Source organism: Paenibacillus herberti (assembly GCF_002233675.1).
Classification (GTDB): domain Bacteria; phylum Bacillota; class Bacilli; order Paenibacillales; family Paenibacillaceae; genus Paenibacillus_O; species Paenibacillus_O herberti.
This window is the reverse complement of the sequence record NZ_NMUQ01000001.1, coordinates 3,021-60,550: the sequence shown is the minus strand read 5'-3', so window position 1 is coordinate 60,550 and position 57,530 is coordinate 3,021. Positions and strand designations below refer to the sequence as shown.

Below are 57,530 nucleotides of genomic sequence, written 5' to 3'. Positions count from 1 at the left end.
ACCCGATCCTGACTTTCATCCAGCGTAAAAATAAACCCGTAAAACAGCCGTCTGTCGCCATGCCAAACACGCACGACATTGCCGCAGGCGAGCGGAAGCTGTTCCCTCAGCCCCAGGCTGCGGTTTCGCACGATTTGAAAATCTAGCGTGCCTGCCTTACCGATGCGGGATGTTTTCCAGTTCAGCTCCGGTACCAAGGCGGTCACGTCCCATAAACGGCCGTTTCGGTTGTCCACTTCAATTTTCAGCATCGCCTCACTCCTTTGGTGGCGGTACTTTGAGCAGCTGTCCGATTTGCATTCTCTTCAAATCAGCATCTGACAAACCGTTCAGCTTTTGAATCTCACGCCAACGGCTACTGTCCCCGTCGTACAGCTTCATACTGATGCGAATTAGCGTATCGCCCTTGACTACTTTGTAGGTTTTGGGAGGGACTCGCAGATCAACCCGTTTGGCCGGCTCTGCAACCATTTTGCCCCCCGTACCCGCAACCCTGATTTTGATGGGAGCATAATAGACATACTCCTTCAATTTCAAACTGTAATACACGTCTCCCGGTGAACCCGCTTCTTCCCAGCGTTCGAACGAAGTAATCGTCATCGGTAGACGGATGGCACCTCGTCGTCCAGCTTCACCGCTACCTCCATAGATAAAGCGCAGCGGATAACCGGACTTCATCCAACGGTTAATGTCAGCGACATATTCAGCCGGAGTTTTGCTTATGGCCTGTTTGTTGAACGGCCACGGATTAACGGGAAAAAAGCTCTCGAAATCAATTTCGGCCAGCTCCGGCTTCTCGATGGTCGAAATGTTTCCTGCACCGATAATCGAGTAACTTTTGCCTGCGCCGCTACGTCGAATTGAGAGTTTCCCCGGCAAAATGGGAAGCTCCCAGCCCTCAGCTCCGGCATTGAATTCCAACCGAATCGCATAAGAAGGCACAATTGCCGCCGTTTGCGGTTCATTTGTTGTGGACATGCGGCCACCTCCTTTCCGTCATGACTCCAGGGACGGATCTCATTCTCGTACTAGCCGCTCCTCGCTCAAGCTCAGTCCGATCTAAAAGCCGAATACGCCCTGAGCGGACCATTGAATCTCCCTTTCCATGCTCGTCGTAATCTCGCGGACAACATCGTTCACGTCCACCTTACTGTTCACAGGTCCGGTCGTCACCTGTACCGTCGGCGTCAGCGTGACAAAATTCTGGATCGCCTTCATCTCCGCCAGATCACGCATCACCTTTAAATCCTCGCTGCCGATATCGACCTCATCTTTGATGCTACCAACTTCGCCTACCCGTCCAATATCGTTCGTTCCGGGGGTCGTTGGCGGCGGGCCGGCGGTGATTTTGGTCTTTCCTTTAAACTCCTCTTCCTTATCCTTTCCAAATAACCCCTCATGATTTTTCATTTTGTCGATGAACTGGGCGCCCTTGTCATATCCATTGTTGTAGGCAGCGGCTGAATCCTTATATTTCATCTGCGGCGATACCACGACATTTTTATCGCTCGTCGGTTTGACGAGTGAATCCGCCATGTTTTTGATGCCGCTACTAATTGCGTTTTGATTGTTCTCATCAAGCAGCTTGGCCTGTTTAATATCGACGTCCGGTATTTTATTCAAGGCCTTAATCAACCAATTTACGCCCGAAATTACGCCATTGATTCCTTTAAGAATCGTCTTCATGAACCCTCCGGCAAAAGTCTCCGCTCCGAGAATCATGTTATACATCAGATCCAAGAAGTTTTTAGCCAATTCGTAGAACAGCATTTTAATGGCATAAATCGGATCGACAAATAGATTAAATAGAAAGTTGGACAAGCTTGCGAATAAATTCCATACAAATGCAACTATGTTGTAAATGGCTGAACCTAAAAAGAAGAAAGAGCCCACGATTGTGCCGACAATTTGCTCCGATGTGACGCCGAAATGTAACAGAATACCAACAAGCGCCATGACTGCGACCATGATAATCAGAATAGGAGCATTTATGATCATCCACTGAAAAGCCACCGCAGCCAGCGGAGCGACCATAGACCAGATCTGGATGACCAACAGAGGCAGTAAAACAAGCCCTACTGCAATTAACATTGCCACGATTTGATCCCCATACATGGAGAAGAAATCCCCGAACGCAACTACAGCTTCGCCTGCCTTTGCCAGTAATTCACCTACAACCCACAAACCCGCTGATAACGCGCCAAAAAACGAATCAAATTTTCCAGCCTCAAAAGCAGCCGTTAATTGGTCGACCATCGGTATTAGCGCCTCCATGGCCGGCACTCCGGTCAAACCGAGCTGAACGTTCAAATGCTGCTGCAAGCCCTGCATCTTCGCTCCTGGTGTCTGCTGCAGCTGATTGAACTGCGACTGGCTCATTCCTTTTGCACTCAGCAAACGGTCAAAAGCTTTAACAAAACCGGCGCCATCACCGGCTCTTATCGCTTTTTGCGCGCCGCTTGCATTGAAATCCTTGTCGCTTATTTCATAGCCTTTCAGAACAGAAGTATCTCCACTTAACAACTTCCTTAAATCGATTCCTACTGCACCTTGTTTATTGGATGGATTAAGCTTCTGCATCCTCATTGTGAATCCGTTTAGAGCGGTAAGCATGGCCGGGTCAGTTGTCACGCTAGTCAAGGCAATTCCTGATTTTTGGGCCTCCAATTGATCAACGTTGGCCTTTAACGCTTGTCTCCCAACGGCATTGTAAAGCACTTCGCCTCCAGCATCGCTGCCTGTTTTAACCTTATATTGATCCTTAATGGACTGCTGCTCCATCGCACTTTTGACCACTGCTGGAAATAGGGGGAAAACTTGAATAAGCTGCTGCAACATAGCCGATAACCCTGCAATCCCGTCCGCAGCAGTTACGCTTCGTCCCGCTAGCAGGTTCATAAATTCGGGCATTCCATTTTTCGAAATTTTGTCTGCCGTCTGCATCGCTTTTCCGACGGCTTGAATCCCGGCGACTGCGCCCTGTGACATGGAGTCCCATGGAAAAGCTGTTACAGCTGCTGTGCTGGCCGCTGCCTGACTAGGGGATGCAGTCGCCGCTGCAGGCGTCGGCGATGCGGCAGGAGCTGCCGCTGAGCTCTGCCCTTGCAGCTTATAAAGAAAGGGTTGAGCCGTTAATTTCTTTTCCAATTCACTTCTCAACCGAGATACCTGCTGCGAAAAATCAGATTCATCCAACTTAATTTGAATGGGCTGCTTGCGAAGGGAATCCACTTGTTTTTTCAGACCGTCCAGCGCTTTCTTCGCTTTATCCGCTTCAACCGTCGTTTTAAGCGGGATAGACAGCTTTGAGCGAAGCTTTTCGCTAAGCTGTATGGTTCGTTCTAACGTTTTGTTCGCTTTTCCAAGTCCAGATGTGAATCGGTCGTAAAGCGTAATCGTCGCTTGTAAAGTCGCGATAGCTAAAACCTCCTTTCCTATCAAAATATCTCGCCTCAGACCATGCCCGAAAAAGCGTTAACGACCCCGCCCGGAGCGGGGCGAGCTTTGCAGCCTGGCGCGCTTCTCCGCATCGAGGCGGACTCGGATCATGCCGATCAGCGCCGCTTTGCGACGGACGCTCAGTCCGGCGAAGTCCCATGGCATAATCCCATATTCGTTGAGGGCGTAGTAAGCGTAGTTCCACTCTCCGTCGCCCTCTTCTAGTCGTTTTTTACTTCATCGGACAGTTCGCTCATATCGTTGTCAAAACCGTTGATTTCCTGCACCTTGGCAGCAAGGTTGGCGAACTCACCTGCAAGTAACATTTTACGCACGACCGCAGCTGCACCCCGAACACCGTAAGACTGCTGGAGCTCAGTATCATTCAGGTCTGGAAACACAACGCAGGCGGCTACCATGCGGCCAAGATAGGCGTTGTAGTCCAGCTCCGGCATGCCTTGGCCGTTTTTGCCCTTTGTCCGTTTCATCGACTGGGAGCGCAGCTCCTCGTTCAGCTCCTCCGAAATGGCGCGCAGCTTCCAGGCAGAGGGACGGCCTGTTTCATCAACGAAGCGCTCCGATATGATAACCTCCTGAGGTTCCGATTGCAGGGCGTTTTGGGCAAAAAACAGTTTCATAGTCATCTTAATTCCTCCTTGTAATTGAAAAGGCGGATCGGAGTATTACGCTCCCTCCGCCCATAAAATCATGCAGCCTGGGAGCCGCATGCCTAACCTAATTTTTCTTGCATAACATTCAAGCTGCTCTTGCAATTTAACGAGAAGTCGGCTCGTTAAACGACTTACCAATATCGACATTGTGGAAAGTGAATGGAATTTCTTCTTCCAGCGCATCGGACTCTACATCCAGCGAAGCCATAACTACCTCATCCAAATTGACGCCGATCAGCGTTACAATCTGCTTGCCGATGGTGGAAGCAGGATCGTCGTTCGTCACCTGAATATCAAAATAAGTGTCGATACCGTTATCGATATATTGTTTCATCATTTCACGAAACTTTGTCGTGACGTAATAAATCGTCATTGTTCCAGTGCCTTCCCAGCCCGTCGCTTTTTTCTGAGTGATACGGCTGCCGAGCGTTTTGATGTCCGCTTTATTCTTTTTGGCCGTCGCCTTCAGATTTTTCACATAAAACATCTCAATGCTCTGTTGGCCAATCGTCGCAAATGCCGTGCCGGAATGTCCGGAAAGAGTATCTCCTGCGTTCAAAATGCTCATTTTACTTCACCTGTACTTTCATATAGATTTTTTCAATTGCATCCACCGGCTGTACTGAGGCGGCTACAACGACCGTATCCGGCTCACCGCCTTGAGAAACCTCGATATCCTTCGAGGCGTCAAAACCCTGAATCGCTCCTATTGCCCCATACTGCTCCATCAGCTTGACGCAGTCCTTGCGGAACAAAGCGCGGCCATTCTCGTTATTGCCGATTTTGCCGACGTAGAGCGCTTCGAACGTGCTTTTGAAGTCGTTCGCAAGCCCGTCCAGCACACGGACAACCGGATTTTTGCCAAAAAGCTTGCCCTTTGCCGGAGTCGGCTGATGATACGAGTTCACATCCTGCTCCACGACAACCGAACCGGCGCGGGCCGTGAACAGAAACTCTCCGCCTTGCAACGCAGCAACGGTAGCGGAATGAGTCAGCCGAGGAGCCGCATCCGCTGCGCCATCGTAGGCCGAAAAGGTCAACGACTGGCCTGGACCGGCTGCCGCAGTCGCAGCAGCTGCCCATACGGAAGCTTGAGCAGCGGTCAGGACGACTCCATTCTCTAGCCGAACGCCGTTTTTGACACTGATGACCCCTTCATCGTTGGCGGAGGCGTAGTTTTCCATGACCACCTGGATTTTGCGGCCTTCCTCAGTGCGCAAACGGCGGGCAAAAGCGGCGAACAGCCCCTTCATGACCGGATCGGTGCCGATATACGCCATCGTATGGAACTCCTGTAGCTCGGTAGCCTGCAGAAAATCAGAATAGTTCTGGTTCGTCACCGCGCCGTCCGTGCCGCCAGTTAGCGGGGCGCCTGCGGATGCGGTCAGCGCGCCGGTTGCGTTCCAGACGATCCAATCGTTGTCTACAAGCTCGTCAACCGTCTCGACAACCTGCTTGTCTCGTTCCACTCCCGCCAAATAGGTTACAACTTCGAACTCACTCGGCACGTCAACACTGGCTACAACCGCTACGCTGAGCGCGTTGCCGCGCAAGCCGGAATATTTGGCTTTAGCCGTCAGCGCGCCGATAGTTGCGGAAGCCTGTACGCCGCTGTTGAGACGGTACAGCAGCAGACGGCTTGCCCGCTTAAGTGCCTCGCGAACGAGCAGCAGCTCGGAATCCCCCAGCGAATAGCCGAGCTTTGGCAGCACATCCTCGCCCGCTTCAACTGCTTGCAGCATCTGCGACTCTCCCCAGGATAGCGGAAGCGCCAGAGCAACCGTGCCCCGTCCGCCCGGCGCAATCGCCGTTCCCTCTGTAGCGAAATTGATGTACACCCCCGGCCTAACTTTGTTCATTGCAGTAAAATTGCCTCCTGCCATATTAAACAGCCTCCTTATTTAGATAAGTCTGAATGAGCGAATCTACTTCCGATTTCGTATAAATCCGATTACCGTCCAGCAGCGCGCTGAGCAAATCCCGGCGTTGCTGATACAATCCGCTTACCAACAGCTGGCTTTTCGAAAAAGCCGGTTTGCTTGCCGGTTTCTCCGAATTTCCGTCCATCATCTCAGCATTATTAGCCATTCGTTACGACCTCCTCCTGCAGCGATCTCATAAGGGGCGGCTCCTGCCCGACCTCAATGCCGTCATAAGCGGCGCCCCATTTAAAGAGCAGCGTCCCGTCGACTCGTTCATGGCTCATTCCGCTTCCTTTCAGCAAGCCGCCTCCCGGCAACGCAACCGAAACCATTAGGGAGTAGAGCCTGTCTGTCATCCCCGATACTGCATTCTCTGGAGTCGGGGACGGCGCTTCAGCCGGGACGTAGCGCAAGACCAGCAACGCCTGACGGCGATAACGCCTCCCGAGCATGCTTTGCCGAGATCCCGACAGTTCCCGCAGCTCGATGAAAGGTTTAGGCGTGCTGCCTCCCGCCCCCGGTTCACCGGTCAGGACGACGCATTCGGGATATTCCTCCCTCAATAAAGCGGCCACTGCCGCAGTCATGTCCATACGATCCCTCCTTGCTCCTTACTTCACTTGACCATAAGCAGCGCACTCAGGCTCTGCTCCAAACGGTTCGGCCAATCCCGTTCCAGCTCAGCGAGTGCCAATGCCAGCATGAACCGGCCCTGCTGCAGCGAGCCATCAGGACCGGAACCGTATTCCAATCTGGTAGCTTCGGGCGATGAGTGCCGGATTTCAATCGACATCGTCTCACCCTTCCGCTGGATGCTGCCGATTTCCCAGCCTGTCCGAAGCGCCTTCTGCTCTTCCGGAATTCGGGACGAGGCAAGCTTCACCACTGTTTCGGCTTCCCTGCGGAGCGCCCTCTCCAGCTCATCCGGCAAAGTCCGCTCCAGCTCCAGCAGCCGTTTTTGCAGCTTCTGCGGATCGTCCAGCTTCCACTTCACATAGCCACTCATTGTATCTACCCCTTCCTTTTAAAAATGCGGCAAAAACAGGCGGCGCCCGTGAAATTCCAGCCAGAGCGTTGCCCACGATCGTCATCATTGTCTAGAGCCTCTCCTTCCAGACCATAGGCTGCCAAGCTTCCACGGCGCATCAGGAAAAGCAAAAGCCGCCCGTCGCCGGGCGGCTCATGTCTGTTTTTCATCGTTCCTGATACTAGCATCTTAACACGGCCAAAACGCCTCCAAAGACTCAACTAAGTCTCATTTCCGTCTCGATATCGTCTCACGTGTTATAATAAATTCCATATTGAGGAAATTAATTTAGGAGGAAGGACTTGAAGAAATCTAGCTTCTTCACTCTATCGTTGCTGATTGCGGCTGCCTATAGTTATACTGCCTTGAAAATGGTTATGTTGTCCGAATCTTTTGCCGTTCCAGATGGTGCAGATCAAGCAAGCGGCCTTGCCCTGGTCGCCGCATTCGTTTTGATCCTGGTGATCATCGTCCAGTCGCTCATTCACATGCAACTTTACTTTGTGTCCGTCATGAACGAACCGCAGCAGGGCGTGTTTTGGCAAACGTTGCTTCTACAGAAGGACGGCCTGCTATCCAATGTGATAAGACTGTTTGGCTACGCCGCTATCCTTTATTTCATGTGGGTCAGCTTTGAAACCCGCTATCCTTTCTGGACCTATATCGTATCGTTTTTCACTTATACGCTGTATTTGTTATGGCTTTTGCAGCTTATAAAAGAAAGAACCGCCAATAAGCGGCAACCGCTCAAATTGTAGCATAACGCAAAAGAGAAGAGGTCTGGTCACCATCGACCAAACCACTTCTCTTGATTCATCCTCAGGCGTCACCCTTCTCTCTTTGCCACTCCAGTATCCTCAAAAACATTCTTGTCGCCGTCGGCTTCCAGCGAAAAAAGGTCGGGCACGAGATGCACAGCGACATTGCGGACGCCTCTGCCGTTCTCCTCTCAAAGTAATAGAGCCGGATCAAGCGGCCTTAACCGTCCTTCTGTTCCTCCAGCAAACTCCGATGCAAAAACTCGTGACTGACATTACCTATCTGCCTTTTGGTGGACGAACCTTGTACTTGTCGAGTATTTTAGACTTGTTTAACGGGGAGATCGTGGCGTACAGTATAGCGGACAAGCAAGACACGGCCTTTGTGCTAGATACGCTATATCAACTAAAATATGTACCGGGTATGATGCTCCATAGCGATCAAGGAAGTGTATACGACTCTCGCCTATCAAGAGGTTATAAAAGGAAAAGACATTACCACGAGCATGTCCCGTAAGGGAACGCCCGCTGATAATGCCCCCATTGAATCGTTTCATTCCACGCTAAAGTCTGAAACGTTCTATCTGAAGGTTTTCTCACAAACGGGGGTCAGTCCCCAATATGAATGGTTGGTTTTTTTGATTGGAGCTCTCCTCCATAAAATAGCGATTTTCCACTTAGTGTTTAATGAAGTCAGCCATTAATTCGTGAATAATATCTTTGCAGCTTTTCACTTGACTGATAAGATCAATGGCCGTATTAACCGAATTGATACCTTCATCACGTCTTCCTAAGATCATCCTTGGGAAGATTCCTCCAATCTGCCTAATTCTCTGTTCTGTATTTTCAGATGATTCCCCATCCCTATACATAGCACCGATTTCACATGCAAATTTATTTGGTGTGGAACGTTGAAATGATGATACCATCAAGAGATCTGATGCCTTGGAATTTATAATATCTTGCTTAGCTTCCTCAACAGCAGGGCACTCTTCTGATGCAATAAATCGAGTTCCTACATAAACGCCTGCTGCTCCAAGGGCAAAAGCTGCCCTAACTCCACGAACATCATTAATTCCACCTGCAGCTAATACCGGCACATTTACTGAATCTACGATCGTAGGTACAATAGAAAACGTACCAATATGGTTCTGTGGAAGCGTTCCTCCTTCGTCATAACCAGTCGCAATAATAATATCAGCTCCATGAGCCTCAGCCATTTTTGCTGCTTCAGGAGATATTGTTAGTGTACGATGTATTAATGTCAAATTAAGTTTCTTTATTTCTCCCATTACCTCCTTGTTTACTCCGCCATCCACACATACAAATATTTTTACGCCTTCCTCAACTGCCGTTTCAAAGGTGGCAGTTGTATATTGGTCAGTATGGCCTTGTTCAGGCATAATGAGATTCAAAGCGAAAGGTTTATCTGTCAATTTTTTCACTTTACGGATTTCTTCACGAAGTCTTTTTCCTACTTCATCTGGCCCTGAAGCGAATGAATTTTGACCAGCATTCGGACCTAACACACCCATGCCACCAGCGTTTGATACTGCTGCAACCATTTTTGCGTCCGTGACCCACGACATTGCCGCTTGAATTATTGGAAATTCAATTCCAAGTATATTTGTGATGCTATTTTCATTTTTCATAAAACTATCCACTCCTTATGATTTAAATAACCTGTTCGAAATATAGGGCTATTCATCCAAGTAATCAAAATCTCATTTATTTAGCATGCTAAATATATTCACAAAAAAATATACATATCAATCACCACATATAGTTGATTGCAATCTATCACACACACATATCACCATCCTCTATATACTTAGCATGCTAAATGAATTGTAACATTTTTTTGCCCTTTGTAAAGTAAATTACTCAACTTTCGGTGCGACCAAGCCTAGGTTGTGAAGTAAAGCAGGTGGAAACCCCGCTTGAAAAGGCTATAGCCAAGCCACCAACAGCAGATTCTTGGACGGCTGGAGGTAATTTCAGACGTTAAGCGTAGGCACTTGAACGAGGAACTGCTACCACAATGCCACTTTGAACTTGACGGTAATAAGCAACGAGGGTTAATCGAGTCACAAAAGCAATGTATGAGGAGAATCTGGAATCAAACATCAAGGACTTGGTAGATCGATTTAAAGAAGAAAAGCTACCGACCACAACCTGTAAAAAGAACCTATATTCCCAAGGATGAAAAGAGCACAAGACCACTCGGGATCCATTTACGAGCAGAACTTTTTGAACCTGTCCTACGGTTTTAGACCTGGTAGAAGTTGTCATAACGCGCTAAAAGCATTGAATCGCAGTATCGAATACGAAAGAACCAGCTACATTGTGGATGCCGACATCCGTAGCTTCTTCACAAATGTCAATCACCAATGGCTCATGAAATTTCTCGGGGTGAGAGTAGGAGACTCTAACATCCAAAGTCTGGTCAGACGTTTTCTGAAAGGCGGGATTATGGAGCAAGGTCTATGGGAGCCAACAAAGACCGGAATTCCTCAAGGGTCCATCTCCAATACTTGCAAATCTATATCTGCACTACGCCCTGGACTTATGGTTTGAGGTTTCCGTAAAAGGAGTGTGTCGTGGTGACACAAGTATGGTCAGATAAACTTACGGTAACAAATATTGGTTTAGTTTTAATCAATCTACGGTAACAAATTTTTTTCCATCTGCTTCAGAATTCTTCGTAATAACAATCGCTCTTCTGTTACAATACCATTCAATAACTTGTCTTGTTGGGCTCTCCACATTTTTTCAATAGGTTCTTTAATTTCTCTCCCCTTCTCTGTCAAGAATACTCGGCTAATTCGCCCATCATTATCGTCGCGGATGCGATATACAAGTTTATTTTTCTCAAGTGTTTTTAGCATATTTGTGACAGTTGAAGCTTCGCATTTTAAATGTTCACATAATTGTTGTTGCGTAACTCCATCACCACTCCATAAACGACATAATAAATGTTCTTGCCCCACATGTAAATTTAACGATCTTAACGCTATAGCGAAATTTCTACGCATTTGAGCATGTACCTTATCTAAAATTTCTCTAATTTCATCTTCTATCATAAAATCACCGTCTTTATATATTTAGTATGCCAAATATTATCATAAAATTAGCTTGACTCAAACACTCGAAAAGAATAGAGACAAAGTGCTTTCCTTATATTATAAAGTAGTCACCACAACACACTTTTAAACGAAGGAGAACTCACATTATGTCCCATAGCGCCATCGTACCTGAACCCAACGCTATCTGCAACTCTTTGTTGCCGTACCGGCAACCTTTGTATTATTCCAAGTCTGTCTAGCACATGTGGAGACATACATGACGGCGCCAACGGCTAATGGATTTCGTAGTAAGGTCACCTGCCCTCGTGTAATTGATGCGCAACCGAGCACAACAGTTTCATTAAAAACGATACTCATACAAAGGGATCGTCTACTTTTAAATCTATGATGATTGCTCGGATATGGAATTATCCTTTATCTGATAAATGCTGAGCAAAAAGGCGACCCAGGTTTACAGCGGTTCGCCTCCAACGAATGCCTATATAAGTTGTGTTTAATAGTGCAACAACGCGAATCATTCCTTTTTCCACGCTCTCTTGTAGAGCTATTCTCTTTGCCACTCCAGTATCCTCAAAAACATTCTTGCCGCCGCCGGCTTCCAGCGAAAAAAGGTGGGGCGTGAGATGCACAACGACATTGCGGATGCCTCTGCCGTTCTCCTCTCAAAGTAATAGAGCCGGACCAAGTGGCCATAACCGTCCTTCTGCTCCTCCAGCAAACTCAGAGCCTCTTCAAGTTGCTCCTGCTCGGCTTGCAGCTCCTGAAGCTTGGCCATTCTCTCCAGCACGGAGTCGTAATCCCCCATTTTGCCTGCACGGGCTTCAATGACCTTTTCAAGCTTGCCCCTTAGCTCTCTGAGCAGCCGATCATCCTCCAAATCGTTGCCCTTGCGGGGGATAGATGCGAGCTGGCTTTTTGTTCCGGTAGGATATTTATCCAAATAGGCGTGGGCAATCGTCTCCAACTTTTGCTCATGTTTATTCAAATACATATAGGACGGCATTGTCCGCAAACGCCGATGAAGATCCTGAAGCTGATCCTCCTGATTGAGGCGGCTAACGGTCAGTCCCGCACCAACGGAATAATTGCCGAGAACCTTAATCTGCAGCTTCAGCTCGCGGTATCTTTGGGCCTCGTCATGCACGAGACTCTCCACCTGTTTATTGTTCAGCTCGTCGATAAGCTCATCTAGCGGTTTGCGCAAGGCGGAGCCGATGCCCCCGATTAAAGCTTCGCTTGTTAACATCATTTCCTTCCTCCCACTATAAAGTAATGTTTTCTCCTGTTTTCTCGCTAATTCGCAGTATTTCAACTTCGACATTTGAAGAGGTATTGGTGGAGAAGGTGATCTGCACCCAGATTTCCTGTAAGCGCGTAGGCGGGAACAGAGTTTAGGATCGCTTAGGGGTCCAAAACTGTGAGATGGTGGATATGATCGCACAGTGGATCTCCACATTTCGCCCTCGGGGTTTACCCTCCCATGTCACGCTGGGTCTATGCCCTTACATTCCTTCGTTCTACCTCTCAAGGGGTGGATGCCGATTCTTGCTCCTTTACGGGGTCGTTGCCCTTATGGAATATTGTGCTTCGGCTTCTCCGGTGCTTCCGTTGTCTTCGTTGCTTACGTTGAATCGTAAATGTCCAGGAGTTGTGCTTCTTGCTTAAGCAGCCGCTTGGTGCATCTGAGACTGTCGAACCGGCCCGATTACATCTACAGCGTTGTATGCCTTCTGTTTGGTTCCAAGCGTATGCAAGACCCGAATCAACTTCCCGCACAAGGCGATGAGCGATTGTTTCTTCTTCAGCGGATTCTGACTTCGCGTTGTATAGTGCTTGTGCAGCGCTTTGAACGCCTCGTTCTTCGCCACCATCGGCATTACCGCGCGGAACAACAGCGCCCTAAGCCGCGATCGCCCTCGTTTGGTAATGGAGGTTCTGCCTTTGCGCTTGCCGGAGCTGTTCTCTTTGAGATTCAGCCCTGCCAGTCGAATGATTTGTTGACCGTGATCGTAGTTGTTCAAATCCCCAACTTCCGCTAAAAATCCAGCGACGGTGATCGCTCCAACTCCCGGTACGGTCAGCATTTGTGCGGCTCCCGGAATGCTATCCAGGATCACCATGACTTGCTCCATGATTTGTTCGAGCTGTTCGCTGAAAAGCTCGAACTGGCTCAGGAGCGTGCTAAGCTCCATTCGTGCTGCAACCGTTCCCTCCGTCAGACCGATGGAAGTGGTGGCAGCAACGAGTAGCGCTTCCGCGCGCTTGATCCCTACGCCGCGCTTCACATCCGTCTTCCAGTGGGCCAGGACGTCTCTGGCTCCCATAGCGACGATGTCGGCGGGCAACGGAAACTTCCGCATGCTCATGAGCGACGCTTTCCCATCCCAATTCTTGAAGACACGGGAGTACTCCGGGAAAAACCGGTCGAACCAATTGCCGATGCGCCCTTTTGCTTGCGTTAGGCTTGCAGATACTTTCTCACGCAAATTCATGAGGATGCGCAAATCCGCGTATTCCTTGGTCGGTAGTTTAGGTTCGGAGTACTTCCCGTTCCGAATCAAATCGGCGATGACTTTCGCGTCCTTGTAATCGCTTTTCGTCGGCGAATTGTCCTCAAGCTCTTTCGTCTTATTTACATGAGACGGATTGACGACAACGACTTGAATCCCTTGTTCTTGCAAGAAAGCTGCGAGAGGAAACCAGTAGTGTCCGGTAGGCTCGATGCCAAACATGATTTCGGTCTTGCCGTGTGCTTGCCCGAGCTCTTTCATCCACGCCGATAGCTTCGTCAACCCTTCTGCGTCATTATGGAAGACGCAATCTTTGCCGAGTTCGATCCCTCGAAAGTCTACCGCACGAGCGACATGAACCTTCTTGGCAATATCTGCTCCGACAACCAGTGTTGCTTCGTTAATTCGTGTGATACGTTGATTCTGTTTCTGCTTCAATTTATACTTCATAATGAGCGCCTCTTTCGTATTGGAATTTGTTCTTTGGCGGAACACGATTCCCAGTATACTAAGTGGCGCTTTTTTGCTCAAAGCTCAAATTACTTCATTACAGGAATAGCTCCTTTTATTAAGTAGCTGGCCTTTACTCAAATTAGATTTGAGTTTGGATCACGAATAAATAAGCACAGATGTTCTCGAAATCATCTTGCGCTTTGTGTTCTTCTCTTTTATAATAGATATTAAAATAAAAAATAATTTGAGTCCGGCTCCGTATCCTGCCCATTATCCCGCCTTTCACTTGAATAAGCTGGCAATCGAGGAGTCCGATAGCAATAAATCATCTGAGACCTACTATATCACTCAAATTATATTTGAGCAATAGTTTGTCTCAACTCATGGGAAAATAAGGGGGAGAATGCAACGATGTCGCTTGGCAAAAGGATTCGAGAGTACCGGATCAAACGAGGTTTGACCCAAATGCAGCTAGCCGCGAAGCTTCAAATGACGGAAGCCAATATATCTAGTTATGAGCGGGACAAAAGCGCCCCTCCAAGCGACAAACTCAGCCAACTGGCCGAGATTTTGAATGTCACCTCGGATTATTTGCTGAGCGGCATCAGTCAGCCCGCGCCGCCCAAAAGTCTGCAGGATATCGGGCATGAGCTGACGGAGGAGCAGATTTTGACGCTGGCGGCGCATCGCATTGGACATGAGGGGCCGTTATCGGGGCAAGAACTCGATCAAATCAAGCTGGCGCTGCGCATCGCATTAGCCAAAAAATAATCTAGGGGAGAGGTTATGTCCAAATACGAGAGCTTGCTGCGGGAAACGCCTGTACTCCTGAGCGAGCAAGCTGATCTTCCCGACAAAATTAAGGGACTATACGTCGAAACAAAAGCGGTTCAAGCGATTCTTCTGAGCCGGAGTCTGCGGACTTCATCGGAGAAGGCCTGTATCTTAGCGGAGGAGCTTGGCCATTACTACACTTCAGCCGGGGATATTACCGATCAGTCCACTCTTGTGAACCGCAAACAGGAAAAGCGCGCCCGCAATTGGGGATTTGAAAAGCTCATTCCTTTGTCCGAGCTCGTGCGGGCTTACATCGGTGGCTGCCGCAACGCCTTTGAGATCGCCGATTTTTTGGAGGTTACAGAAGAGTTTTTGAAGGAATCCATCTTCCACTACCAGGAAAAATACGGCCAGATGATCGTCCTCGGCCGGTTTACGATTTACTTCGATCCGCTCGGAGTCGCAGAAATATTCGATACCTCAAAACGCTAAATTAGAGCAAATAGAGCCTGCCATTCGGCAGGCTCCTCTATTAGTTTAGTCTCGTTTTGACCTACATCAAATAAACGAAAAATACCGACCGCGCCACAGGTTGACGGTCTGACGGGGTACTCTCTAATCAGTACTCGGAAGGTATCATCTTTTAAACAGACTAGAGCCTACGATCAAAACTACTTCCTCCGCATAGAATATTCATATAACATTCCCTAGTTTAGGAGCAAATAGAATGGATCGAAAAAAATTAGAAATTAGCCGGTTCAGAGATTCAAGTCTCGGTATCATTCTGGTTTTATTTATTTTACTTGTTATCGTTACCCAAGTCTTTGGCAACTCTGTCGGCAACGAGCCGGATAACATCTCATCAGCGGGAAGCGTATCGTTTAACGTCTACAACGAAATAACATTTTTGAGCATGGAGTCCACTTCACTGACAGGAAATTTTGAGTCGCCTTCCCCTCTCCCGCATATCATCCCTCCAGGTAGCTATTATAATTTTCAAGTTAACACTGCTGTATTTAAAAAAACTACTGGTACCGCTGTTTACAGAGTCAACATTCCCACGGGTAGTTATACAACCGTTACCATTAAGATGAATCTATATGGAGGGCCCTATAGTTCTACAGACGTTTCTATCAGCTCTGACTTTCTTGACTCATCCTCTCGCCACAACGATATTACAATATTCCGTTCGTTATAAAAAAGAAGAAGGCGAACTTTAAAAGTTCGCCTCCTACATAAAGGGTTTAACCGATTGAACCTTCCATCTCGAACTTGATGAGACGGTTCATCTCAACCGCATACTCCATCGGCAGTTCCTTCGTGAATGGCTCGATGAAGCCCATGACGATCATTTGCGTTGCTTCCGCTTCGCTAAGACCACGGCTCATCAGATAGAACAGTTGATCCTCGGAAACCTTGGATACAGTCGCCTCATGCTCAAGCGTGATGTTGTCGTTCAGAATCTCGTTGTACGGGATTGTGTCGGACGTCGACAGGTTGTCGAGAATGAGCGTATCGCATTTGATGTTCGCCTTGGCGCCCTCGGCGTTGCGGCCGAACGAGCAAAGACCACGGTACGTTACTTTGCCGCCATGTTTGGAGATCGACTTGGAAACGATCGTTGACGTCGTATCCGGCGCCAGGTGGATCATCTTCGCGCCGGCATCCTGATGTTGGCCTTTGCCGGCAACGGCGATGGACAATACCATGCCTTTTGCACCGCGACCACGCAGGATGACTGCTGGATACTTCATGGTGAGCTTAGAGCCGATGTTACCGTCGACCCACTCCATCGTTGCATTCTCATCAGCAACCGCACGTTTGGTTACGAGGTTGTAGATGTTTGGCGCCCAGTTCTGAATCGTCGTGTAACGAACGCGAGCGTTCTTTTTGACGATGATTTCTACAACTGCGCTATGCAGGGAGTTTGTGCTATATACCGGAGCCGTGCAGCCCTCAACATAGTGCACAAAGCTATCTTCATCAGCAATGATAAGTGTACGCTCGAATTGGCCCATATTCTCGGAATTGATCCGGAAGTACGCCTGCAGCGGAATCTCACACTTTACGCCCTTCGGCACATAGATGAAGCTGCCGCCAGACCAGACAGCGCTGTTAAGCGCCGAGAATTTGTTGTCTGTTGTAGGAATAACAGTAGCTAAGTGCTCGCGTATGATTTCTGGATGCTCGCGCAGCGCCGTATCGGTATCCATGAAGAGAACGCCTTGCTTCTCCAGATCTTCCTGCATGCTGTGATAAACAACCTCGGACTCGTACTGTGCGGAAACACCTGCGAGGAACTTCTGCTCCGCCTCAGGAATACCGAGTTTGTCGAACGTTTCCTTGATTTCTTGAGGAACTTCTTCCCAAGTCTTGCCTTGTCTCTCGGATGGCTTGACATAGTACTGAATGTCGTTGAAATCCAGATCGTCCATGTCTCCGCCCCAACTAGGCATCGGCATTTTGTTGAATTGTTCCAACGCTTTGAGACGGAATTTCAACATCCACTCCGGCTCGCCTTTCATTTCGGAAATCGTACGAACGACTTCCTCCGTCAGGCCCTTGCCTGATTGGAAAATCGACTTGTGCTCGTCGCGGAATCCATATTTATATTCTTCCATCTCCGGCATTGATTTTGCCATGATTGGTCACACTCCTTGTTATGCAGCTTGGCCTTAGCCCTCTTGCTTGCTCTGCGACTCTACGCCCTTGCGAAGAGCATTCCAAGCCAGCGTTGCGCACTTGATGCGAGCAGGGAATTTGTTCACGCCCGACAGTGCTTCGATATCCTCCAGCTCCTCGAACTCAACTGGCTCCCCCTTCATCAATGCAGAGAATTTCTCCGCCATTGCGTAGGCTTCTTCCAGTGTGCGTCCTTTGATCGCTTCGGTCATCATTGACGCCGAGCTCATGCTGATGGAACAGCCTTCACCAGAGAACTTAGCCTCGGCTACCTTGTTGCCATCCAGTTGGAGCTGAAGTGAAATTCGATCCCCGCAGGTCGGGTTGTTGAGATTAATCGTGACCGATTCCTCATCCATCGTACCACGATTGCGGGGGTTCTTGTGGTGATCCATAATGACCCGGCGGTACAGATCATCCAATTGCATGGCCGAAGAACTCCTTTGTCCGGAGCAGCGAGGCCGCCAGCCGGTCTACATCCTGCTCGGTATTGTATAGATAAAAGCTTGCCCGCGCAGTAGCAGTTACATCCAACCAGCGCATCAGCGGCTGACAGCAGTGATGACCAGCGCGGACAGCGATGCCTTCTGAATCAAGCACGGTCGCGACATCATGTGGATGCACGTCATCCAGATTGAATGTAATCAGCCCAACTCGTCCTTCACGCGGTCCATAGATCATAAGCCCGTCGATCTCGGACAATTTGCTATATGCATAGGCAGCCATTTCTTTCTCGTGGCGGTCGATGTTGTCGAGCCCAATCTCCTCTAAAAAATCAATTGCCGCCGCAAGTCCGACTGCGCCTGCGATGATCGGTGTGCCGGCTTCGAAGCGCCAAGGAATGTCCTTCCAAGTCGACTCGTACAGATCGACAAAGTCGATCATCTCGCCGCCGAACTCGATTGGTTCCATCGCCTCGAGCAGCGACTTCCGCCCGTAAAGGGCGCCGATACCGGTAGGTCCACACATTTTGTGACCGGATAGCGCATAGAAATCGCAATTGAGCGCCTGCACATCAATCCGCATATGCGGTGTGCTCTGGGCTCCATCAACGACCATGACAGCTCCATTGCGGTGGGCGATTTCGGTGATTTCCTTGATTGGATTGATTACGCCAAGCACGTTGGAAACGTACATCACGGATACAATCTTAGTCCGGTTCGTCACCGTCTTTTCCACGTCCGCCAAGCTGATTGTGCCGTCCGGTTGCAGCGGGATATACTTCAGCACCGCGCCGGAGCGCTTTGCCGCCTGCTGCCACGGAATCAGATTGCTGTGATGCTCCATCGGCGTAAGCACAATCTCATCGCCTTCCTTCAAGACGGAAGGAGCGTAACTCGCAGCAACGAGATTGAGCGCCGTTGTCGTACCACGGGTGAAAATAATCTGCTCCGCAATAGGGGAATTAATAAAACGTGCGACGCGCTCTCGCGCGCCTTCGTAAGCTTCCGTTGCTCGCGAGCCAAGCGTATGCACGCCGCGATGCACATTGGAATTGTCATATTCGTAATAGCGTTTGACCGCTTCTATGACGGAGCGCGGCTTCTGGGAAGTCGCCGCGCTGTCGAGGTAAACGAGCGGATGCCCGTTCACTTCTTGCTGGAGAATCGGGAACTGCTTCCTGATTTCCTCTATGTTCATACCTCTAGCTTCCTTTCGAGCAGTTGTTGAAGCTGCTCGCGGACGGTATCAATCGGAATTTCCGTAACAACTGGAGCGAGGAAGCCGTAGATGATCAACCGCTCCGCTTCATGTTTGGAAATACCGCGGCTCATCAGATAGTAAACTTGCTCCGGATTAACCTGGCCTACGCTTGCCGCATGGCCTGCCGTAACATCATCTTCATCGATCAACAGAATTGGATTGGCATCACCGCGGGCTTTAGGGCTGAGCATAAGAACTTTCTCCGTCTGCACGCCGTTCGCCTTGGTTGCGCCTTTCTCAATCTTAGTGATGCCGTTGATGATCGCCGTTGATTCTTCCTTCATGACGGCGCGGGTCACCATGTTGCTATCGGAGTTCAGGCCAAAATGCTTCGCTCCGGTAGTCAAGCTCATACGCTGCTTGCCGGCGCCGATGGTGACGACTGCGGCATCCGACGAGGAGCCATTGCCCTTCAGTACGGACAGCGTGTCGGAAAGCACATTGCCGTCATTCAGATCTCCGATAACCCATTGGATGCGGGCATCGTTCTCCAGCACTGCACGACGGATCGTCATGTCGATGACGTTGCCACCCAATTGGTGAATGGAAGCAACATCGACCTTTGCACCAGCTTCTGCGAATACTTCGATCATGGAATGATGAACGGCGTCAGCGCCGCCTCCAATCGTCAGCGCGTTATCGACATAAGTCACGCGGCTGTGGCGTTCGGCTACGATCAGAATATGAGGAGCGAACGCTACGTTCGCATCATCGTTGTAGAACAACGCCTGTAATGGCAATTCGATCTCCACGTCCTTCGGCACGTAAAGGAACACGCCTCCGTTCCAGAGGGCGGCATGCAGCGCCGTCAACTTGTTCTCATCCTTCTGGATGGCCTTGAACAAGTACTTTTGTACCAGCTCCGGATGCTCGGCAGCTGCCGTCTCCAGATCAGTGAAAATAACGCCTTTGGCGCTAAGCTCTTCCGGCAGACGATGCAAAACGATGCCCGAACCGCGCTGCACAAGCAGTGCGCCTGTGCCGGATACGAGAGATGCGGCCGCTTCCGGCAGCTCACTCTCGGAAGAAAAAGCTTGTGGTTTGCTATATTGACCAAATGCGGTCAGATTCCAACGGTCGATCCGAATTTTCTCCGGTTTCGGCCACTCCAAGGAGGCTGCCAGCTCTGCCGCTTCGCCGCGCAGGGAGGTGAGCCAAGCCGGCTCACCCTTGCTGCGGGACAGTTCCTCCGCGAATTCCCGTTCGACGGGGTTACCAAGTTGTGTGCTCATCTTATTCCCTCCCGTCTATTAGGCCTGGCCGACTGTTTCGTCTACGATACCGAGCTCAACCTTGACCCAGTCATAACCTTCTGCCTCAAGGCGCTCCGCCAGCTCCGGTCCGCCGGACTTAACGATGCGGCCTTGCATCATTACGTGTACAAAATCTGGTTTTACATAGTCCAGCAGGCGCTGATAATGAGTGATGATCAGGAACGCACGGTCGTCGGCACGCATAGCGTTGACGCCTTGGGCAACAACTTTGAGCGCATCGATGTCGAGACCAGAGTCGATTTCGTCAAGAATAACGACCTTCGGATCCAGCAGCATCATCTGCAGAATCTCATTACGTTTCTTTTCGCCGCCGGAGAAACCTTCGTTCAGGTAGCGGTGAGCGAACTCAGGGTTCATCTCAAGCTCCTTCATCTTGCCTTCCATCTGACGGATGAACTTGATCAGGCTGATCTCATTGCCTTCCTCACGGCGTGCGTTGATCGCACTGCGCAGGAAGTCGGAGTTCGTAACGCCCGTAATTTCGCTCGGGTACTGCATCGCCAAGAAAAGACCAGCAAGAGCGCGCTCATCGACGCCCATCTCCAGTACATCTTCGCCGTTCAGCTCAGCGGTGCCAGCAGTCACTTCATATTTGGGATGACCCATCAGTGCGGAAGCCAGCGTACTTTTACCTGTACCGTTCGGGCCCATGATCGCGTGGATCTCTCCGCCCTTCATGCTGAGGCTAACCCCCTTGAGAATTTCCTTGCCTTCGATCTCTGCCTTAAGTCCTTCAATCGTGAATTGCGTTGCCATATTGAAAATTGCTCCCTTCGACATATAAGTACTTGCCGCATGATGCGGGCAAGCGGTATTCGATATCCTCAATCCTTTCCATCCGAACGGGATTGGAAACGGAAATTGATTCTCAGTGATTCTCAATAATAATTTTAGTATAAAACTCGTTACAAATCAATGTTCGCCATCTGTTCCCAATAAGCTTCTGATCTCAGAGCAGCGCCGCTTGAATTCTTCGTCGTCGAGTACTGGGATAACCCTGTCCGCCTCAAGGGGAGGACCCGCAGCAATCCACGACTTACAGCCGGTAAAAGACGGCTCCATCGGGAGCTGAAGCGGCTGTGGAAGCCGGTACACGCGAAGCAGCAGCACATGCAACGGATCGCGGCGTTTCCATTTTAACCTCTCCATCGCGAAGTCGTCGGTCCAGATATGCAACTCACGGATACGATCCAACACCTCCTGATCGGTGATGAGAATGTCCTCCGCAACATGCGCCCGGCTGGAAATGACGATATGTGAGGCCTCCGGCCCCTCCCACTCATGGAGCACCTCGTCCAGCAACTCCTTGTTGCTCTCCTTCAACAGCTCTCGCCGCTGATGCTCGTAGGCCGGCATTAAATAGAAGTCTTTGCTTGCGAGTTGGAACTTGCGCGTCTCCTCGGAGATGCCGCCCTTGCGCAGCACAACGATCTGGCGGCCCTGCTCCAGGGCTCGCACCGTGACTGCCCATTCCTTGAGAGCTGCCGGCGAAGTTGTAATTGTACCGCCATTCGACATAGCCTCAGACTGTTCCCTCGTGCTCAATGGCCCCTCACGCTCCTTGTCCCTGCACATATCGTACTATTATATCAAATCAACCTATTTCAAGTCGAAAAAAAAAGGGCTATAATCCATATCATAATGACCAGGAAAGGCGGTTTTAATCATGTCAGGCTACCATCCTTATAATGAGGCCGATGCCATCGGGCTCGCCCGTTCGTTCGAGAACGTATTCTCTCCGGGAGCCGATCTGCACTGCCGTGAAATCGGCGATGGCAATCTTAATCTCGTGTTTCATATTACCGAGCCTGCCACAGGCAAAGGCCTCATCATCAAACAAGCCCTTCCATATGTCAAAGTTTTCGGAGAATCCTGGCCACTCTCCATCGACCGCGCCCGCATCGAGGGGGAGGCACTCAAAATCCAGCATGCCCTGGCACCCGAGTTGGTGCCTCAAGTGTTATTAACCAATCACGAGCAGGCTATCACGGTTATGGAGGATTTAAGCAGTCATGTTATTATGCGTAAAGGACTGATGGAGCGAACCTTGTACCCTCGCTTCGCCGGCGATATTTCTACCTTCCTTGCTCAAACGCTGTTTTTCACTTCCGACCTTGGCATGAGCCAGCAGGAGAAAAAGCTACGCCAACAGTCCTTCGTCAATGTCGAGCTTTGCCAGATTACAGAGGATCTTATCTTTGATGAGCCATATCGCGAGCATGAGCGCAATAATTACGAGGATTCTATCGCCGATGAAGCCGCTGCTCTGCGCATCGACGGTGAGTTGCTCACCGAGATCGCCCTGCTTCGGGAAAAATTCCTGACTCGCGGAGAGGCATTGCTGCACGGAGATCTTCATACAGGCAGCATCTTCGCTTTGCCGGAATCTACTAAAGTAATTGATCCCGAATTCGCTTTTTACGGCCCAATGGGCTTCGATATCGGAGCTGTCATCGCCAACCTGCTGCTGAACTTCGCCAGCCAGGAGCATTGGAGCCAGGACGAGGCTTCCCGCCGCGAGTACCGGGAGTTCCTCCTAGAGGCTGTACGCGGCACATGGACGCAGTTCAGCGCCAAGTTCCGCACGTTGTGGGACGAACAGTGTCAGGACCCGGTATTTTCCAAAGCACCTGGCTACCAGGACCTGTACATGGACCGCCTGCTGCAAGATACTGCTGGCTTCGCCGGTGCCAAAATGATTCGGCGCATCGTCGGCTTCGCCCATGTCGCTGACCTAGACGCCATCCCGGATGACGCGGCGCGTGAGCGAGCCAAACGTCTTGGTCTTTTAATCGGCAAAGAGCTGATCCGCCAGAACAGGACTATTCGCTCCATCGAGCAGATTATCGATATCGCCTTTACCGCAGCTGCCCGCTAAACCGCAGGGAAGTGCCAGAGCAGGTGCTTCTGTTGCTTCTGTTGCTTCTGTTGCTTCTGTTGCTTCTGTTGCTTCTGTTGCTTCTGTTGCTTCTGTTGCTCTCAGCCGTTCCAGGATGTTCCACAATTACTTTGTCCCACCGAAAGACTGGAGGTATTACTATCATGACCAATAGCACCTACCCCGGCTTGATCTCCTTGATCTGGGCTGGCAACCAACTGCAGCTGCTCGATCAACGGCTGCTGCCGGAGGAGACCGTCTACTTGCCTCTTACCGACGCGGAAGGCGTATGGGAGGCAATTCGCCAAATGAAAGTGCGCGGAGCGCCTGCAATCGGCATCGCCGCCGCCTATGGCCTCGTGCTTGGCAGCGGTCTGCCAGGCCAGGGCGACCCGGACGACAGCCTAGCCGCTTGGCTCGGCCGCATTCAAGAGACTGGCGATCATTTGGCGACTAGCCGCCCGACGGCAGTTAACCTGTTCTGGGCACTGGACCGTATGAAAGCTCGTGCCTCCGCCCTGGCCGAAGCTCTCACGCCGCTTGATGAAGCGAAACAAGCACTACTTGACGAAGCGATTCTTATTCAGAGCGAGGATGAAGAGACAAATCGCCAAATCGGCGAGCATGCACTTGAGCTGTTCCGCGATGGCATGGGCGTGCTGACGCACTGCAACGCCGGAGGCCTCGCAACGGCTAAGTACGGCACGGCGCTCGCGCCATTTTATCTCGCCAAAGAGCGCGGTATGGATATACGCGTATTCGCCGATGAGACGCGCCCAGTGCTTCAGGGAGCTCGCCTGACGGCGTTTGAGCTGCAGCAGGCTGGTGTTGACGTGACGCTCATTTGCGACAATATGGCCGGCATGGTCATGAACAAAGGCTGGATAGACGCCGTCATCGTCGGCACTGACCGGGTCGCCGCGAATGGCGATGTCGCCAACAAGATCGGCACCTACAGCGTCGCAGTGCTGGCCAAGGCGCATGGCATTCCTTTTTATGTCGCATGCCCGATTTCCACCATTGATATGAACACCCCGACCGGTGATGAAATTCCAATCGAGGAGCGCCACGCCGAGGAAATTACAGAGGGCTTCGGCAAACGCACCGCTCCTCAGGGCGTCAAAGTGTTCAACCCGGCCTTCGATGTGACTCCGGCAGAGTATGTAACGGCCATCATTACGGAAAAAGGCGTTATCCGCGCACCTTACGGCGACAGCCTGAAAAAGCTGTTTGAGGAACTCAAACAGGGCTGAAGATATGGCTGAAAGTAGGAATAGATGGCAGGCTGATGGCAGGTCAAGTAGCTATTTGTGCTACTGCTTAAAGTACTTCTTGTGGTGCTGATTACGGCACTGTTTGCGGCACTGCTTGTTCTGCTACTCATCGTACTGCTTGCGCTGCTGCTCCGCAGCTCAGCTAACGGAACTCAGAGCTCTTATTTGGCCCATTCGCGATGGATTCTGAGTGTAACGGAACTGAGGAACGCTATTCGAAGCTCCACACGGCTTTTTGGCACATTTTCCACTCAATAACGCCGCTCAGTTCCGTTAGATTTTTTTATTGTCTGTTGTCGAGCATTTAAGCTCTCTCAGTTCCGTTAGCTTTTTTTAGCGTCAATCAGCGCAGCAAAAAAGGCGCCTGCTTTGCGGATCATCCGCATTGACAGGCGCCTTTTTGTTTGACCTAAAACCTTTATAGGGCAGCGAGCTTACGCACTGCATCCATCCCTTTCATACCCACCGACAATCCCGCCGCTTGGGCCGCCTCAGTAACCGACTCCAGAGGTGCGTCAAGCAGCTCTTGCAGCGTGCGTACGCCAACTGCCCGAGCAGCCAGCACGCCGCGCTCCTTCAACTTGGGATTGCTGTCAAACAGCGCAACATCGAGAGCTCCACACATTATATAGCCTTTTTCCGTTGATACCGCGAGAAGCGTCGTTTTGGGCAGCTTAACCTCCACCCCTAGCGCTGTAAGTCCATCTCCCAGCGGGATCGGAATCAATTGTATCATCGTCCGCCAACCTCCTTCCAACCGCATTCCCACATCTTATGCGCGCCATGATTCAGTTGGTGAAGAGTCTCCGCCAATTCCGCAGGAGTGAGTTGAGGGTTCGATTTCGCTAATAAAAGTTACTTGAATGCACTGAGATCCGTCGCAGTGGTAAAACCAAGTAACAAAGGTTACTTGAATGCATTCAAACCCACTACAGCAGCAGAACCAAGTAACAAAAGCTACTTGAATGCTCTGAAACCCACTGCAGCAGTAGAACCAAGTAACAAAAGCTACTTGAATGCTCTGAAACCCGTCACAGCAGCAAAACCAAGTAACAAAAGCTACTTGAATGCTCTGAAACCCGTCACAGCAGCAAAACCAAGTAACAAAAGCTACTTGAATGCTCTGGAACCCGACACGGCGACAGAACCAAGTAACTATAGCTTCTTGCTTGAGCCAGCACCCACTGCAGCAGCAGATCTAAGTAACAAAAGTTACTTGAATAAGCAAAACCCACTGCAGCGGCAGAACCAGAAATTCGGCAGGAGTGGGTCAGTGGTTCGTACCCGCTAACTCGGCAGGAGTTGGTTTAGATTTGTTAGGCTGAAACGGCCCGAACAGCTACGATGATAGGCAAAATTATAGCCTTTTAATTAAATCTGACTAGCTGACGCGTCTCCGTTTTACCAAAACGCCGATTCTGCTACAAAACATCAAAAAATAGGACTATGTAATCAACAATTCCGATGATATAGTTAGTTTATTATTATATTAACGTTCGGGGGAACTATAACATACTATGAAAGACAAAGGTCTTCGTACCTATTCCTTCCAGACTGACCTTGTCATCGAGGCGCATAACCACGACGAGGCAGAAGTGCTGCTCAAGCAGCTGCTGGACACCGCTGGACTCAGCCGATACCGCTTAGGCAAAGGTTCACTCATCGGTTTCTCCATTTCAGAGGAACCTGCCGTTACGCCTAACATTGGAGTTGCCGCAGCAGCGGAGGTTGTTCCTGAGATTATCCCTACTATTGAAGCTACCACTACTTCTTCCGACCAAGGCCTTAAAAATCTCGCTCTCGATATGATTCGATGCTGCCTGGAGGACGGAAGACTCGTGCGGCTCAGTATCAATCGTGGCAAAGGCGTACAACTCAGCGTCCCCTGTCGCATCATCAACTTGGATGAGGAAACAGGACTTTTGACCGTCTACCATGTAGATGAGAAGCAAGTGTACACGTTCAGCATCGGGGAAATTGATGATTTCGTGTTGTAGTAGCCTCACATTTTGCACCAAAAGTCCCTGATCGGAATACTACGACTTAGAACAAAAAAGAACCTTTATGGGATAGGCAGTTCAGCCTATTCCATAAAGGTTCTTTTTGCGCAATTGGCAGTAAGCTCAGCTGCTGTCGCGAGCCTTCCAAGCGCTGTAAGCAAAAATCGCCCAACCGGCGATGAAACAAACGCCGCCGATCGGGGTGATAGCACCTAGCCATTTTACTCCGCTCAGACTAAGTACATAGAGACTGCCAGAGAAAACAAAAATGCCGACGTTGATCAGGCGTCCTCCGACTCGCAGCCCCTTCCGATCGCCGAGCCGGCTAGCGGCAAGGGCTATGATCATTAACGCGATCGCATGGTACATCTGATAACGTACACCAGTCTCAAATATAGCTAACATGTCGGAATCTAAACGGTCTTTCAAGCCGTGAGCGCCGAATGCTCCGAGAGCAACGGCAATGAGCGCGTGCACCGCGCCATAAGAAATATAACGGGGAAACATATCGGCAGGGCTCCCTTTTCTATCGTTCCTATTAGGAACGGACTCCCGATAGTATAACATGGCCCTCAAACGCGAGGCGTTACAATGCCGTGTCAAACTCCCGACTTAACAACCTCAACATCCGATACCACTCCACTGGAACGCCGAACAATGAGCTGATGCGGAACTGTCATTCGGACAGGCAATGTGTATTCCTGATTCAAGTAGCTGAACAGCAGCTTGACCGCATAACTTCCCATCTCCATTTTAGGAACATGAATCGTAGATAGCGGTGGTGAGGTGTATTCAGAAATTTCAATGTTGTCGACCCCGAAAAAGGCGATATCTTCTGGAATCCGAAGCCCACGTTCGGAAGCGGCTCGCATGGCTGCAATAGCCATCGTATCACTGGCAGCAAAGATCGCAGTTGGTACAGATCTATTCTGCTCAAAAGCCTGTTTCGTCAGCTCGTAGCTTAGAGAAACATCCCATTTTACATCGAGCACCCAGCTGTCATCAATCTCCAGTCCAGCTTCCCGCATCGCTTTCTCATAGCCCAAATAACGCTTTTCTAAACGGTAATAATCGTTATATTCCGAGCCTCCAAGGTACCCGATCCGCTTATGACCAGAACGAATCAAGTACTCCACTGCTGACTGTGCTGCCCCCATCCGGTCATAACATACAACGGGCACGCTGAGATCCGGCAAGTCTACACCGACGACGGCTCTGACATTTTCTTTGATCCAGTTATAAGCATTAGGCTCAATTCGTTCTACAACGATGATTCCATCCACATGCTGCTCTTTTACGAGCTGCTGCAGCTGCTGTAAGTCCGTTGGCTTTTCTACGCTGAAAATGAATTCAAGACGAAGTCCGGCTTCTTCCATTGAACGCTCGATTCCGCCTAAAATAACCATGAAATAAGGGTTATTGTATTTATTCTGAGGCGCAGCAACGACGCAGCCGATCCGGAAAGTGGATGGCTTCACTTCGCTTCTAGCACCTTTGTAGTCGAGTTTTTCTGCTGCTTCCCGTATTCTCCTGCGAGTATCCTCACTGACGGAACGAGAAAGATCGTTCTTCATCACCCTCGAAACCGTAGAGATTGAAACGCCAACCAGTTCAGCAATATCCTTTAGTTTGGCCATTTTGCTTTCCTCTCTTCATCAATCCAAGGTCCCTTAACTCTTTTGGGGCAAACTTTGCGTTGCAATTCATTCTATAATCACTACCCTACCTTGTCAACTTCCCATTTTCCATGTATTGGAATATCTTTTTTCACTTGTTGTGCCGCAGCCATCCCATAATATGATGAAAGAAGGAGGCACTTGCAGCCCCCTTCTTTCAGCTTAAGGTTTTATTTCATTTTTGATGCCAGATCCTTCAATGCAGCTTCCAAATCTCCATCACCAGCAAGAGGCAACTTCAGCGATTGCTCTCCGTATGTCCACACAAGATCGGTTTTCTTAACTGTGAATGGAGAAATAATACCGAATTTTTGTGCATCCAGGAAGATCTTGTTCGCTTCGCCTGCCGTTGCGATATAGGCATCAGCAGCCGCTTTGTTAGCCGGGATCGAATAACCTTGCTTAGCTAGCTCGGTTTGCCCTTCAGGACCTGCCAACCAGGCCAGCAATTTGTAGGCAGCTTCCTCGTTTTTAGTGGAGGAGCTTACAGCCATACCTGCCGGTTGAACGACCGTTTTTGTTTCTTTAAACTTCGGCAGATACGTAGTACCGTATTCGGTTTTGGCTTCTTTGAAGTTGTTGATGTTCCAGTTGCCGCCCGGGTTCATTGCTACTTTACCCGTGCTGATCGCCAGGCCGACTTGGCCGCCGAGACCTTCGATTTGAGCTGGAGTTGTGTTGATCTTTTTGTTCTTTGTGATGTCAATGAAGTAGTCCATAACTTCCTTGGCTTCCGGAGTGTCCAGTGCAAGCGAGCCGTCATCGTTGACTAGCTTGGCGTTGTTAGACCACAGCTCAGGTTCAAGGAACCAGTCTATCGTCGAGCCTGGAGAAATGGACATGCCCCATTGAACGATGTTTTTGGCGTTAAATCCAGCTTCACCTGGGTTTTTACCGTTTTTGTCTAACGTCATCTTCGTTGCGATTTCTTCAATTTCGGCCCAAGTAGGCTCAAGGGAAGGCTCTTTGGCGCCTTTAGGATTGGTTTTTGGATCGCTGAAAAGCGTCTTATTGTAGTACCACACAATGACGTTGGCATCAATCGGCAGCGACACTTGTTTGTCCTTGTATTTGTGAAGACCGAGCAAGCTTGGATCGATATTGTTGAGATCAAAACCGACGTCCTTAAGCGGTCCGTCCAGCTCTTTGAAAATCCCGAGCTCAGCATACTTTTCAATGAAAGCGAAGCTGGTCTTGAATACATCGGGCAGCGTGCCGCCAGCCGCATTTGCCGTCAATCCATCCCAATAGCTGCCCCAATCTTTACCTTCCATCTTGACGGTTATGTTTTTATTGGCCGCCATAAATTTATCGAGCAGCTCCTGCGTGCGTTGCAACTCTTCCGCTGTTCCCCATTGGGAATAAGTAATCGTTACCGGCTCTGCCTCCTTTGCAGGAGTTGCCGCTGTGTTTTCCGTTCCCGCATTAGTAGCAGGAGTCGAGTTGTTGCTGGAGTTCGAATTATTGTTCGATCCGCATCCTGCAGCAACAAGAGCGATCGACATGGTTAGAGCGAGCAGACTGATTTTTCCATTTGTTTTCATGCATAGGTCCCCTTTGGTTTCATTTGAAAACAAAATCTTTGCCCCTATTTCTACCCTTTCGAACCAGTCAGCACCACCCCCTCAACGATATACCGTTGCGCGAACAGGAACAGCAAGGCGATAGGGATAATGCTGATAAATGCACCTGCCGACAATGAAGGGAGGTCTTGGCTGGTTTGTCCGATGAGTAGCTGCAGACCGACACTGAGCGTAAACTTCGCGTTATCTTTCAGATAAAGGAACGGACCGAGGAAGTCCAGCCAGGAATTGACGAAAGCGAAGATTACTGTCGTTACGACAATCGGTTTGGACAGAGGCATGATTACTTTTGAGTAAACAACCCAGCGTCCGCCTCCATCAAGATAAGTTGCTTCGTCCAGCTCATGGGGAATCGTCATGAAAAACTGGCGGAAAAGGAAGATGTAGTACGCTCCCCCGAGCCAAGCAGGCACAATGAGCGGCAGCCACGTATCGATCCAGTCCAGCTTGGTGAATAGTACATAAGAAGGAATCATCATAATGGAAGGAGGAATCATCAGCGTAGCGAGCACGATAGGAAAGAGATATTTCCTATGATTCGTCTGAAAACGAGAGAAACCGTATGCTACGATCGAGCTTGAGATGACCGCGCCAATTACGATCAGAATCGAGATGGTAAAGGAGTTCCCGATCCATGTCCACATTAAAGGCTGGACGGAGAACAGTCTTTCGAACGATTCAACCGTAATCGGATTCGGGATAATCGATGGCGGGAACTCATACGTTTCGGCCTTTGTTTTCAACATTGTAGAGAGCATCCAGATCAGCGGTCCGACAAACAAGGCAAGAGCAACCGTTAATATCAAATACTTCCCCAGCGTCTTAAGTCCATTGCTTTGTGGTTTGTTCATGCGGGGTGTCCTCCTATTTCTCGCTCTCATAGTACACGAAGCGGTTGGAAAGCTTCATGAGCACAAAAGTAATCAGCGAGATCAGCGCGAATAAGAAGATGGACTGCGTCATCGCCATATTGAACCTCAAATCGGTAAACGCCGACTTATAAATGTTGTAAACAAACGTGTAAGCAGCGTAGTTCGGGCCTCCCCTTGAAAGGAGCAGCGCTTCGGTAAACAGCTGGAAGTTATACATTGTTTGGATAATGACGACGAAGAGAATCGACGGGCTGATCATCGGCAGCGTGATGTGGAAGAAATTCCGAAAGCGTCCTGCTCCATCAATGTGAGCGGCTTCATAAAGATGTTTGGGGACATTTTTAAGAGCGGCAAGAAAGATCAGCACCCCGCTGCCGGAAATCCAAACCTGCAGGATGATGATGACAGGCTTAATCGTGTGTTCGCCTCCAAGCCAGTCCGTCTTGGCCATGCCAAACGTGGAGAGAACCGCATTGAGAATGCCGAATTCCGAGTTAAAAACAAGCTTCCAGATAATAACGGTTGCAACGATCGGGACAAGCGTAGGCAAGTAGTAAAACGCTCTGAAAACTGCAATTCCCTTCACGTTGAGGTTGAGCAGCATAGCTAGCAGCAGCATGCCGGTTGTTACGACAGGAACTCCGATCACTACGAAGTAGAACGTATTGAACAAACTTTTCCCAAAGATCGGATTGTTGAACATATCAATAAAGTTATCTAATCCGACAAAATTGTAATCAACCGAGCCCGGCAGACGAGCATCCGTGAATGCATAGAAAACCGACGTTCCGAACGGAATGAGAAAGAAAAGAGCAAAACCGATTAACCAAGGTGCGATGTAAAGAAAGAATAAGGGAGTGTCAAATTTTCTCAAGCTGCCTTTCATGCTTCCACCCCTCGCTTGTTAATTCATGCAGATAAACATAGCGCTCCTCAACAATAGATTTCTCAGCTGCAAGCGCTACCAATAGCGCATCTCGGCCTACCTGTGCAGAGGCAGAAGGCTGCTTACCCTCACGAATACATTTAAGGAATTCAACTCGCTGAGTTTGTCCGCCCGTATGGCCGCCCAAGATCGAATCCGAAATCACATCGATGTCGAGATGCTCCGTAGTGGAATTTTCACCGCCAACGATATCAATCGTTTTATCATTGCGAACGACCATCTGTGCGCCATTGTCGCCGATCAGGCCAATTTCCAGCCCTTCTCCCATCAAGTTCCTTGGCTTGAGGTACATACAGAGACCAAGATTCGCCTTACTGCCATTCTCATACTCGATCGTTACCCAAGCGTGGTCGACGATGGACACATCTTTGATTTCCTTTGTTGGATAATGCGTGTAAGAGTTTGTAATCTGATTGGGCTCACCTTGCTTAATGACATGCTGACCACCAGTAGCGAACACCCGCTTCGGACGGGAGCCAATCATCCAGTTGAAAATATCAAAGTGATGACAGTCCTTCTCGACAAGCGCTCCGCCGGAGCGATTTTTGTCATAGAACCAGTCAGTTGGAGGGAATGGTTCGCGGAATTCCTTGCACCACATCAGCTTGACTTCTCCCAGCTTGCCGAGGGAAAGTTCTTTTTCCATTCTGCGGTACACGTTGGAGTATCGATATACAAGTCCAATCTGCAGGAAGCGACCACTCTTCTCAGCTGCAGCAATAATGGCATCGCAATCCTGGAGGGTATGAGCTACAGGCTTTTCCAAAAAGACATGTTTGCCGGCTTCCAGGAACGCAACCGCCAGCTCCCGGTGAAGATAGTTCGGTACCGCGATCACGACAGCGTCGATGTCATCAGCATGAAGCAGCTCCCTGTAATCACTGCAAATTTCAGGCTGCGAATTTTTCAACTCAACTAGCGTTCTCTGTACATTCGCCTCATCGCCGTCACAAATATACTTCACTTCACATTCCGGCAACAGATCAAAGCCGATGCAATGATGAGATCCCATGTCGCCGACCCCGATGAAAGCCATTCTAAGCTTGTTCATGTTGTACACTCTCCAATTGGTCATAATTGCGCCAATCCCTTTTACCGTGGGAAGCAAAGATCAGCCTTTATCTAACCTGATTATAGCCCAAACTTTTAAAAATCGTCAACAATTTTTGGCTAATATATTTAATATTTTGCGCCAATTATTTGCTTAGTGTTAAAGTGTAGCTATTCACTAAGTGAAATAGGCATTTTGTCTTCAAAACCATAGTCATTGGGGCGATTTGTTAACGGTTCCAATCTCTCAGGTTTCGATTTATTTGCGCCAAATAATCTCTCCATAGCCGATAAACGTAAACAGGAGGAAACTGAGCTCGGCTCAGTCTCCTCCTGTTTTGCTGATGCAGCTTAAATCCCTTGCGCACTATCAAATAGAAAACTAGCGATTAAGCAAATGTAGAATGCGTGCCAACATAACGGCTGCTTCCGCCCGAACGGCTCCTTCCTTCGGACGCAGAGAGCCTTCAGCATCGCCTGCTACAAGCGACAGCTCCGTGGCGGCGCGTACGCTCTCCGCTGCCCATCCCGAAATATCGGCATTGTCGGCAAAAGCCGTGCCAGTCTCACTGCCGCTAAGCTGCAGACCAAGCTGTTTGGCTGCCCTTACCGCCAGAACAACCATTTCCTCTCGGCTAATGTAGCGGTTTGGCTGGAACGCGCCATCGCTTCCTTGAACTAGTCCCGCCTCCTGCGCGGAGGCCACTTCAGCGCTGAACCAAGCCGTAGTCGGCACATCACGGAAAGGCTGCGATTGATCCTTGGCCGATGGAAGTTTCAACATCCGAACAAGCATCGCCGTAAACTCCGCTCTCGTTACTGGAGTTCGAGTTTGGAAGCGGCCCTGTTCGTCCCCTTTAACGATTTCTTTGGCGGCAAGCTCAGCCACAGAATCACTTGCCCAATGGCTTGGCATTAAATCCGCAAAAGATTTGCTGTAATGCATCCATACATACTCTCCTGGCCCGCTGATCGTTGCAGCCGGCTTGCCTCCAATAAGGCGCGCTGGATACAGCTTCAGGGAAGTACCATCAACTTGATACAAATTGACAAGTGAAGCATCGTTTACAGCCCCCGGCAGTGTAACCAATATTGGCGCCGTGAAAGCCGTCAGTTCGTTTGTCTTGGCATTTTCCTTCACTGCCAGCTTCACACCGAAGCCTGAGGCTGCGGGTTTCACATTTGCTCCTTGGCTTAAGCCGTACGCCGAGGCTACGGATTGACTTTTTGTACCGGCAAGCGCCTCAATACTGATGGACAGGCTTGCCGAACCGCCCGTTGTTTGTCCCTTTGCCTGCTTCACAACATCGCCGGGAATTTCAAACGTTGTATCCCCAGACTTCACAACTATCGCTGGACTGTTCTTCATCGCTTCCGCCGAAAGAGACAGCAGAAGGCTCGTTTTGCCCGTTTCAAGCGTCAGAACGATTTTCCCGCCTGTTAACACAGGCGAATTTACAAGTTGTACCTTGTCGTCAGAGCCCGGAGTCGGACTTGGTGTCGCCGTCGGACTTGGTGTCGCCGTCGGACTTGGCGTTGAGATCGGGCCTGACGTTGGCGTCGGTGTTACAGATGGAGTTACAGATGGTGTTGCAGACGGCGTTGCAGACGGTGTTGCGGATGGCGTTGGCGTAGGAGTGGAACTTGAGTCGGTTCCGGTCACCGCCACGCTTCCAATCTTATAACGCCCGTCGTTCTGCTCGTCGCCTATCGCCAACTTGACGCCTGGTTGGCCGGTCGATGGATCAATAATCGCCGCCTCAAGCTGATACGTCCCGGACTTAAGGGTAGCCGGAAGTTTAAGCGCAGCGCTCACATTGTGTCGGCCCGGAAGAAGATTGATTAGATCCGTTGCCGTGTCCTGATAGTTGTATACCACTTCGCCCACCGCGTTGCGCAGGCTGTACTCGATATTCCAGTCCCGGTAAAACGGAGCTACTCCCTTGTTATTCCAGATGCTCTCCACCGTTATTTCGGAACCGGCATTGGCCGTCGGGCTGCTTTTCACCGCTTCAACGACAAAACGGTAACCGATCAGACGCTGCATAGCGTCGATATTGGATTGAATCTCCGTTCCATATGGAGTTCTAGCCGGAGAAGAAGGACCAAGCCATGTAGTGTGGCTCTCCCTCATCTGGCGCAACGATTCCATTATCGTATCGTCTGTAAGGAAGCTTTCCGCGTTGCCGTTTGCGAACTCGCCTCCGGAATAGTTCGTTTTCCAGTAATCCGGCATTATAGATGCAGCCAGAACAGCGTCGGCTTGGGACGGATCATCCACAAACTCTTTGATGCCGCTCCATCCTTTTTTGCTCCAGCCAATGAATTCGTCCGTGCTGGATTTGATACCAAATACGTCATTGAACAAGCCCATGTTATTTTCTTTTGCTACTGGGAACGGCTTACGCATTCCTAGAGGAGTATTCTTGAAAGCGTCCAAATAATGCTGGACATATTGGTTTGACACGCTGAGATTAGGGAATACTCCCGTACCGGCCGGCCAAGTATGCCATTCCCCCCAATGCCCCAAGCTGCCCAGCTGAAGATGCGCAATAAGGGAGTCCTTGTCGTAACGCGCTGCCACAGCTTCAATCATCCGCTTATGTTCTTTGATGAGAACAGGGCTGTCGTAATTCGGACTAAAGCCGGCACGGACGTCGCGGGTGAAGCCATTATAATGAGTGCCCGGATCTCCTGCTGCATCCAGCTCCTCGTAGAGCCAATCCGGAATATCCATATGAGGCTGACCGGTCGGCGTATCCAATACTAGACGCAGATTGATTCTTTTTCCAAGTGATCTCCAATAATCGAACTGGTACTTTTTCTCAATACCTTCCCAATCAAACACGCCTTTTTGAGGCTCCAGCTCTCTCCAGGTAACCCCAACATAAACAAGGCTGTGTTGTTGAGTGTAAGGTGTTCCTGGCGGTTGGCTGCTGCTGTTTGCCCAACCCGCCCATCCTATAAACGGATTATTCAACACATCAAAGTTCTCACGCGGATAAAAAACATCCGACTGATGCGTCGTGCTTGTCTGGCCTACCGCCAGCATTGGAGAATCGGATGCCGGAACCTGCATGATGCCCCGTTGCAGCCAACCAATTTGCACCGGAGCGGGTCCGCTCAGTCCGATTTGATTCAGGTAAAGAGCGATTTCAACCCAATCATCGCCCGCATTCAAACGTACTTGGCCGCGGTTCGCCCAAGCGCTCTGCGCTGCGTCATAAGCATAAAGAATGCCTTTTTCAATCTTGTAGTCGTAGGCTGCATCCTTCCAATTAACCGAGTCAGTATTGGATGTGTTAGGTTTGCCGCTGTTGATATAGTAAACATTGCGGAGATCCAGCTTCTCTCCCTTCACACGGATATACAGCTTCCGCTCGTCCTGGGCAGCTTGCAGCGTATACGGCACCAGTCCTGCCTTTGCTCCAATCTCAACGTCGCTCCAATCTCCGCCGTTTCCGTCTACAATGATTTTCGGATTGACATTTACGATTTGGATTGTCGCAGGCTCGCCGGTTCTCGCCGGTGCGCCGTACACATTGCTAATTACGCCGGCATGGATGCTCTTTTCGGTTGTCACGCCGATTGCGCTAAGCGGCAGAGCGAACTCAATGACTTTGTTGGTTCCCGTTCCGGATCTTTTATATTCGTACTTAGTATCGGTGACCTTCCAGTCGCGATTTTCGTCCGCCTTGAACAGATTGCCGCTTTGGACCAAATACTCCGCCGCCAGCTTGCCTGCCCATGCGGAAGATGATCTGCCCGTATTTGGATTTTTGTCTGTGTCTAAAAGGAAGTGCTCCCACAGATTCGGAAATTCCGCCGCATCGATCTGTCCCGTGACGAGCCCATACAGTTTGCCTCCAGAAACATGGGCTTTAACACTCATCGCTCCTGCTTCCGGAGCTGTCCCGAGCAAAGGAATTCCAGCCCAATCGCCAGCATTGCCGTCAATTGTAAGCCGAGGCTGCTCAACCAGCGACAGCGTAAGCGGTTCTGCATTGGTTGCCGGGATAGAAGTTCCGGTGGCCAAATAACCGACCCGGATACTTTTGGCGCTTCCCGCATTTAGACTGCTCACGGGCAGGCTCCACTCGATCGTCTTGTTTTTTCCTGATCCTCCACGCATGTATTTGATTCCGCTAGCTTCAGCCGGGGTTGGCCCCCATGCTTTGCTGCTGCTGTTCCAAGCATATAAGACCCCGTTTTGGACAAAAAATTCCGACCCGAGCTTATTTTTCCACGCCCAGGATTGATAACCGCTCACCGGATCATTGTCCACGTCAAGATACAGATGATCGTAGATAGCCGGGATTTCTCCCGTGTCAACTTCACCTTGAATAAGGACATTAAGCTTGCCGTCGCCCAGCGAGTATTTCAGTGATGTCTCTCCGTCCGGACTCAGCTGCAGTACAGGAGTATCTGCCCATTCCGTACTGTAGGCATCTATCGTGACGACAGGAGGGGCAAGCGGCGCAGGTTCATGAACGGTTTTGGTAAGCTTCACCGGCATCGTTGCTTGTCCTAGTTCTGGAAGCGCATATCCATCCGTTTCAAAAGCAAGCTTCATGAGTTCAGGTGCTGTTCCGCCCAGCAGAGTCATGGCGATTTCATATTCAACACCAGAAGGAGATACGGCTATTTGAGCCTTTCCTTGCTGTACCCAGTCCTCATTCTCGAACCGATACACCGTATCGTTCACAATTTTGTAGTCCGCGCCAACCCCACCGTTCCAGTAAATCACCTTGCTGCCCGTAGCCTCATCAGCATCGGTATTCAAATAAAGCGTTTTCACTTTATCCAGTCCCGTTCCGTTAACGAGTACATACAGCTTGTCCTCCTTCAGGACAGCTTTAATATCCTGAAGCCGGTTGGCGCGCACCGAGCTGACCACTTCGGAAGATGTCCAATCCTCAAAACTGCCGGCCTTAATGCCTGACTGATCCGCATAAACCTGGGCAGCTCCTCCCCAAGTGCCTAATGGCATTGCAACTGCTGCAGCCAACAGCAACGCCGTTAATCGTTTCCCCTTCATTCCTGTTCCCCCCAAGAAAGTATTAAGCCGGCACTTGACCGACCCTATGTCCAACCGCCATGCATCCCCTAAATAAAGCGCTTACAACTCCTTTGAAAATCTGAACCTGATGTTTCTTAACACTAAATGATTTGAATCGTTCCGAGTCTTCGTCCTGGAGTTTGAGTACAAGTTGAATGGCGCCTGATGGAAAGGAATGTGGAACAAGTGATGTTTAACACGAATGAAAAATGTGGGTGGGGCATGATTGCAGTGCTGCGAATCATGGAGCTTAAGCATGAGCCGGGCTGTCGTAGAAGAGCATCACCTCGTCTGTTTGATCTCTCTAACAAAATTTGGCCCAAACTTTAATGATATTTGCAGGTTTTAATGCTTATTATGCAGATTTATTTGCGCCAATTATTGTAATCGAATCGTAAAGTTTTTCTCATGTTTTGTCAATGACTTATTGATTATTCTTTAAAGGGTGGTTTGACAGCGCCATTCCCTACCTTTACTCTTACGCTCATCTATCCCAACTTTCGTTTAATTCTGCCCTCCTTAATTTGGGCTTAATTGGGGCAATTTCACCCTAACTATCACTTCTCCCCCCTCGCTTCGGGTCTGATTCACTCCCCTTTGAATATAATTGGAGAACAGGTCCAACAGGCTCTGAAAAACGAACGAAGCGGGGTGAGCGGCTATGACGGAACCGTTGTTCATCGTATCGCGCGAGGACTGGTCCCTGCACCGCAAAGGCTATCAGGACCAGACCCGGCATCAACAGAAAGTTCGCGATGCCATCAAGCACAATCTGAAAGATATCGTCACCGATGAGAGCATTATCCTGTCCAATGGCAAAGATACCGTGAAAATACCGGTGAAAAGCATCGACGAGTCTCGCTTCGTCTACAACTACAATAAGAAACAGCATGTCGGACAAGGAGACGGCGACTCTCAGGTGGGGGATGTGCTCGGTGTAGATCCGAGCTCAGCTAAGGGTCCCGGCAAAGGAAAAAACGCTGGCGACCAGGCTGGCGAGGACTACGTCGAGACCGAGGTCACGATGGATGAGCTGGAGGATCTGCTATTCGAGGAGATGGAACTGCCTAGGCTGGAGCAGAAGCAAAAAGAGAATGTGCAAGCCGCCGATATCGATTTCAACGATATCCGCAAAAAAGGCATCATGAGCAACATCGACAAAAAAAGGACGCTGCTGGAAAACCTGCGGCGCAATGCTGGCATTGGGCGCCCAGGAATTGGTGGCATCACACCGGAGGATCTCCGCTACAAAACGTGGCAAGAGGTCATGAAACCTCATTCCAACGCCGTTGTGCTGGCGCTCATGGACACGAGCGGCTCGATGGGCTCTTTTGAAAAATATTGCGCACGCAGCTTCTTTTTCTGGATGACAAAATTTCTAAGGCGCAAGTATGAACATGTAGAAATCGTATTTGTCGCTCACCATACGGAAGCGAAGGAAGTGACGGAAGAGGAGTTTTTCACACGCGGCGAAAGCGGCGGTACGATCTGCTCCTCCGCTTACCAAAAAGCGCTTGATATTATCGATAGCCGCTATCCGACCTCAAGCTGGAACATCTATCCCTTTCACTTCTCCGACGGTGACAACTTGACCTCAGACAATGAAAAATGCGTCAAACTGATCGACGAACTGATGAAGCGCTCTAATCTGTTCGGCTACGGCGAAGTGAACCAGTACAACAGGAGCAGCACACTCATGTCCGCCTACAAACACATCCAAAACAAAAAATTTCTCTATTCTGTCATCCGTGACAAAGGCGAAGTTTACGACGCTCTCAAACGTTTCTTCGCCAAGCCGACCGCCTGAGCTGAGCCGCGCCAACCCGCTATGTCTTGGCCGCTGAACGCAGCCTCTATTCATATGTAAATAAAGAGCTGCGCTCTCCCCGAGACTGTTAAGCAAGTCGGCGGAGCAGCGCAGCTCTTTGATGGATTGGCTGCAGAGCGGCAGGGCATGAGGCCACGAGGAGGTGCATTAATCAATGACTGACATCTTGCAGGATGCCGCTTCATGCGCGGCCATGTTACAGCAGGAACTGCTAGAAGGGCAGAGCAGTGACGGAGCTTGGAGGCTCTGCGCCGAAAGTGGAGTAATGAGCGATGCGTTTTTGCTTATTTTGCTCCAATCGCTCGGCCGCCAAGAGGGGGATCGCGAGCTGATCCGACGGGTAGCGGCGCGAATCGCCGCCGCCCAGCATGAGGATGGCGGGTGGCGGCTCTACGCCGATCAGCAGAAGGGGCATTTAGAATCCAGCGTGGAGGCTTACTACGCCCTGCTCGCCAGCGGAAGTTATGTTTACGGCGATCCCGCTATGGTCAAAGCAAGACGTTATATCCTCTCCATGGGTGGACTCGGCGAAGTCCGAGCAATGATGACCCAAGTGCTGCTCGCCATGACCGGCCAGCTGCCATGGCCGCGCGCTCTGCGCATCCCGGTGGAGTCGCTGCTCGCTCCTTCGTGGTTGCCGCTCAATCTTTTCGACCTTTCCGGCCATGCACGCGCCCATCTCGTACCTGTGCTTATGCTAAGCTCTGGAAGCTTCACTCTCGGCAAAGGGCGGCTCCCCAAGCTGGAAGAGCTGGTCGCCGGAGAAGAAAGAAGCTTCCGGCTGCCGCCGCTAATGCCGGAACCACTTGCCGGAATCGTCAATGCGTTAGCCACCGGCCACTCCCCGCTCTATCCCGCCACGTTGAAACTGGCGGAACGTTATATGCTGGATCGCATCGAGCCGAATGGCACGCTGCTTACTTATTCAACTGCAACAATCCTCATGATTGCCGCACTGCTGTCAATCGGCTATCCGCCAGAGCATGAGACGATTGCCCGAGCTCTCGACGGCATCCGCTCCCTGGTGTGGCATCACCCGCAGTCGGAGCGTTCTCATCTGCAAATCGCGGATTCTACAGTATGGGACACGGCGATGATCGGCAACTCGCTCTACGAGAGCGGGTTGCCCACAGCACATCCCGCCCTGCAAAATGCGGCCCGTTATTTAGCAGCGCGCCAACAAACGGTCGAGGGAGATTGGAAACGACGCAATCCCAATGTTAAACCGGGCGGCTGGGGGTTCAGCAATATCAACACTCGTTATCCCGATGTCGACGACAGCACCGCCTCCCTACTGCTGTTGAAACGCGTGGCGGGCAATGCTCCCTATTGGAGTCCCGAAGCACAAGAACGAGGCAGCAAATGGGTATGGTCGATGCAGAACCGAAGCAGCGGCTGGCCAGCTTTTGAGCGGGAATCCGGAAGCTCGCTCATCGGCCTTATTCAGTTCGAACAGAGTGCGCAGATCCTTACCGATCCACCAACGGTTGATCTCACCGCACGCACGCTTCAGTGGGCTAGCCAATTCGGGGCGCCGTTACCGGGCTGGCTGGCAGTGGCGCTGAATGAGGAAGACGGCTCCCATCCCGAGATGGACACCATCTCCAAGGCAGCCGATTGGCTTTTGACACGGCAGACACAAACTGGAAGCTGGCTCGGACGTTGGGGCATTTGTTATGTGCATGGCACAGGCGCGGCTATGACCGGGCTGCTTGCAGTCAAGGCGCAGCGAAGCGCCGCACCGTTGTATAGAGGCATGAACTGGCTGTTATCCGTGCAAAACAGGGACGGAGGCTGGGGCGAATCCTGCTCAAGCGATGTGGCCGGAGAATATCGCGCACTCGGTGCCAGTACACCTTCGCAGACCGCTTGGGCGCTGGAGGGGCTGCTTGCTCATCCCCATGCTCCACAGAGTGAGATTGAGCGCGGTATCGCCTGTCTTTGCACGCTGCTGAAAGCGAACGACTGGCGAAGCCGCTATCCTGCGGGCGGGGCCTTTCCCGGCCATGTTTATTTGGATTATCACAGCAGCCGTTACATCTGGCCGCTGCGCGTACTTTCGCAATACCAGAAGCGTTACGGCGGCAAGGGCGACAAAGATTGAATCATGGGATAATTTGGTCCTATAAATGGAATTCCTTCCGTGATATTCTCAATCAGGATAAAATTCACGGTAAGGGAAGTTATTTGCTCATGGGATGGTTTTTGAAAGCAATAAAAAATTATGCAGGATTTGCAGGCAGATCAAGACGTATGGAATATTGGATGTTTATTCTTTTTAGCTCGATATTTACATTTATCATCTCGGTATTGGAAGCACTTATCGGCATCCCGTCCCTGCTATCATTTCTCTTCACCTTGTTCTTATTAGTACCCTCTTTATCTGTTGCAGTCCGCAGACTACATGATACGGGAAGAACTGGCTGGTGGAACTTGATCGGCTTCGTCCCCCTGATTGGCATCATTGTTTTAACTGTATTTATGTGTCTAGATGGCGAAGAGCATGATAATGAATACGGCCGAAACCCTAAAACGAGTTAACTAATTACGTTAACTTGCTCTGAGTTGAAGCGGTAGTTCAGGTCTTTACTTATAGACCTGGATAGCCGCTTTTATATTTTAAACACAAAAAAAACGTCCCTCAGCATTGTAAATGCCTCGGGACATCCTCTTTATTCGCTAACTGCTGCGTCTTAAGCCAGCTGCAAGCTTTCAAACTCGCCGTTACCCATGCTGCATGTCAGCATAGCCGTTTCCACTTCCATCAGCTGTCCGGCCAGTATGGCGCGTTTACGCTCGAATTGCTGCAGATGCAGCACACCCATCTCATCCTCAGGATAGCGATTCACATATTCGCGCATTTCCTGCAGTGTCTGATCCAACTCTTCAAGCTGATCCATATATGGGGAAAGTCCTTCACCTGCGGGAAGAACATGCTCTTTTTCATTCCAAATCGTAATTAAGTTAAAGTCCATGATGACGGCTTACCTCTTTTCTAATTTCGCTCGATTCAATCGGGTGGGCTCCACCGGAGCACCGTAGCGATTACTGCGTCCGCTATCTTTATTACCACCGATGAGCCGAGCGAAACAGGGAGACTCACTCCCAACCACAAATTTCGTGACTTTTCTGATAGTTTCTTACTTAAACTTCTTCCAATCCATCTTGCTGTTGTCCAGCAAATACTCCATGTTGCTCTCGTTCCGCTTCTGCTCTGCCTTACGCTCATCCTCGACCCGCTTACGCTCCGCTTCGCGGACGCGCTCCTGCTCAGCTCTCAGATCACCAGCCTGATTTTTCAGGCGATCTATCAGCTCGGCTGGCAGCAGATCTTTGAGCGTGGCAGGCTTGGATGCTGCGTCCGCACGCGGCTCTGGTGCTCTTCCGCGATTCTTTTTGGCCATAGGCTGCTGATACCTCCCTCAATTGCTCCATCAACAAATGGACTTGTGCGCGAATTATACCACAGATCCCGCTTGTTTCAACGACAATCGCAGAGTAACGCCGGACGGATCGGTAACTTCAAGGTCACCCTCGACCTCGCGAACCTCCACACCGCCTTCGCGCAGCCTTCCCACAGTGATCCCTCTCGCTTCGTCACTCGGGAATAAAATTGTGCCGTAGCGCAGCCCTACAGAATTCTCTTTAGGATGACGGGCACCTTGCCCGGCCCAAATGTTCAGCCCGATATGATGATGATAGCCCCCTGCCGAAATGAACAACGCTCCCATTTGCTGCGAGGCGTCTAACGCCATGTCGAAGCCCATCAGCCCGCCATAGAAGTTGTAAGAGGTTTGCAGATCCGCCACATGAAAATGAACATGCCCAATAATCGTCCCTGCCGGGAGTCCCTTCCATTCATGGCCTTCTGCTAGCTCCAGCAAACCTTTGACGTCAACTGGATCTGACCCCATCTTCACATTGCCTCCAAGGTCATATTTCCACTCGGAGCGCGGGCGGTCACGGTAAATCTCGATGCCGTTGCCATCTGGATCTGTAATATAAAGAGCCTCGCTCACCCCGTGATCGCCCTGGCCGATATGAAGCCCTGCCTCCGACATGTTGCGCAACACAAGGCCAAGCGAGCGCCGATCCGGCATAAGCACAGCAAAATGATAAAGTCCTGCGGCCGAGCGCCGATCAACGGAAGCTGCATCCGGCCTTTCCTCCAGCTCGACAAGCGGCTCCGCATCGGCAGCTCCCAATATCGCCTCGCCATCTGTGCGGCTAAGTACTTGAAAACCAAGAATATCCCGGTAATAGCGGATCGAGCGCTCCAGCTCCGTCACCTTTAATCTAACTTTGCCGATGCTCACGCCGGGATCTATCGATATATGCTGCTTTTCCATTTTCATCATCCTCCTGTTTAAGCGGGCTTTCTTCGTTGTCTATTATCGGTTAAATTCAGCCGGCTATTAATTACTTATAGTTAGCTTAATACAAAAAGTAAGCAATGGCAAGACATAGCCCAGAGAATGCTTTAATGTTTCAAATGATACGGCACGGTCGCAATAACAATATCCTTGCGGTTAAACAGGAACGTACGGAGCAGCAGACCCGTCTGATTGTGCAAAATATGCTGCCACCAATGCTTGGTCACGAACTGCGGAATGAGAATGGTAATATGGTCCGTATCTGCCGTTTTCCATTCGACGGTGTCAATGAACTTGAGCAGCGGCCGGGTGATGCTGCGATAGCTAGAGCGCAGCACGATTAAGCGCACGCCGGGATTCCATTCCTCCCATTTGGCTTCCATCCGCTCAATCGACTCATCATCGAATCCAACATAAACTGCAACAACATTATCGGTCAGTGATTTGGCATAGCCGATCGAGTTGTTCACCACGCGGGTTATTCCAGCGACCGGAACGACGACCGTGCTGCCTTTAATGACCGGTTTATCGGTTGCCAGATCAATTCGCAGCTCGTCAGCGACCTTAACATAGTGGCGATTGATCCGGAGGAACAGCAGCATGACAACCGGCAAGAAGATGAATACGAGCCACACCTGAGAAAACTTGGTGAAAATGAAAATCAGCGTAATGCTGAGCGTAGTAAGCATGCCCACCGTGTTAATCGCAAACTTGCCGCCCCAACCTTTAGGTTTCAATCGCATCCAGCGGATCATCATCCCGAGCTGGGACAGCGTGAACGGAATGAACACGCCAACTGCATACATCGGAATCAGATTTTCGGTATGACCTCCAAAGATCACAACAAGCACGATTGAAAATATCGCGAGGAAAATAATGCCGTTTGAGAAGCCGAGTCGATCTCCGCGAACCATGAACGCATGCGGCATATATTTGTCCTTAGCAAGCATGAATGCCAGCAGAGGGAAGGCTGAGTAAGCTGTATTGGCGGCCAGGAACAGAATGAGCGCCGTTACGCCTTGGATGAAATAATACATAAAGCCCCTGCCGAATGTTGATGCGGCGATCTGCGATACGACCGTTTCCTCAAGACGTGGCGTAATTCCGTACCAATAAGCCAGCAAGCTGATGCCAAGGAACATGCTGCCGAGTATGACGCCCATCATAACTAGCGTCGCGGCCGCATTTTTGTCAGCAGGCTTTTTGAAGTTCGGAATTGCGTTGGATACCGCCTCGACGCCAGTAAGCGCCGAACAGCCGGAGCTGAACGCCTTCAGCAGCAGGAACAAGCTGACGTTGCTTACCGTAGTTCCTATCTCAGGAATATTGGGGTGAGCGCCTCCCGTGAAGTAGCGGATCGTACCGGATATAATCAGGACAAAAATCGAGATAACAAACAGGTAGATCGGGATTGCCAGCACCGAGGCCGACTCCGTGACGCCGCGCAAATTCATCAACGTCAGAAACAGAATGACAAGAGTTGCAATCAAAATACGGTTGTCATGCAGTGATGGAAATGCGGATGTAATCGCATCTGTTCCTGCCGAAGCGCTGACCGCTACGGTCAGAATATAATCGATCAGCAGCGATCCGCCAGCAAGTAGCCCGGTTGTCGTGCCCAGATTGTTTTTAGCTACGATGTAAGCTCCTCCGCCCATCGGATAGGCGAATATCGTCTGGCGATAGGAGAGGATCAGGATGAGCAGCAGCCCCAGCACCGCGATCGAGATAGGGATGCTGTACCACACTGCCGCGAAACCAACGACCATCAGCGCGATCAGAATCTGCTCGGTGCCATAAGCGACAGAGGAAAGCGCATCAGAAGATAGGATGGCGAGAGCCTTTAACCTGCCAAGCTTTTCCCCTTCCAGCTCCTTGCTCTTCATCGGTCGTCCGATGAGCAGGCGTTTCATGCGGTTTGCGATCATGTTTGCTCTTCCCCTTTTTCAAGCATTATTCCCCAGAAGAGCAGGAACCATGTTGTATCTTACACCCGCCATCAAATGCTGTAAATAACTTTTGTACCTAAACATTCTATCTTAAACATTTAACCTCTGACAGGATTCGACACTACACATCTAACGACGACTATTGGGACGGCCCCTTTTTGTATTATTGTACTGACTGGTCAAAATAATAAAGGGACCGTCCCGAAGTCATCTAACGTGACTTTTGGAACGGCCCCAAGCATTTCGCTTTGTTCTTTTTCACTCGTCAATTTCTGTGCGGACGACAGCCTTGAAAACAGGGGCAATTGCTGAAGCCGTAGGATACTGGGATACCGCGCATTTTTATAGGCATTTCAAAAAGGTAACCGGAGTCGCGCCAGCGCAATAAAAAACTTCTGTAATGTTTTGTAATGGCATTGACATGTCCTTTTCAGATTGTTTTAAGAAAAGAGCTTTATAATAGACACATGACCCCCCTTTGAATATAGAAACACCTTGGACCCCCGGCTTTAAGCCGGCGGGTCACTTTTTTTGTCGTAACAAAAAAAGTGGCGATTGCTCCCGAGTAAACACGGGGGAGCAATCGCCCTTTTACTTATTTCTTCTCTAATCCGCTGGCCAGCTTATAAGCCCCGAACGAATATCTGTAGATCTTATTGGCAAAGTCCACTCCTGCGCGTTTCGTTTCCGGATTAACAATCGCGACAGACAAGTCGTACTTACCAGGAGCGAGCGAAGAGACAGGAATTGACTCCGTAATCGTATAGGTTCCTGTTTTCCACGTTCTCAAGTCAACTTTCGGTTGTTTTTTCGCAACGATAGTATCGCCTTTGCGAAGCTGAATTTCAAGCGGCCAGTTGAACGGGAAATGCTGTACGCCTTTATTTTCAACGGTAAGCTTAACTTCGAATGAGTTGCCCGTAATTGCAGAAGGATGCGTGACTTCCTTCAACACAAAGTGATATCCCATTCTTTTCTTAAGCTTATCGATATTGGCTTGCAGCTCATTGCCAACCGCTAATGGAGCAGGTGAATTCGGACCGAGCCAGCTTACTTTGCTCATCTCCGTTTGACGCATAGTCTCGTCAAAGCCGGCTCCTGAAGTCAGTGAAGCCTTCATGCCAAATTCTCCGCTATAAAATTCACCGGCCGAAATACGGCTTTCCCAGAAGTTAGGATTTCCAGGCTGCTTCTGCCCAAGATCATCCCAATAGCCATTTTGCGTACCTGTATACCAGCCCCAGTCAGCATCGAAGCTAGGCTTGTCTCCAAATACATCGTTGAACATTCCAAGCTTCATACCTTTATTATTCTCGGTGGCCAAAGCCATGCTGCGGCGGATCAATACCTGCATTTTATCTTCTTTGCCTGCAAAGGCATCGATATAATGTTGAACAAATTGATTCGACACATTAAGAGGCGGGAAAGCTCCTGTGAAGTTTACATTCTCTGTGCTATCGGCAGTTTTGGTGTAAGGCCATGTGTGGAACTCACCCCAATGACCCAAAGAGCCGATTTGCACGAACGCTACAGGACGAACATTCGTGTTATAACGATTTGCGATTGCTTCAACGACCTTTTTATGGCCGGCTATTACGGAAGGCGCGCTGTAATTAGGCGAGAAGCCCATATTGTTCCCAGCACCCATACGTCCGGTCGGATCATTGTATACCGTTCCTGGGTTTTCACCTGCAGCAGCCATTTCGTCATAAAGCCAATCAGGAATATCACGATGTGCTTCGCCTGTTGGGCTGTCCAAAATAAGTCTGAATACTACTTTGACGCCTTTAGTTTTCCAGTGAGCAAAATTATTTTTAGCTTCAATCGCAGCAAAATCAAATTTGCCTTTGGTTGGCTCAAGCTCTTTCCAGGTCACACCTGCATAAACGAGCTTAACTGGCTGTGGGTAGGATGTTGTCTTAGCAGAAGGCGCCCAGCCTTTAAATGGATTGTTCAATGGACTGTCCAACTCTACAGGATTAGAAGTAACTGTCGTAACTGCTCCAGGAGCCTTAGCTTCAGTAGTCAGAACATATTCCGGAAGCGTTTGGTCCGCTGCCGGAAGCCTATTCGTTGCGGAGTTGTTGTCGATATAACCTGCTTTGATTTTGCTTCCTACTCCAATTTTCAAAGTGGCCAAAGGAATGAGCACTTCAACAACGGAAGCGCTTCGGAAAAATTGCTCGGGAGTAAGCTTAGCAATTTCATTCCAGTTCCACGAAGTTCCGTCACCGGCGTAGTTGTATAGGGTGTTGTTTTCGATCATCCATTCAACACCATTAGTTCCCCAACCCGAAGTCAAGTAACCTGTTGCTGGATTATTGTCTGTATCCAACCAGAAATGTCCTGTTGCCGTGCTTAGGCCTGCACCTTCGACGAGCAGATACAGGTTCTTGTCGTCATTGGTTACTTTCAAGCTCTGAGCTGTACCTGTGTGGGTTGTAAGCGCATTGATGCCACTCCAATCGCTTACGTTTCCATCTACCTTAATTGTTGCCGCATCAGCCCTCGGTAGGTCTCCAATCGGCGGAAATAACGAAACCACCATGGCGATTACTACGAAAAGCACGATAAACATCTTGTTAGAACTAACTGATTTACTCAATGTAGACCTCCTCAAATTGTGAATGTTTCAAATTTAATTCAATTAAAAAGTAATTCATCCACTTTAGGTTCGTAGTTCATCCTTCCCCTTCAAGTGAGTTTTTATATATCCAACAAAACAGGCAATCGCTTTCGGTAAAATACCGAAAAGCGACCGCCCGTTATTTGTTCCTATACTATTTCCTACATTAAAAAATTTATTTCGTTACGCTGCCCAGTTTGAAAGCACCATCCGAAAGCCTGTCCGTATTAGCAAAATCGACTCCCGGCGTATTGGTTTCTGGATTGATTATAGCTATCGCTAGATCATACGTTCCAGCTGCAAGGGATGAGACTGGAATGGAATCGGTAATCGTATAATTTCCCGTTTTCCAAGTTCTTAGATCAACGGTGGTTACTTTTTTAGCAACGACAGTATTTCCGCTGCGAAGCTGAATTTCAACTGGCCAGTTGAACGGGAAATGCTGAACGCCCTTATTTTCAACTTTGACGGTTACATTGAATGTGCTGCCTGTTATTGTAGTAGGGCGTGTAACTTCCCTTAGAACAAAGTGATAACCCATTCTCTTTTTCAAAGTATCCATGTTCGCTTGAAGAGAGTTGCCGAGGGACAAGGAGGCTGGTGAATTAGGGCCTAACCAGCTTACCTTGCTTAACTCGGTTTGACGCATCGTCTCCGTAAATCCTGCACCGGTGGTCAAAGCCGCATTCATGCCGGATGCACCACTGTAGAATTCCCCTCCAGAGATGCGAGATTCCCAGAAGTTCGCGTGCGCAGGCTGGACTTGTCCGATATCATCCGTGTAGCCATTCTGCGTTCCTGTATACCATCCCCAAGATGCATCAAAGCTATCTTTATGTCCAAAAACATCGTTGAACATCCCCATGACCATGCCTTTGTTATTGGTCTTGGCTAGCGCAACGCTGCGCCGGATCAGCACCTGCATCTTATCTTCCTTGCCCGCGAAGGCATCGATATAATGCTGAATGTATTGATTCGAAATCGCGTTTGGAGGAAAAACTCCCGTATAATTCGTTTGGCCGCTTGGCCCGACATAAGGCCAGGTGTGGAATTCACCCCAATGTCCTAGTGAGCCGATTTGAACGAAAGCCACTGGACGATCATTCGTATTATAGCGAGCTGCGATTGCATCGATAGCCAGCTTATGTCGTTGTATCAAGTTAGAAGAGCTGTAATTCGGGGAGAATCCCATGTTGTTTCCCGTTCCCATACCGCCGGTTGTATCGTTATAAGCCGTTCCAGGTGATTCCCCTGCAGCAACCATTTCATTGTATAACCAATCGGGAATATCACGGTGCGCCGTGCCTGTAGGGCTATCCAAAATAAATCGAAATACGACTTTAACGCCTATGCTCTTCCAATAAGCAAAATTATTCGTTTGTTCAATGGCTGCAAAATTATAGGTGCCCTTCGTCGACTCGAGCTCTCTCCAGGTCACACCTGCATAAACAAGCTTGATTTGCTGCGGGTAACTAGTCGATTTCGCTGAAGGCGCCCAGCCTTTGAACGGATTATTCAAAGTGCTGTTCAGCTCGACAGGATAAGTAGTCGTCGTTGTCCCGCCGCCCGTGCTGCCGCCTGTGAGGACATAAGCTGGGAGCGTCTGGCTTGCCGCAGGCAGCCTATTCGTTGCCGAGTTGTTGTCGATATAACCAAGTCTAATGGTATTTCCTGCACTAATTTGCAAAGAGGACAAAGGAATTGCCACTTCAATAATAGAAGCGCTGCGGAAAAATTGCGAGGAGGAGAGTGAGAGTACCGGAGTTGCGGGCCAGCTCCAATTGCTTCCCGTGCCGGTGTAGTTGTATAAACCGCTGTTTTCGAGAAGCCATTCAATTCCTGTAGCTCCCCAACCCGAAGCTTGATAACCGGTGGCTGTATTATTGTCTCGATTCAGCCAGAAGCTTCCAGTAACTGTACTTAAGCCTGAGCCTTGAACAAGCAAATATAAGTTCGTTCCATCATTCGTAGCCTTCAACGTTTGAGCTGTTCCGGAATTGGTTGAGAGCGTACCAATAGCGCTCCAATCGCTGACGCTGCCATCTACCGTAATGGTAGCTGCTTCAGCCTGAGGAAGAGCGCCAACAGGTGGGAATAAGGCAAGTATCAAAGCAAACATCAAAATTGTTTGGGCCAAAATCTTGTATCCTTTAGCCGATTTCTTCATCGTAAACCTCCTCGTTTTTAAGTAATCGCTTACATTTTTACTTGTTAAAAATGTAATTCACGTGGCCGATTGTAGTAAATTCCCCCTTCCAATAGTTAAATGAGTGCCTTTGCTTCAAATAACGGAAAATCGGCATCTAATTATAGCTATAATTTGCGCCAATCTCCACAGGCATATTATAATTCATTGCGCCAATTTTTTCTATATTTCTCTTCTCTATCGAACAAAAGAATTTGTAATGGGAATGACATGCCCTTTTCAGCCTCTATTAAGAAAGCGACAGTATAATTCTAAACAACCCCCCTTTGAATATAGAAACACCTTGGACCCCCGGCTTTTGCCGGTGGGTCATTTTTTTTGGAAAGAGGTAAAAAACCGATTCCAATGGAATCGGTTTTGTTGAACTATTTATATTCCCGTCATGGAAATGCTATTGTTCCAAGCTGAACAGCGTGTTCATAGGCATTTGCAAATCTTTAAAAGCGATGGATTGGATCGTTTCATGCTCCGTATATAAATGACGCACCTGGTAACTGCCATCCTGCAGCGCATATACATGAACCGTTCGATTCCCAGGATCAACAATCCAATATTCCTGCACCCCATGCTTTTGATATAAATTGAACTTCTCATTAAAGTCTTTCAATGCAGTGGAAGGCGACAGCACTTCGATGATAATGGTCGGCGCACCATGACAGCCGTTTTTGGATATTTGGTCCTTAGAACAAACAACTGAAAGATCAGGTTGTGCGACGTGATCAGGTGATTGATACTCTTCACTTTCACTGAACAGCACATCAAACGGAGCCACAAACACATAGCAACTCCGATTTTGAAAGAACGTCCGTAGGGTGAAATAAAGCTCTCCAACAATAAATTGATGCAATGAAGTCGGAGCCAGCGACATATTATAGGCTTTGCCGTTAATTAACTCCCACGTTCCGTCCCAGGTCAGCCAATCTTGATAGGTGTGGATTTTCTTCTCATCCGGATTTGACACGATGATCGACCTCCTCCAGATTTTGCGTATCATATTAGTAAAAAACGGCATCATCAGAAACCGATTGAAGTGGTTCAATATTGGAGATTGCGTTTCATCGCGCCGTGCTTGAATGACGTGATGACATATCGCTCACCATTATCCAGTACTTTATAGGACACGACATATCGATCGACGATGCAATAGAAAGTATTCCGGTACTCACGCGAAGGCAAGATCATTCCCATGCTGACGACCTTCTCTTCCACTCGCTTGATCAGCTTGATCTTGTATTCCATCGTTTCCTGTTGAGTGTAATGATCGCTCTTGATTTGATGGAATCGACGACGAGCCGCCTCGGTCCATTGAACAATCAATTACAGCTCACCACGCTTTATCGCTTCAATCATTTCTTCTGTTGAATATACTCTGCCGTGCTTGATGTCTTCTTCGGATTCCTCAATCATTTGTCTAATTTCCGGGTCGGTATCAAACTCATTGACCGGATTATAAATTTCGTATTCCATGCCAGCTATTTGAATAAATTCTCTACGATTTTTATGATACGACTTAATAACCGAACCGTCGGGAGCTTTCAGACTAAATTGCATAATCTCACCCTCCTTAGACTTTAATAACATGACTCCGACAGCACATTACTTGTCTTTGAATTGTACCATAATGGGGCTAAACAATGACAATATCGGAGATCTAGAGACTGGAGTATGATTGTACTCTTCCCCGCTCATAGTCCCGTCCAACCGCGTTGGCGAGCTTTATTGGGGACATAAATACGAGGGCGTTGAGCTGGATCTGAAACGCTTCCGCATGTCGTAACTAATTGAAATCATGCCGCTCATAATGTTGAACCCACTCTTCTTCCTCTTTCTCCATGCCTTGAAGCCATTCCGAATGAATCCAAAGCGGAACCTTCAGAAGCTCCTCAAGTGCCGTTATGGCTTCTTCGCAATCATCCATATGTAAAATCTCATTAAGCTTGGATAGATAGTGATGACCCAAATGCTGCGAAAGAAAGCTGGTGTCGGCTTCTTTTTCATCTAATTCATAAGTGCCGTTGCTCCAAATATGCCCGGTGAGGAGCGAACCGTTCCTATAGAGATTAATCTCAGCCACATCATCGTCAAAATACGATACCGTTAAAACAGGCTCATTAATGAACTCGGAAAGGTATTCTCCAATCAGTTCGACAGTTCCCCATTCAAAGCTGTCGTTTAAAATACTTATCCATCCTGGTTTGAGCTCAACGATATAATAAACGTTCCGAAGGCGTTCCGCTTCAGCCAATATGGCCTCGAATCCGGTAAGCCCCTTGGTAGAGCCGCCTGTACTTTCTGAACGCTCGGCATTCACTTCCTTAAGCGCTGTTAACACCGCTTGTTTATCGCTTGTTATCACATGCATATTTCCAAATTTAGTCCCCATCAAAGAACCCCCATGATGTAATTTCACATTAATGCCTCTATATTTTAACCGGCATCTAAAGTCGGAACAATTGCATGACATCGATGAGACGAGTCTTTTTACCGCTAAACAATTCCAATGTCTTTATGAAAAACCACAAAAAACCTGCATAGAATCCGACGAGCGGATATTACCCAAGCTCTTCTACTATCTTTCTTATCTCATTAAGCTCCCGGATCATAAAGTTCGGTTTTTCCAACGCTTCATCCCATTCCTCCGCGCCCCGGAGCCAAATTGTACCTAAACCTGCGCTTTTTGCCCCTGTAACATCATTGCGGGGATGATCACCGATGTATATACTGCTCGCTGCCGTTACCCCTAACCGCTCCAATGCCAGCTCGAAAATTTTAGGATCGGGCTTTTTCAACTGTACCTCATCGGACACAATAACGGCATCAAAATAACTCCGGAGCTGAACCTGATCAATTTTGGAGTTTTGCGAATGTACGGAGCCGTTCGTAATTAACCCAAGCTTGATCTCCTTTGATCTCAGCTGCTCTAACAGCTCCAGTGCTCCGTCCATCACGACCGTATGTTTAAAAAACTCCGCAAACCAGTAATCTACAAGAGTATCGGCTGTCACTGGATTTTTCATCGTAAATTCCGTCAAAAGTTCTTCATACAACTCGCGTTTTTTACGATACCCGTCCCGATCTGCCTGAATGATATACTCCACAACCTGAACTCTATTTCTTGAGTCCACTACCAAAACAAATTCATCGACAAACCGCTCCGCATAATTTTGAAACGCCTTTTTGCGATTGACAAGAGTATTATCCAGATCAAAAAGCACGGCTTGAATAGCCATAACCTTCACACCTCTCCCTTTTTCATCTTGATTAAACAAAGGTATCCAGACCCGCCATGTTTAGAATCATCCTCATATCTCCCTCTTCCAAAATATCAAACGAAGCCGCGGGACTTTCATTAAAATGCTCATCCCGTGCATCGGCCATTGCGCCTTCTGGAACGATATATTGGGTCAAAATGCATGTGCCGCCTGGCTTAAGCACTCGGAAATATTCCTTTAAAGCCTCCGCTCGCAGCTCTGTAACTTTCAAGGCTCAGGAATCGGCGTTATTTTAATTCTATTTATATTGCTCGTTATTGTCATCTGTGTCTTCAACGTCATACATGCTATCCATTCAGACAACCTGTTTGCCTTTCAAAGAAGTTACCTCTCATAGTCCCGTCCAGCAGCGCATACATTGGGTATGAACCTTAACTTTTGCACGGAGGGATTGAGCATATGACCCAGGACGAGATCCGCCAGCTGGAGCGGGCGATCGATGAAATTACGGAGATTGCCGTCGGCTTTGGCCTGGACTTCTACCCGATGCGCTACGAGATCTGCCCTGCAGACATCATTTATACGTTCGGCGCCTATGGCATGCCGACCCGCTTTTCTCATTGGAGTTTTGGAAAATCATTCAATAAAATGAAGATGCAGTACGATCTCGGCCTCAGTAAAATCTACGAGCTGGTCATTAACTCCAACCCCTGCTACGCTTTCCTGCTCGACGGCAACTCGCTTATCCAGAACAAACTCATCGTTGCCCATGTGCTTGCCCACTGCGACTTTTTCAAGAACAATGCCCGCTTCCGTAATACGAATCGCGACATGGTCGAGAGCATGTCCGCTACCGCTGAACGCGTAAGCCAGTACGAAATGCTATACGGCACGGAGACTGTCGAGTCTTTCATCGACTCTGTTCTGGCCATCCAGGAGCATATTGATCCCGGACTGGTCAAACCGCGCCAACTGGACAAATCACGCCGCCACGAGTTCCTTCAAAAGGAAGCCGAGAGCGCCGAGGAGCCGCGTGTAGGGGATTATGACGACCTGTGGTCGCTTGAGAAAAATGGATTAAAAGATCAAGATGTGCAACCCGACCCTCAGCGTTTCCCGCTCCGACCAGAAAAGGATCTTGTCTGGTTCATTGAAGAAAATAGCTCCACCATGCAGGACTGGCAGCGAGACATCATGACCATGCTGCGCGAGGAAATGCTTTACTTCTGGCCGCAGATCGAGACGAAAATCATGAACGAGGGCTGGGCTTCCTACTGGCATCAGCGCATCCTCCGTGAAATGGACCTAACAAGCGAAGAAACAATTGAATTCGCCAAGCTCAACGCCTCCGTTGTCGTGCCGGGCCGTGGCAGCCTAAACCCGTATTATCTTGGGCTGAAAATTTTTGAGAATATCGAAAAACGTTGGGATGAGCCAAACGAAGAGGATCAGCGCCGCTTCGGCCATAAGCCAGGGCGTGGCCGCGAGAAAATCTTCGAGGTGCGCGAACTCGATTCCGACACCTCGTTCCTGCGGAATTACTTGACCAAGCCGCTAGTCGAAGACTTGGACTTGTACATTTTTGAGAAGAAGGGCCCCGAGTGGAAAATTACCGACAAAACGTGGAAGAACATCCGCGAACAGCTCGTCTACTCCCGTGTAAACGGCGGCTTCCCGGTACTGGAAGTGCTGAATGGAGATTTCAATCGTGTTGGTGAGCTGTACCTTGGACATCAGTACGAGGGCGTTGAGCTGGATCTCAAGTATGTGGAGCGCACCCTCCCTCATGTCGTGAATCTCTGGGGTAAGCCGGTGCATCTGGAAACCGTCGTTGAGGACAAAAAAATCGTCTTCAGCTGCGATGGCAAAAAGACAAGCCGGAAATTTATTTGAGACTGCAGCTAGTCTGAAAGCAGGCTTCTTATGCCATAAGAAACGATGCTCCCGCGTGGCTTGAGGGCCAAACGGGAGCATTTTGATGTAAATTTATTGAATCGTTTTGTTGTTATTTTCAATCCATTCACTTAGGTAAGGCATTTCTCCCGTATTTTGCGGACTGCCTTGAAGCCATGAGATGAACTCCAATTCATTCCCGTCCGGGTCATAAAAATATACCGCTGCTGCCGGCATCCAAGGATGGACAATCGGTTCAACGGGTTCCTTGCCAAATTTTTCGAGAGGTTCTATTCCTCTTTCTTTTAACCATTCAATCGACTTCAACAATTGGTCTAAATCCGTTCCGAAAGCAAAATGACGTTTCATTACTTCTTGTCCACTTGGAACTTCCCAAACTCCCAATAATTGTTTGTTTTCCCCGATATAGAAAAACGCGACTCTCCGCGATTCAATCAAATTGCATAATTCTAAACCCAGGGTTTTGTAGAATTGGATTGATGTTTCAAGATTTTTCACCTGGATATGTGTTTCATACAAATTGTTGATCATTCATCTGTTCTCCTCTAACTTGAAAATAAATCGCCAGATAAAACATCCGAAGGGTTAACAAGCTTCGTGAACTTGCTATCGATAAAGGAACTGAACCATACCGCTTGGTACGCCATCAGGCCAGCCCCATGGGCCCCTTCCAACTCCTGTGACCCGCCATCTCCGATAAAGATCGCTTCACTCGGTTCGACCTTCAGCCGATGACAAGCAAGCTCGTAAATTCTCGGATCTGGCTTAGCAAACCCCACCTCGTACGAAAAAATAACTTCATCAAAATAAGGAGCAAGCTCACTATGACGCCATTCGCTTATTTCTTCCTCCGTACAATTACTCACTAAACCCAACTTAAGTTTATTATTTTTTAATGAGGTTAACAAATGGATCACTTCAGGTCCAATATTCCTAAACGGAAGCATCTTCTCTTCCATTCTTTTTTGGTAAAGATGTTGGATTGCATGATCGTTATGTTCAAGCTCTCGTTTAGCTATTATATCTTTTATTACGGAGGGGTAGTCAGGGAATCGGCCCGTCATTCGATCCTTGCTGCGGCTCTGCCATTCCTTTTGGAACTCTTCATCCGAAAGCCCAAGCAGGGCTTGATAATTGTAATCTCTTTTCGACAATCGTTTTCCATCCGAGAATTCAGTTATCAAAGTTTCAAATAAGTCGAATAGAACCGCTTTAATCATTAGGGTCATCCCCCCTTAGTCGTACACACTGATCTTGGAATAATCAAAAAAATGGTTGAATACCCCTACAGCCTGAATTTGATAATCCGTATTCGCTTGAATGTATTCCTCTTTTACACTCATAAATACCCATGCACTTTTAACGGCTCTAGATTTCCATTCAATTTCTGCCCCTCGTTCCCTGCATTCATCGCCAAAACCCGTATTCACACATATTATGTTGTATTCCTTTGAAAGCCATTTATAATAATCAGCTTCATTGGGACAAGTTAAAATTGAGATTAGAATGATGGCGCCGACCGCTCCTACAACCCACTTTAGAGCATTTCTCATTGTTTCTCCTCATTTATTAAGCTTTTCATCAATGTATATTTCTAAGGCTACAATTCCTCGACGCAATACTTTAATAAAAAGATATAGAGCGTATCACTAGCGTTGCATTAATGTTCTCTAAACATTCAAAATCTTCTGTTTTATCTGGGAACGGACACAAAAAAATCCTTTACAATGGATCGGAGAGGTAGACCTGTCCATAAATCCACTGAAAAGGATCCAGCATGGA

Annotated in this window: 58 protein-coding genes and 1 pseudogene (1 of these 59 only partly in view); 16 read left to right on the top strand and 43 right to left on the bottom strand. The window is 49.1% G+C overall.

Annotated elements, in window-relative coordinates; genetic code table 11:
• The 10 genes from CGZ75_RS00310 to CGZ75_RS00270 form a co-directional block, all read right to left on the bottom strand.
• On the bottom strand, positions 1-251 hold the start of the coding sequence (locus tag CGZ75_RS00310) for an XkdQ/YqbQ family protein (RefSeq protein WP_089522071.1). The gene continues 757 nt to the left of window position 1, outside the view; the window shows 251 of its 1,008 coding nt (coding positions 1-251); its start codon is at positions 249-251; its stop codon lies off the left edge, out of view.
• 4 nt (positions 252-255) lie between these two features.
• Positions 256-978, bottom strand: a complete 723-nt coding sequence (locus tag CGZ75_RS00305) for a LysM peptidoglycan-binding domain-containing protein (RefSeq protein WP_089522069.1) — start codon at positions 976-978, stop codon at positions 256-258.
• Positions 979-1,059: 81 nt separating this feature from the next.
• A complete protein-coding gene (locus CGZ75_RS00300) occupies positions 1,060-3,441 on the bottom strand; it encodes a hypothetical protein (protein ID WP_089522067.1) in 2,382 nt (793 codons plus the stop codon).
• 33 nt (positions 3,442-3,474) lie between these two features.
• The gene (locus CGZ75_RS26120) at positions 3,475-3,603 is read right to left on the bottom strand and encodes a hypothetical protein (protein WP_281255092.1); all 129 of its coding nucleotides are present in this window, start codon (positions 3,601-3,603) and stop codon (positions 3,475-3,477) included.
• Between the two features lie 56 nt (positions 3,604-3,659).
• Entirely contained in the window at positions 3,660-4,082 is a 423-nt protein-coding gene (locus tag CGZ75_RS00295; protein WP_089522065.1) for a phage tail assembly chaperone, read from the bottom strand.
• Positions 4,083-4,212: 130 nt separating this feature from the next.
• Complete coding sequence (locus tag CGZ75_RS00290; RefSeq protein WP_089522063.1) at positions 4,213-4,677, bottom strand: phage tail tube protein; 465 nt, start codon at positions 4,675-4,677, stop codon at positions 4,213-4,215.
• Between the two features lies 1 nt (position 4,678).
• Entirely contained in the window at positions 4,679-5,992 is a 1,314-nt protein-coding gene (locus CGZ75_RS00285) for a phage tail sheath family protein (protein WP_089522061.1), read from the bottom strand.
• 1 nt (position 5,993) lies between these two features.
• On the bottom strand, positions 5,994-6,197 hold the full coding sequence (locus CGZ75_RS00280; protein ID WP_089522059.1) for a hypothetical protein: 204 nt from the start codon (positions 6,195-6,197) through the stop codon (positions 5,994-5,996).
• Positions 6,190-6,624, bottom strand: a complete 435-nt coding sequence (locus tag CGZ75_RS00275) for a phage tail terminator family protein (RefSeq protein WP_089522057.1) — start codon at positions 6,622-6,624, stop codon at positions 6,190-6,192. Before CGZ75_RS00275 ends, CGZ75_RS00280 begins: the two co-directional genes overlap by 8 nt.
• Positions 6,625-6,647: 23 nt before the next feature.
• A complete protein-coding gene (locus CGZ75_RS00270; protein WP_089522055.1) occupies positions 6,648-7,037 on the bottom strand; it encodes an HK97 gp10 family phage protein in 390 nt (129 codons plus the stop codon).
• A 323-nt stretch (positions 7,038-7,360) separates the two neighbouring features.
• Between CGZ75_RS00270 and CGZ75_RS00260 the strand changes: the two genes are divergently transcribed.
• Together CGZ75_RS00260 and CGZ75_RS00255 are read left to right on the top strand one after the other, a co-directional pair.
• Positions 7,361-7,816, top strand: coding sequence for a hypothetical protein (locus CGZ75_RS00260; protein WP_089522051.1), 456 nt, complete (start codon positions 7,361-7,363; stop codon positions 7,814-7,816).
• Between the two features lie 235 nt (positions 7,817-8,051).
• Positions 8,052-8,406: pseudogene (locus CGZ75_RS00255) on the top strand (transposase); the annotation flags it as partial.
• An 87-nt stretch (positions 8,407-8,493) separates the two neighbouring features.
• On the opposite strand, the gene CGZ75_RS00250 reads toward CGZ75_RS00255, so the two are convergent.
• Positions 8,494-9,468, bottom strand: coding sequence for an NAD(P)H-dependent flavin oxidoreductase (locus CGZ75_RS00250; protein WP_089522049.1), 975 nt, complete (start codon positions 9,466-9,468; stop codon positions 8,494-8,496).
• 550 nt (positions 9,469-10,018) lie between these two features.
• Between CGZ75_RS00250 and CGZ75_RS26410 the strand changes: the two genes are divergently transcribed.
• Complete coding sequence (locus CGZ75_RS26410) at positions 10,019-10,393, top strand: reverse transcriptase domain-containing protein (protein ID WP_425436404.1); 375 nt, start codon at positions 10,019-10,021, stop codon at positions 10,391-10,393.
• An 86-nt stretch (positions 10,394-10,479) separates the two neighbouring features.
• On the opposite strand, the gene CGZ75_RS00240 is transcribed toward CGZ75_RS26410, so the two are convergent.
• The 3 genes from CGZ75_RS00240 to CGZ75_RS00230 all read right to left on the bottom strand — a co-directional run bounded on the left by CGZ75_RS00240 (position 10,480) and on the right by CGZ75_RS00230 (position 13,862).
• Positions 10,480-10,899 carry a MarR family winged helix-turn-helix transcriptional regulator gene (locus tag CGZ75_RS00240; protein WP_089522047.1) on the bottom strand — a complete coding sequence of 140 codons (420 nt, stop codon included), beginning with the start codon at positions 10,897-10,899 and terminating at the stop codon, positions 10,480-10,482.
• A gap of 547 nt (positions 10,900-11,446) precedes the next feature.
• The gene (locus CGZ75_RS00235; RefSeq protein WP_089522045.1) at positions 11,447-12,151 is read right to left on the bottom strand and encodes a hypothetical protein; all 705 of its coding nucleotides are present in this window, start codon (positions 12,149-12,151) and stop codon (positions 11,447-11,449) included.
• A gap of 412 nt (positions 12,152-12,563) precedes the next feature.
• Positions 12,564-13,862, bottom strand: a complete 1,299-nt coding sequence (locus CGZ75_RS00230; RefSeq protein ID WP_089522044.1) for an IS110 family RNA-guided transposase — start codon at positions 13,860-13,862, stop codon at positions 12,564-12,566.
• Between the two features lie 414 nt (positions 13,863-14,276).
• Here CGZ75_RS00230 and CGZ75_RS00225 point away from each other — a divergent pair, with 414 nt between their 5' ends.
• The 3 genes from CGZ75_RS00225 to CGZ75_RS00215 all read left to right on the top strand — a co-directional run bounded on the left by CGZ75_RS00225 (position 14,277) and on the right by CGZ75_RS00215 (position 15,840).
• Entirely contained in the window at positions 14,277-14,636 is a 360-nt protein-coding gene (locus CGZ75_RS00225) for a helix-turn-helix domain-containing protein (protein ID WP_089522041.1), read from the top strand.
• A gap of 15 nt (positions 14,637-14,651) precedes the next feature.
• Complete coding sequence (locus CGZ75_RS00220; RefSeq protein WP_089522039.1) at positions 14,652-15,134, top strand: ImmA/IrrE family metallo-endopeptidase; 483 nt, start codon at positions 14,652-14,654, stop codon at positions 15,132-15,134.
• A gap of 235 nt (positions 15,135-15,369) precedes the next feature.
• Positions 15,370-15,840 (top strand): hypothetical protein, encoded by a 471-nt coding sequence (locus CGZ75_RS00215; RefSeq protein WP_089522037.1) that lies wholly within the window; start codon positions 15,370-15,372, stop codon positions 15,838-15,840.
• A gap of 46 nt (positions 15,841-15,886) precedes the next feature.
• On the opposite strand, the gene sufB is transcribed toward CGZ75_RS00215, so the two are convergent.
• From sufB to CGZ75_RS00185, 6 genes are all read right to left on the bottom strand, one after another.
• Complete coding sequence (gene sufB, locus CGZ75_RS00210; protein ID WP_089522035.1) at positions 15,887-17,284, bottom strand: Fe-S cluster assembly protein SufB; 1,398 nt, start codon at positions 17,282-17,284, stop codon at positions 15,887-15,889.
• Positions 17,285-17,317: 33 nt separating this feature from the next.
• Complete coding sequence (gene sufU, locus CGZ75_RS00205) at positions 17,318-17,752, bottom strand: Fe-S cluster assembly sulfur transfer protein SufU (RefSeq protein ID WP_089522033.1); 435 nt, start codon at positions 17,750-17,752, stop codon at positions 17,318-17,320.
• A complete protein-coding gene (locus CGZ75_RS00200) occupies positions 17,739-18,965 on the bottom strand; it encodes a cysteine desulfurase (protein ID WP_089522031.1) in 1,227 nt (408 codons plus the stop codon). The genes sufU and CGZ75_RS00200 overlap by 14 nt, the downstream gene beginning before the upstream one ends.
• Complete coding sequence (sufD, locus tag CGZ75_RS00195; protein WP_089522029.1) at positions 18,962-20,260, bottom strand: Fe-S cluster assembly protein SufD; 1,299 nt, start codon at positions 20,258-20,260, stop codon at positions 18,962-18,964. Before sufD ends, CGZ75_RS00200 begins: the two co-directional genes overlap by 4 nt.
• Before the next feature lie 18 nt (positions 20,261-20,278).
• Entirely contained in the window at positions 20,279-21,058 is a 780-nt protein-coding gene (gene sufC / locus CGZ75_RS00190) for a Fe-S cluster assembly ATPase SufC (RefSeq protein WP_089522027.1), read from the bottom strand.
• Positions 21,059-21,214: 156 nt separating this feature from the next.
• Positions 21,215-21,847, bottom strand: coding sequence for a DUF1802 family protein (locus CGZ75_RS00185; protein WP_245850647.1), 633 nt, complete (start codon positions 21,845-21,847; stop codon positions 21,215-21,217).
• Positions 21,848-21,968: 121 nt separating this feature from the next.
• Here CGZ75_RS00185 and mtnK point away from each other — a divergent pair, with 121 nt between their 5' ends.
• The 3 genes from mtnK (at position 21,969) to CGZ75_RS00170 (ending at position 24,712) form a co-directional block, all read left to right on the top strand.
• Positions 21,969-23,180: an S-methyl-5-thioribose kinase gene (gene mtnK / locus CGZ75_RS00180; RefSeq protein WP_089522025.1), complete on the top strand. Its 1,212-nt coding sequence runs from the start codon at positions 21,969-21,971 to the stop codon at positions 23,178-23,180.
• Positions 23,181-23,344: 164 nt separating this feature from the next.
• Positions 23,345-24,433, top strand: coding sequence for an S-methyl-5-thioribose-1-phosphate isomerase (mtnA, locus tag CGZ75_RS00175; protein ID WP_089524478.1), 1,089 nt, complete (start codon positions 23,345-23,347; stop codon positions 24,431-24,433).
• A 57-nt stretch (positions 24,434-24,490) separates the two neighbouring features.
• Positions 24,491-24,712, top strand: a complete 222-nt coding sequence (locus CGZ75_RS00170; RefSeq protein ID WP_089522023.1) for a hypothetical protein — start codon at positions 24,491-24,493, stop codon at positions 24,710-24,712.
• 160 nt (positions 24,713-24,872) lie between these two features.
• Here the strand turns inward: CGZ75_RS00170 and CGZ75_RS00165 are convergent, their stop codons facing one another.
• Positions 24,873-25,190 carry a YunC family protein gene (locus tag CGZ75_RS00165; RefSeq protein ID WP_089522021.1) on the bottom strand — a complete coding sequence of 106 codons (318 nt, stop codon included), beginning with the start codon at positions 25,188-25,190 and terminating at the stop codon, positions 24,873-24,875.
• A gap of 147 nt (positions 25,191-25,337) precedes the next feature.
• Between CGZ75_RS00165 and CGZ75_RS00160 the strand changes: the two genes are divergently transcribed.
• Together CGZ75_RS00160 and CGZ75_RS00155 are read left to right on the top strand one after the other, a co-directional pair.
• Positions 25,338-25,745 carry a hypothetical protein gene (locus tag CGZ75_RS00160; RefSeq protein ID WP_176444628.1) on the top strand — a complete coding sequence of 136 codons (408 nt, stop codon included), beginning with the start codon at positions 25,338-25,340 and terminating at the stop codon, positions 25,743-25,745.
• Positions 25,746-25,971: 226 nt separating this feature from the next.
• Positions 25,972-26,451, top strand: coding sequence for a hypothetical protein (locus CGZ75_RS00155; protein ID WP_089522018.1), 480 nt, complete (start codon positions 25,972-25,974; stop codon positions 26,449-26,451).
• Positions 26,452-26,577: 126 nt separating this feature from the next.
• Here the strand turns inward: CGZ75_RS00155 and CGZ75_RS00150 are convergent, their stop codons facing one another.
• The 7 genes from CGZ75_RS00150 to CGZ75_RS00120 all read right to left on the bottom strand — a co-directional run bounded on the left by CGZ75_RS00150 (position 26,578) and on the right by CGZ75_RS00120 (position 37,619).
• Positions 26,578-26,961, bottom strand: a complete 384-nt coding sequence (locus CGZ75_RS00150) for a DUF423 domain-containing protein (RefSeq protein ID WP_089522016.1) — start codon at positions 26,959-26,961, stop codon at positions 26,578-26,580.
• Between the two features lie 92 nt (positions 26,962-27,053).
• Positions 27,054-28,091, bottom strand: a complete 1,038-nt coding sequence (locus CGZ75_RS00145; protein ID WP_089522014.1) for a LacI family DNA-binding transcriptional regulator — start codon at positions 28,089-28,091, stop codon at positions 27,054-27,056.
• 209 nt (positions 28,092-28,300) lie between these two features.
• Positions 28,301-29,674, bottom strand: a complete 1,374-nt coding sequence (locus CGZ75_RS00140) for an ABC transporter substrate-binding protein (protein ID WP_089522012.1) — start codon at positions 29,672-29,674, stop codon at positions 28,301-28,303.
• A 50-nt stretch (positions 29,675-29,724) separates the two neighbouring features.
• Complete coding sequence (locus CGZ75_RS00135) at positions 29,725-30,564, bottom strand: carbohydrate ABC transporter permease (RefSeq protein ID WP_089522010.1); 840 nt, start codon at positions 30,562-30,564, stop codon at positions 29,725-29,727.
• 13 nt (positions 30,565-30,577) lie between these two features.
• A complete protein-coding gene (locus tag CGZ75_RS00130) occupies positions 30,578-31,471 on the bottom strand; it encodes a carbohydrate ABC transporter permease (protein ID WP_089522008.1) in 894 nt (297 codons plus the stop codon).
• Positions 31,446-32,582: a Gfo/Idh/MocA family protein gene (locus tag CGZ75_RS00125; RefSeq protein WP_089522005.1), complete on the bottom strand. Its 1,137-nt coding sequence runs from the start codon at positions 32,580-32,582 to the stop codon at positions 31,446-31,448. The genes CGZ75_RS00130 and CGZ75_RS00125 overlap by 26 nt, the downstream gene beginning before the upstream one ends.
• 381 nt (positions 32,583-32,963) lie before the next feature.
• Entirely contained in the window at positions 32,964-37,619 is a 4,656-nt protein-coding gene (locus CGZ75_RS00120) for an S-layer homology domain-containing protein (RefSeq protein WP_089522003.1), read from the bottom strand.
• A 682-nt stretch (positions 37,620-38,301) separates the two neighbouring features.
• Here CGZ75_RS00120 and yhbH point away from each other — a divergent pair.
• The 3 genes from yhbH (at position 38,302) to CGZ75_RS00105 (ending at position 42,009) form a co-directional block, all read left to right on the top strand.
• Positions 38,302-39,447, top strand: coding sequence for a sporulation protein YhbH (yhbH, locus tag CGZ75_RS00115; RefSeq protein WP_089522000.1), 1,146 nt, complete (start codon positions 38,302-38,304; stop codon positions 39,445-39,447).
• A gap of 175 nt (positions 39,448-39,622) precedes the next feature.
• Complete coding sequence (locus CGZ75_RS00110; protein ID WP_089521997.1) at positions 39,623-41,572, top strand: prenyltransferase/squalene oxidase repeat-containing protein; 1,950 nt, start codon at positions 39,623-39,625, stop codon at positions 41,570-41,572.
• Positions 41,573-41,661: 89 nt separating this feature from the next.
• Positions 41,662-42,009, top strand: a complete 348-nt coding sequence (locus CGZ75_RS00105) for a DUF805 domain-containing protein (protein WP_089524477.1) — start codon at positions 41,662-41,664, stop codon at positions 42,007-42,009.
• A gap of 152 nt (positions 42,010-42,161) precedes the next feature.
• On the opposite strand, the gene CGZ75_RS00100 is transcribed toward CGZ75_RS00105, so the two are convergent.
• The 4 genes from CGZ75_RS00100 to CGZ75_RS00085 form a co-directional block, all read right to left on the bottom strand.
• Complete coding sequence (locus tag CGZ75_RS00100; RefSeq protein ID WP_089521995.1) at positions 42,162-42,443, bottom strand: hypothetical protein; 282 nt, start codon at positions 42,441-42,443, stop codon at positions 42,162-42,164.
• 165 nt (positions 42,444-42,608) lie between these two features.
• Positions 42,609-42,872, bottom strand: a complete 264-nt coding sequence (locus CGZ75_RS00095; protein WP_089521992.1) for a YqkE family protein — start codon at positions 42,870-42,872, stop codon at positions 42,609-42,611.
• 54 nt (positions 42,873-42,926) lie between these two features.
• A complete protein-coding gene (locus CGZ75_RS00090; RefSeq protein WP_089521989.1) occupies positions 42,927-43,817 on the bottom strand; it encodes a VOC family protein in 891 nt (296 codons plus the stop codon).
• A 131-nt stretch (positions 43,818-43,948) separates the two neighbouring features.
• Positions 43,949-45,769, bottom strand: coding sequence for an APC family permease (locus tag CGZ75_RS00085; protein ID WP_425436403.1), 1,821 nt, complete (start codon positions 45,767-45,769; stop codon positions 43,949-43,951).
• A gap of 295 nt (positions 45,770-46,064) precedes the next feature.
• Between CGZ75_RS00085 and CGZ75_RS26405 the strand changes: the two genes are divergently transcribed.
• Positions 46,065-46,178 carry a helix-turn-helix domain-containing protein gene (locus tag CGZ75_RS26405; RefSeq protein ID WP_425436402.1) on the top strand — a complete coding sequence of 38 codons (114 nt, stop codon included), beginning with the start codon at positions 46,065-46,067 and terminating at the stop codon, positions 46,176-46,178.
• 207 nt (positions 46,179-46,385) lie between these two features.
• On the opposite strand, the gene CGZ75_RS00075 is transcribed toward CGZ75_RS26405, so the two are convergent.
• The 8 genes from CGZ75_RS00075 to CGZ75_RS24285 form a co-directional block, all read right to left on the bottom strand.
• Positions 46,386-48,395, bottom strand: a complete 2,010-nt coding sequence (locus CGZ75_RS00075; RefSeq protein ID WP_245850646.1) for a DUF4832 domain-containing protein — start codon at positions 48,393-48,395, stop codon at positions 46,386-46,388.
• 196 nt (positions 48,396-48,591) lie between these two features.
• Positions 48,592-50,583, bottom strand: coding sequence for a DUF4832 domain-containing protein (locus CGZ75_RS00070; protein WP_089521981.1), 1,992 nt, complete (start codon positions 50,581-50,583; stop codon positions 48,592-48,594).
• A 430-nt stretch (positions 50,584-51,013) separates the two neighbouring features.
• On the bottom strand, positions 51,014-51,583 hold the full coding sequence (locus CGZ75_RS00065) for a Uma2 family endonuclease (protein ID WP_425436401.1): 570 nt from the start codon (positions 51,581-51,583) through the stop codon (positions 51,014-51,016).
• Positions 51,584-51,657: 74 nt separating this feature from the next.
• Positions 51,658-51,939 carry a type II toxin-antitoxin system RelE/ParE family toxin gene (locus CGZ75_RS00060; RefSeq protein ID WP_089521977.1) on the bottom strand — a complete coding sequence of 94 codons (282 nt, stop codon included), beginning with the start codon at positions 51,937-51,939 and terminating at the stop codon, positions 51,658-51,660.
• Positions 51,940-52,173, bottom strand: coding sequence for a hypothetical protein (locus CGZ75_RS00055; RefSeq protein ID WP_089521974.1), 234 nt, complete (start codon positions 52,171-52,173; stop codon positions 51,940-51,942).
• Between the two features lie 226 nt (positions 52,174-52,399).
• Positions 52,400-53,032, bottom strand: coding sequence for a hypothetical protein (locus CGZ75_RS00050; RefSeq protein ID WP_141136610.1), 633 nt, complete (start codon positions 53,030-53,032; stop codon positions 52,400-52,402).
• A 142-nt stretch (positions 53,033-53,174) separates the two neighbouring features.
• Positions 53,175-53,852 carry an HAD family hydrolase gene (locus tag CGZ75_RS00045; protein WP_089521968.1) on the bottom strand — a complete coding sequence of 226 codons (678 nt, stop codon included), beginning with the start codon at positions 53,850-53,852 and terminating at the stop codon, positions 53,175-53,177.
• A 31-nt stretch (positions 53,853-53,883) separates the two neighbouring features.
• Entirely contained in the window at positions 53,884-54,030 is a 147-nt protein-coding gene (locus tag CGZ75_RS24285; protein WP_176444626.1) for a hypothetical protein, read from the bottom strand.
• A 263-nt stretch (positions 54,031-54,293) separates the two neighbouring features.
• On the opposite strand from CGZ75_RS24285, the gene CGZ75_RS00040 reads away from it, so the two are divergent.
• Positions 54,294-55,727, top strand: a complete 1,434-nt coding sequence (locus CGZ75_RS00040; RefSeq protein ID WP_089521965.1) for a SpoVR family protein — start codon at positions 54,294-54,296, stop codon at positions 55,725-55,727.
• Between the two features lie 93 nt (positions 55,728-55,820).
• On the opposite strand, the gene CGZ75_RS00035 is transcribed toward CGZ75_RS00040, so the two are convergent.
• From CGZ75_RS00035 to CGZ75_RS00025, 3 genes are read right to left on the bottom strand one after another with little or no spacing between them, the layout of a single operon-like run.
• Positions 55,821-56,279: a VOC family protein gene (locus CGZ75_RS00035; protein ID WP_089521962.1), complete on the bottom strand. Its 459-nt coding sequence runs from the start codon at positions 56,277-56,279 to the stop codon at positions 55,821-55,823.
• Positions 56,280-56,293: 14 nt separating this feature from the next.
• Positions 56,294-56,968: an HAD family hydrolase gene (locus CGZ75_RS00030; RefSeq protein ID WP_245850645.1), complete on the bottom strand. Its 675-nt coding sequence runs from the start codon at positions 56,966-56,968 to the stop codon at positions 56,294-56,296.
• Between the two features lie 15 nt (positions 56,969-56,983).
• On the bottom strand, positions 56,984-57,301 hold the full coding sequence (locus tag CGZ75_RS00025) for a hypothetical protein (protein WP_089521956.1): 318 nt from the start codon (positions 57,299-57,301) through the stop codon (positions 56,984-56,986).
• Positions 57,302-57,530 lie beyond the last annotated feature (229 nt).

Bases quoted from the DNA above. Each gene is read 5' to 3' on its own strand.
- mtnK (WP_089522025.1), top strand. From the start codon at position 21,969: ATGTCAGGCTACCATCCTTATAATGAGGCCGATGCCATCGGGCTCGCC.
- CGZ75_RS00285 (WP_089522061.1), bottom strand. From the start codon at position 5,992: ATGGCAGGAGGCAATTTTACTGCAATGAACAAAGTTAGGCCGGGGGTG.
- CGZ75_RS00225 (WP_089522041.1), top strand. From the start codon at position 14,277: ATGTCGCTTGGCAAAAGGATTCGAGAGTACCGGATCAAACGAGGTTTG.
- CGZ75_RS00140 (WP_089522012.1), bottom strand. From the start codon at position 29,674: ATGAAAACAAATGGAAAAATCAGTCTGCTCGCTCTAACCATGTCGATC.
- sufC (WP_089522027.1), bottom strand. From the start codon at position 21,058: ATGGCAACGCAATTCACGATTGAAGGACTTAAGGCAGAGATCGAAGGC.
- CGZ75_RS00155 (WP_089522018.1), top strand. From the start codon at position 25,972: ATGAAAGACAAAGGTCTTCGTACCTATTCCTTCCAGACTGACCTTGTC.
- sufU (WP_089522033.1), bottom strand. From the start codon at position 17,752: ATGCAATTGGATGATCTGTACCGCCGGGTCATTATGGATCACCACAAG.
- CGZ75_RS00095 (WP_089521992.1), bottom strand. From the start codon at position 42,872: ATGGCCAAAAAGAATCGCGGAAGAGCACCAGAGCCGCGTGCGGACGCA.
- CGZ75_RS00135 (WP_089522010.1), bottom strand. From the start codon at position 30,564: ATGAACAAACCACAAAGCAATGGACTTAAGACGCTGGGGAAGTATTTG.
- CGZ75_RS00280 (WP_089522059.1), bottom strand. From the start codon at position 6,197: ATGGCTAATAATGCTGAGATGATGGACGGAAATTCGGAGAAACCGGCA.
- sufB (WP_089522035.1), bottom strand. From the start codon at position 17,284: ATGGCAAAATCAATGCCGGAGATGGAAGAATATAAATATGGATTCCGC.
- CGZ75_RS00035 (WP_089521962.1), bottom strand. From the start codon at position 56,279: ATGATCAACAATTTGTATGAAACACATATCCAGGTGAAAAATCTTGAA.
- CGZ75_RS00250 (WP_089522049.1), bottom strand. From the start codon at position 9,468: ATGAAAAATGAAAATAGCATCACAAATATACTTGGAATTGAATTTCCA.
- CGZ75_RS00090 (WP_089521989.1), bottom strand. From the start codon at position 43,817: ATGGAAAAGCAGCATATATCGATAGATCCCGGCGTGAGCATCGGCAAA.
- CGZ75_RS00110 (WP_089521997.1), top strand. From the start codon at position 39,623: ATGACTGACATCTTGCAGGATGCCGCTTCATGCGCGGCCATGTTACAG.
- CGZ75_RS00165 (WP_089522021.1), bottom strand. From the start codon at position 25,190: ATGATACAATTGATTCCGATCCCGCTGGGAGATGGACTTACAGCGCTA.
- CGZ75_RS00270 (WP_089522055.1), bottom strand. From the start codon at position 7,037: ATGAGTGGCTATGTGAAGTGGAAGCTGGACGATCCGCAGAAGCTGCAA.
- CGZ75_RS00295 (WP_089522065.1), bottom strand. From the start codon at position 4,082: ATGACTATGAAACTGTTTTTTGCCCAAAACGCCCTGCAATCGGAACCT.
- CGZ75_RS00040 (WP_089521965.1), top strand. From the start codon at position 54,294: ATGACCCAGGACGAGATCCGCCAGCTGGAGCGGGCGATCGATGAAATT.
- CGZ75_RS00275 (WP_089522057.1), bottom strand. From the start codon at position 6,624: ATGGACATGACTGCGGCAGTGGCCGCTTTATTGAGGGAGGAATATCCC.
- CGZ75_RS26410 (WP_425436404.1), top strand. From the start codon at position 10,019: ATGAAAAGAGCACAAGACCACTCGGGATCCATTTACGAGCAGAACTTT.
- CGZ75_RS00125 (WP_089522005.1), bottom strand. From the start codon at position 32,582: ATGAACAAGCTTAGAATGGCTTTCATCGGGGTCGGCGACATGGGATCT.
- CGZ75_RS00200 (WP_089522031.1), bottom strand. From the start codon at position 18,965: ATGAACATAGAGGAAATCAGGAAGCAGTTCCCGATTCTCCAGCAAGAA.
- CGZ75_RS00025 (WP_089521956.1), bottom strand. From the start codon at position 57,301: ATGAGAAATGCTCTAAAGTGGGTTGTAGGAGCGGTCGGCGCCATCATT.
- CGZ75_RS00240 (WP_089522047.1), bottom strand. From the start codon at position 10,899: ATGATAGAAGATGAAATTAGAGAAATTTTAGATAAGGTACATGCTCAA.
- CGZ75_RS00230 (WP_089522044.1), bottom strand. From the start codon at position 13,862: ATGAAGTATAAATTGAAGCAGAAACAGAATCAACGTATCACACGAATT.
- mtnA (WP_089524478.1), top strand. From the start codon at position 23,345: ATGACCAATAGCACCTACCCCGGCTTGATCTCCTTGATCTGGGCTGGC.
- CGZ75_RS00030 (WP_245850645.1), bottom strand. From the start codon at position 56,968: ATGATTAAAGCGGTTCTATTCGACTTATTTGAAACTTTGATAACTGAA.
- CGZ75_RS00145 (WP_089522014.1), bottom strand. From the start codon at position 28,091: ATGGCCAAACTAAAGGATATTGCTGAACTGGTTGGCGTTTCAATCTCT.
- CGZ75_RS00150 (WP_089522016.1), bottom strand. From the start codon at position 26,961: ATGTTTCCCCGTTATATTTCTTATGGCGCGGTGCACGCGCTCATTGCC.
- CGZ75_RS00235 (WP_089522045.1), bottom strand. From the start codon at position 12,151: ATGATGTTAACAAGCGAAGCTTTAATCGGGGGCATCGGCTCCGCCTTG.
- CGZ75_RS00045 (WP_089521968.1), bottom strand. From the start codon at position 53,852: ATGGCTATTCAAGCCGTGCTTTTTGATCTGGATAATACTCTTGTCAAT.
- CGZ75_RS00070 (WP_089521981.1), bottom strand. From the start codon at position 50,583: ATGAAGAAATCGGCTAAAGGATACAAGATTTTGGCCCAAACAATTTTG.
- CGZ75_RS00100 (WP_089521995.1), bottom strand. From the start codon at position 42,443: ATGGACTTTAACTTAATTACGATTTGGAATGAAAAAGAGCATGTTCTT.
- sufD (WP_089522029.1), bottom strand. From the start codon at position 20,260: ATGAGCACACAACTTGGTAACCCCGTCGAACGGGAATTCGCGGAGGAA.
- CGZ75_RS00290 (WP_089522063.1), bottom strand. From the start codon at position 4,677: ATGAGCATTTTGAACGCAGGAGATACTCTTTCCGGACATTCCGGCACG.
- CGZ75_RS00085 (WP_425436403.1), bottom strand. From the start codon at position 45,769: ATGATCGCAAACCGCATGAAACGCCTGCTCATCGGACGACCGATGAAG.
- CGZ75_RS00105 (WP_089524477.1), top strand. From the start codon at position 41,662: ATGGGATGGTTTTTGAAAGCAATAAAAAATTATGCAGGATTTGCAGGC.
- CGZ75_RS00055 (WP_089521974.1), bottom strand. From the start codon at position 52,173: ATGCAATTTAGTCTGAAAGCTCCCGACGGTTCGGTTATTAAGTCGTAT.
- CGZ75_RS00220 (WP_089522039.1), top strand. From the start codon at position 14,652: ATGTCCAAATACGAGAGCTTGCTGCGGGAAACGCCTGTACTCCTGAGC.
- CGZ75_RS00130 (WP_089522008.1), bottom strand. From the start codon at position 31,471: ATGAAAGGCAGCTTGAGAAAATTTGACACTCCCTTATTCTTTCTTTAC.
- CGZ75_RS26120 (WP_281255092.1), bottom strand. From the start codon at position 3,603: ATGCCATGGGACTTCGCCGGACTGAGCGTCCGTCGCAAAGCGGCGCTG.
- CGZ75_RS00305 (WP_089522069.1), bottom strand. From the start codon at position 978: ATGTCCACAACAAATGAACCGCAAACGGCGGCAATTGTGCCTTCTTAT.
- CGZ75_RS00120 (WP_089522003.1), bottom strand. From the start codon at position 37,619: ATGAAGGGGAAACGATTAACGGCGTTGCTGTTGGCTGCAGCAGTTGCA.
- yhbH (WP_089522000.1), top strand. From the start codon at position 38,302: ATGACGGAACCGTTGTTCATCGTATCGCGCGAGGACTGGTCCCTGCAC.
- CGZ75_RS00215 (WP_089522037.1), top strand. From the start codon at position 15,370: ATGGATCGAAAAAAATTAGAAATTAGCCGGTTCAGAGATTCAAGTCTC.